We start from the raw sequence: 57671 nt of genomic DNA, 5'->3' as shown, positions 1-57671 counted from the left end.
CAAACTGCGAAGGCGGGAAATTATATATTGGCGTTCAGGACGATGGAACGGTTATCGGACTGGATGACCCGGACGGAGCAGCCCTGCAGGTCAGCAATATGGTCCGGGATGCAATAAAGCCGGATCTGACGATGTTCTTACACTATGAGACGTTAAATGAGGATGGAAAGCAGATCATTGCAGTTGATATCCAGCAGGGAACGGAACGCCCTTATTATATTGCAAAAAAGGGGCTGCGTCCGGAAGGGGTTTATGTTCGGCAAGGGTATTCCTCAGTACCGGCGACTAATACGGCAATCCGCCGGATGATCAAAGAAACGGACGGAGATCATTTCGAGGATATGAGATCCTTAAATCAGGAACTGACTTTTGAAGCGGCAAAAAAGCAATTTGCCAAAAAGGATCTTCCTCTGGGCGAAGCACAGATGAAAACGCTGGGGATTATGACGCACGACGGAGTTTATACAAACCTAGGGCTGCTGCTGTCAGATCAGTGTGTGCATACGATCAAGGTGGCCGCTTTTGAAGGAACTACACAGAGCCAGTTTAAAGATCGGAAGGAATTTTCCGGCTCCCTGTTTCAGCAGATGGACGAAGTGTATGATTATATTGATTTTCGCAATCAGATCCATTCTTCATTCCAGAAACTGTACCGGATCGACCAGAGAGACTATCCGGAGACAGCGGTGAGGGAGGCACTTCTGAATCTGCTTATCCATCGTGAATATTCCTACCGCGCCAGCAGCTTTGTAAGTCTTTACGCAGACCGGATCGAGTTTACTTCCATTGGAGGGCTTTTAAGCGGAGTTACCCTGAACGATGTGATGATGGGGATTTCCGTGTGCCGAAATGTAAAACTGGCCAATATATTTTACCGTCTGGAGTTGATCGAAGCATACGGAACCGGGATGCGGAAAATAAGGGAGGCTTACGCGGAAACAGAGAAAAAGCCTGATATTGAAACTTCTGAAAATGCTTTTAAGATCATACTTCCGAATTTGAATGTTCAGACTGAGACGAAGAAGACGGTCGTTAACAAGCCGGCAGAGGAAGATCAGGAAGAAATGATCCTTTCTCTGGCGAAAAAGCAGGGTACATTTACAAGAAAGGATGTTCAGGAGGAGCTGGGGATCAGCCAGTCAACATCCGGGCGGTTGTTGAAAAAGATGATCGGGAATGGACAGATCATTCAGGAAGGAAAAGGACGGAATACACATTACCGGATTTCAGAGTAATTATAGTAATTGGGAAAACGAGGGCATGGTCACCTCGTTTTTTCTATGGGGTGTGTATAATCCTGTGTGTTGATAAGAATACTTTTTATCTTCTTGGAAACGGCTGTATCATCAATTATTTTTCAACAATTGCGCTTGACAATATGTTGAATACAACATATTATGATATTAAAGAGAAAGGAGCATACTAATGTATGAGATAATCCTATATGATACAGAAGATGGAAGATGTCCGGTGCGGGAATTTTTAGATTCCTTGGAACCTAAGCTATTGGCAAAAACATTAAGAACGATTGATTTGCTAGAAATAAACGGTCCTTTGCTGAGAGACCCTTATTCCAAACCATTGGAAAATGGAATATTTGAACTTCGCACCAAGCAGGGATCAGATATTACGAGAGTTCTATATTTCTTTGTCATAGGCAAGAAGGCAATACTGACAAATGGATTTGTAAAAAAATCTCAGAAAACACCAAAAGCAGAAAAGGAACTGGCAAAAAAATATAAAGCAGACTATGAACGGAGGTATGGAGATGAGTAGTTACAAAGCTTATAAACAAAAAGCATTACAAAATCCGGAAGTAAAAGCGGAATATGACGCATTGCAGCCGGAATATGATATTATTCAGGCAATGATCGAGGCAAGAGTAGAACAGAATATGACTCAGAAAGATTTAGCAGCCAGGACAGGAATCACGCAGGCAGATATCAGCCGCATTGAAAACGGGACGAGAAATCCCAGCCTGAGTATGGTTAAAAAACTTGCACAGGGATTAGGAATGCAGTTGAAACTGGAATTTATTCCAATGCCTACAAAGAAATAAAAATCCTGATTTGAATCGAAGATAGGGATATCACAGGAAGATGTAATCGGAGGCGATTGAGATGGAACTGCGCGTGCTGAAATATTTTTTGACAGTAGCGGATGAAGGAAACTTTACAAGGGCTGCGGATATTCTTCATATTACCCAGCCGACCTTAAGCCGCCAGCTTATGGAGCTGGAAGACGAACTGGGAACGGCGCTGCTGATCCGGGGGAAACGGTCAGTGACATTGACAGATGAAGGATTTCTGTTTAAGCAGCAGGCGGAAATGATCGTAGAGCTCTCGGACAAGCTGGAACATACATTTAAAGATAAGAAAGGTGTCGTCTGCGGAACGATCAGGATCGGCGCGGCAGAAGCAGTAGGATGCCGGGCGCTGGCTCTTTACATGAAAGAATTCCGCGACAAATACCCGGATGTCCAGTTTGATCTTTACAATGGGATGGCGGACAATATCAAGGAGATGCTCGAGCGCGGCCTGCTGGATCTGGGACTCGTGCTGGAGCCGATCGATACTGCGAAGTTTGAATACGTGAGGCTTCCCCAGAAAGAGACTTGGGGACTCCTTTTGAGAAATGATCACGAGCTTGCAGAAAAGGATACGATAACCGTGGAGGACATCCGGCAGTATCCTCTGATCATGCCGGGAAGGGAGAACGCCAAAAACGAGGTCCTCCACTGGATGCATTGTGAGGAAAAACATCTGAATATTCCGGCGTATTACAATCTCCTTTCCAACGCCGCATTGCTGGTAGAAGCCGGGATGGGCTGTGCGGTCTGTCTGGACGGTGCACTGTCCATACATGCGGATCCCGCTCTCTGTTTCCGCCGGCTCCTGCCGGAGCATACGACGAGGAGTGTGATCCTGTGGAAAAAGAATCATCTGTTTTCTCAGGCGGCGTCACTTTTCGTACAGACAATACAGGAACATTAAAAATGGCTGTGATATCAGTTGTAACACTGGTGTCACAGCCGTTTTTTAATATACCGAGAACGTATCGTTTTTCATAGCAGACAGGTATTAGACAGTGGGAACGGAAGAATTTTATAATGGAGACAACAGAAGAGAGAGTTTTGAACAGAAAGAGGTCAAAGGACATGACAGAATTAGAAAAGAAACAGTCAGGGGAGTTTTATGACACCCGGGATATACAACTGCGTACCGCTCATAACAGGGCGAAAGAACTGATGAAGAAATACAACGATATCCCGGCGTCAGATACAGAACAAAAAGAGAACCTGCTGCGGACCATGCTGGGCAGCTTCGGGAAAAACTGCCGGATAAATCAGCCGTTTTACATCGATTACGGAACGAATATTTTTCTTGGAGATAATGCATTTATAAATCTGAACTGTACGCTTCTGGATACCGGAGCGATCACAATAGGCGAAAATACGCTGCTGGGACCTGACGTAAAAATATACACGGCAGTCCATGAAACAAAGTGGACAGAACGCTTCTGGTTTCAGGGAGATGAGGCAATTGCGATCAAAACAAGGACGGAGCCGGTGCATATCGGGAAATACGTGTGGATCGGCGGCGGGACAGTGATCCTTCCAGGCGTGACGATCGGAGATTACGCAGTGATCGGTGCCGGAAGCGTAGTAACAAGATCAATACCCGAGAAAGCAGTCGCCTTTGGCAATCCCTGCCGTGTGCATCGTTATTTAGATGCCGCTGAGAAATAAGAGATAAAGGATGAATACATATATGAAAGAAAATATTTTGATCGTGTATTATTCCTATTCCGGGAAAACCCGCAGGATTGCAGAAGAGATACAGAGACAGACAGGCGGAAGGATCAGCCAGATTTATCCGAGACAGCCTTATCCGGCAGATTTTGAAAGCCTTTTGAAACAGGTGAGAGAGGAAAACAGATCAGGAAAGCTGCCTGCGCTGCTTCCCATAACGGAAAGCGCCGTTGGATATGATATTGTCTTTGCCGGTTCGCCCAACTGGTGTGGAACGATCGCTCCTCCCCTGGCTGCCTGGCTGGATAAAAGTGATATGACAGGGAAAGTGATCCTTCCTTTTTTCAGTCATTGCGGAGGAGAAGATAAGGGGATGGAACAGGCTGTGAGATGCAGATGCCCGGGAACGGACATGAAGAACAGCCTGTATGTATTGGAAAACAGCGGTGAAAGGTTACTCCATATCGTACAGGGATGGCTGGAGCAAAATTTCCCGCCAGAGAGGAAGATAAGTAATGGATAATGGGAAGAAAAAAATAAAGAAGAAATCAAAATCAAAATTTGCGGTGGATATCCTGATGACGCTGACGCTTTTGTTTTTGATGGGATATCAGCTTTGGGGAGAATCCGCTCATGAGTGGGCGGGCGCTTTCATGCTTGTGCTATTTATCGCCCACCATGTGCTGAACGGCGCCTGGTACAAAAGCATGTTCCGGGGGAAATATACCGGGGTTCGTATCCTGACGAGTGCGATGGATCTGGTGCTTTTTGCAGTGATGATCTGTCTGACGGCAAGCGGTATTATCATGTCCCGGCATGTATTCGCATTTCTTCCAATCAGCGGCGGGATGGGAGCAGCAAGGCTGATCCACATGACTGCCTGCTACTGGGGATTCATACTGATGTCTTTCCATCTGGGACTCCACTGGGGCATGATGCTGGCGCGGTTCCGGCAGATGTTCGGGATGGACAGGAGCTCCGGAATCCGCCGTATGGTACTCCGGATTGCCGGCGTTTTAACTGCAGGTTACGGCCTGTATGTATTTGTGACAAGAAATCTGGCGACTTACATGTTCCTGAGGACACAGTTTGTGTTCCTGGATTACAGCGAGTCCCCGATATCTTTTTATATAGATTATCTGTCTATGCTGGGGCTGTTTATCTGGATCGCATATTATCTGTCTGTGATTTTACTGAAATTGGGCAGAAGAAGTATCATTCCTGAAACGCATGAAAAATGATAAACGACAGGTATTAGACTTAAGTGAAGAATCTTCTTACAATATACATATAGGCAGGAAAACCCCTGCCGGATTGGAGGCATGAACATGAAGAAAAATATTGGAAAAGGTCTGGCGCTTTATCCCACACCGCTTGTGGTAGTGGGAACCATGGTACACGGAAGGCCGAATTATGTCCTGGTGGGACATGTGGGGATCATCGGGCATGACCGGATCATGGTCAGCCTTGCAAAACCCCATTACACCAATCAGGGAATCAAAGAGACAAAGGCGCTGACCGTGAATATTGTAGACGAAGCCATGCTGAAAAAAGCAGACCGGACCGGATGTGTCAGCGGAAATAAAGTGGATAAGTCAGAGATGTTCCAGTTCCACACCGAAGGGACCGGGGCGCCGGTCATCGACGAGGCGCCGGTGGTGATGGACTGTACGGTAGACGATATCTATGAAACAGAAGGGTTTGAGAGCTTTATCTGCAAAATAGACGGCGTTTATGCGGAAGAAAATGTTTTAAATGAAGCAGGAAAAATTGACTACCGCACATTGAAGCCGGTTCTTTTCGAAATGCCCACCTACGAATATCTCCGTACAGGGGATGTCATAGGGAAATGTATGAACCTTGATCAATAACAGATGGAGAGAAAAGAAGCAAAAGTCAGGAGGACGCTTATGAAATCAAAATTGCTGAAAGGACTTCTTTCGGTCATGCTTGCGGGAACTGCAGTATTCAGTCTTGCCGCTTGCAGCGACGGAACCGGTACAGAAGAGCAGACGGAGACTCAGACCGAAGAGAGCACAGAGACGCAGACAGAAGAAAATGCAGACGCAGGAGAGACAGCTGACATAGAAGAAGAGGGTACAGATACAGCAGCGAGAGAAGGCGCCGCGTTGATCGCTTACTTTTCCTGGTCAGGCAATACAGAGGCTGTAGCCCAGGAAATCCAGGCACAGACCGGTGCGGATCTGTTTGAGATCGTTCCGGCCGAGCCTTATACGGACGATTACAATGAACTTCTGGATATCGCACAGGAGGAGCAGAGCAGCGACGCCCGCCCGGCAATCGCAGAGACTGTGGATCTGTCCGGGTATGATACCGTTTATCTCGGCTTCCCGAACTGGTGGGGAGATATGCCCATGATCCTGTATACATTTCTGGATGAGTATGACCTTTCCGGAAAGACAGTCGTGCCCTTTAATACAAGCGGCGGCAGTGGATTTTCCGATTCCCTTGATACCATCGCAGAGATGGAGCCGGAGGCAGAGATTACAGAAGGACTTTCCCTTGGAGACGGAGAAACGGAGGACTGTGCAGATGATGTGGCAGAATGGCTTGTCAGTATCGGTATGACAGAGGAGGCTGATTCATAATGAAATATGCAAGATTAGGAAATTCTGAGTTAAATGTATCACGCATCTGTATGGGATGCATGGGTTTCGGGGACGCAAAGAACGGGCAGCATACGTGGACCATCGATGAGGAGCATACCCGGGAAATCATCCGCAAAGGTCTGGAATCCGGGATCAATTTTTACGACACTGCCATCGGATACCAGAGCGGCACAAGCGAGCAGTACCTGGGAAGGGCGCTGTGGGATTATGCAAAACGGGATGAAGTGGTAGTTGCTACAAAGTTTCTTCCCCGCACACCGGAAGAAATCGAACAGGGCGTTCCGGCCCAGGAGCATATTGAACGGATGATCAACAAGAGTCTGGAAAATCTCGGGATGGACCATGTGGATCTCTATATTTATCATATGTGGGATTACGCGACGCCGCTGTATGACATCATGGAAGGATTAAACAATGTGGTGAAAGAAGGAAAGGCAAGATATATCGGCATTTCCAACTGCTTTGCGTATCAGCTTGCAAAGGCAAATGCACTGGCGGAGCGGGAAGGATTTGCGAAATTCGTATCCATACAGGGACATTACAACCTGATCTTCCGCGAGGAAGAACGGGAGATGGCGAAACTCTGCCGGGAAGACAATATCGCAATGACGCCGTACAGCGCCCTGGCAGGCGGCAGGCTGTCCAAAAAGCCGGGAGAAACATCAAAAAGGCTGCAGGAAGACGACTATGCAAAGCTGAAATACAACGGCACAGCCGATGAGGACAGTGTGATCATAGCGCGGGTGGCGGAACTGGCAGAGAAGCGCGGCGTGTCCATGACAGAAATCTCCCTTGCATGGCTGCTCACAAAGGTGACTGCCCCCATCGTGGGCGCCACGAAGCTCTCCCATGTGGAGGGAATGGCAAAGGCGGCTGACCTGTGCCTGACCAGGGAAGAGATCGATTATCTGGAAGAACCGTATGTGCCCCACGCGCTGGTGGGCGTTATGGCGCAGAATACAGCAGAGCAGGCAAAGGAAAAACATGTCTGGTCTACGGGCAATCAGAAACTGTAAAAAAGATTGATTTTATCGGAAGCGTAGTAACAAGATCAATACCTGAGAAAGCGGTCGCTTTCGGGAATCTCTGCCGTGTACATCACTATTTAGAAACTATCGCAGAGATGGAGGCTGATTCATAATGAAATATGCGAGATTCGGGAATTCAGAATTAAATATATCACGCATCTGTATGGGATTGGGGCAGATTCTCATCTTGTCTCAAAACTGGACAGGATTTCTGTTTAAACAACAGGCGGAAGCCAATATGGGGTTCATTCTTCCCGCTCCTGATGTATAATAGCAGAAAAGCATCCGTAGAAGGAAGGTGGCAGAATGAAAGATAATATCGCGAAAAAACTTCCGGTTGGAAATGAAAGATTCAGAAAAATACGTACAGAGGGCTTCTACTATATCGATAAAACAGGTTTTATAAAAGAACTGATGGATTCTTGAAATGCAGGATCGTTCATGAAAAACTGTAGGAAAGACTACCATAGAAGTGGCATGCCGCATGCGGCATGCCACTTCTGTCATGGATTATCCTTTGATCTCAGCTCCGACCATTTTCAGAAACTGTCCGTCTTCAACAGTACGGTAAATGTTAGTTTCGATATTTTCACTGGAAATAATAGCGTCTACAGATCCGCTGGCATCGGAGGAAATCTCTACATACCCATAATCAAGATCGCTGTTTTCAACTACCGATATGTTATATTCCCCGGCCGGGATATCCTTTCCTACAAGATATTTTCCTTCCGGATAGTAACCGTCTTCTGCTTCGTAGGCAGGCGCGTCATCTGCCGGGGTTGCTGTTCCTTCGAACTGAAGATACTGTCCGTCAGAAACGGTTATATAAGTGCGGTCTGTGAAAGTGTCGTTCGTGAGGACAGAATCCAGCTCTCCTGAAGAATCGCTGGATACTTCAACATAGCCTTCATCTCCTGTTACCAGATATGTACCGGCAGGCATATCTGTTCCAATCTTGTACATGCCTGCAGCGTACTGACCAGTCTGGATCTCAATATTTTTTTCTGAAGAGGAATCTCCTCCTTTATCTGTTTCCTGTGCGTTATCTGCAGATGAATCATCGCCGGATCCGCCGCAGGCAGCAGTGGATACAGCAAGCATCCCGGCCAGCATGATTACAATAAGTTTCTTTTTCATAGATTTTGTTTCTCCTTCTTTCTGCATTTTTTGAAAGGCCCGCGTGAATGTGAGCAATTCCGGAAACAACCGAAATTACGCGGTTTGGAGCGTGTTGCCCCTTGTACACTGACGCTATCATTATATCCGGGAATAGTTCTAAAATCAATATGATCCCCGGGTGTTTTTATGAATAAGGGAATGGTAGTTTTGTAACGGCCAAGTCAAATATTTGTAAAGTATTTTAAATGACTGCAAATAATATTGAACCTCTTTTTTGAGACGATAAAATACTTTCGGGTTCCAATGTAGTGAGCCGCAGACAGAATAAGGAGGTTTAAGTTTTTATGGCGATGAGAAAAGTTAATCGCAGAGTGAAGGTCGGCCTGACAGCTATGGCATTTGTCCTTGGCGGAAGCTTTGCGGTCGGTAATGCCGCTCCAGGCGCTTATGTAACAGTTCGGGCTGAAGATGAAGGAACTGTTTCTGTCCGGGATCGAGATGGGAAAGGACATGATCGGCACGATGACCAATACGCTGATCCTTGCGTTTATAGGAAGTGCGTTTATCACGCTGCTTGTATTTCTGTCCTATCAGGTACAGTTCAACCAGCTCTTTAATTCGAACTATCTGACGATCGAGATCGCTCAGGGAATCTGTGGAACATTCGGTATCGTTATCACAGTGCCGGTGGCGTCTGCGGTCACAGCGGCGTTTCTGGCAAGGAAAAAATGACAAGAATCTGAAACCGTTTGAAATATCCTGAATTAGCGGAACAATACAGACATGTTTGTCAAAGTGTTCCGATGGATTATCTTACAGAAGAACAGTCCTGCCGTTTATAGAAAATAGCGGGCCATTTCCACAGGCATACATTGAAACGCAATATCCACAAGCTGCTGGGGAGTGACCTTGATTTTTTTCTGAAGCCAGTTGGTGTACAGAGCTGTAATACCATCTGTAAAGAAAATGGCCTGGATGCGAAGGCTCTCAGGGACAGGTTCCCCCTTCTGAGATTCTATCTGCCTGATATAATACTGCAAGGTTTCTCTGGAGAATTGCAAAGCCGATGCTAAAGAAGTGGAAAAGGCTGTGAATGCTGACCTGGTGATACCGGCAGTCGGCCAGCGCTCCGCTGGCGGCGATCTGGCCCGAGCCCTGAAAGACAGAGGCTATGATGTCACTGTCATTGGCGACGCTAAACGGCCTGCGAAATTCATCAACGCAGTGGAAGAGGGGTATTTCACTGCCATCAGTCTGGACTAAGCGCCCGCTGCGCTCCACTCCGAGCGAAAGCGTGGCAGCACAGGAACTTCAGGCGAATGTCTGAGAGTTTCCCCCATGTCTTGAGCATTCCGCAAAAATCCGTTATAATCCTGTCTTTGACACTTAACAGACATCAGAGGAGCCACAAAGCCGTTATATATAAGGCTTTATGGCTCCCTTGGTTACAGGATAAATTTCAGGGGTAGTTGTGCCCCATGCGCTGGTGGGCGTTATGGCGCAGAATACAGCAGAGCAGGCGAAAAAAACAGCGTAGAAACATCAAAATTCTACGCTGTTTTTGTTTGTCGGTTTAATTCTGCCCCGCCTGTTAACCGGATTTCATAATTCTTCTCCGTTTGTTTCAATTACATGCTTGTACCAGTAGAATGATTTCTTGCGGGAGCGTTTGAGCGTTCCCTTTCCCTGGTCATCCATATCAACATAGATAAAACCGTAACGTTTTTTCATTTCTCCGGTTCCTGAGGAGACCAGATCGATGCAGCCCCAGGGAGTATATCCGATCAGGTCAACGCCGTCGATGAGCACGGCGTCTTTCATCGCCTGAATGTGCTGACGGAAATAATCGATCCTGTAATCATCGTTGATCGTACCGTCTTTTTCCACGGCATCGGCAGCCCCGAAGCCATTTTCCACAATGAACATGGGAAGCTGATAACGGTCATAGATCTGATTCAGGGAAATACGCAGCCCCAAAGGATCGATCGCCCAGCCCCACTCGGATTCTTTCAGATAAGGGTTGCGGTATGCCATAACCTGATTGCCGCTTGTTTTAGCAGCGTTTTTGTCTGTTGTTGAGACGGTTGACATATAGTAACTGAAGCCGATATAGTCTACAGTGCCTTCTTTCAGGATTTCATCGTCGCCTTCTTCTGTGACAAGGTTTATCCCGTTACGTTCGTATTCTTTCAGTCGGTAATTCGGATATTTCCCTCTGCACTGCACATCCATGAAGAATTCTCTTTCATGGTTGAATTGCATGGATTCCCACATATCTTCCGGACGGCAGGTCATGGGATAGCTGGGAATATAAGATACCATCATACCGATTTTGAAATCGGGATTGATTTCATGCCCCAGTTTGACTGCCTTTGCGCTTGCCACAAAAATATGATGATGAGCCTGGGCTTTTGTGGCTGCGTCATTTTTGTGGATCCCGATCTGCGTCCAGCTGCGCAGGAAGTTGATCTCATTAAATGTCATCCAGTATTTCACTTTATCTTTATAGCGTTTAAAGATCGTTTCGCAGAAAAATAAATAGTAATCCACGAGGTTTCTGTTCGCCCATCCGTCATAATGGTCCGCCAGATACATGGGCGTATCAAAATGATTAATTGTAACGACCGGTTCGATATTATATTTCAGACATTCGTCAAAAACATCATCGTAAAACTGCAGCCCTTCTTCATTGACGTCGTACATACCGTTGGGGCAGATCCTTGACCATGTAATGGACATGCGGAAACATTTAAAACCCATTTCAGCGAACAGGGCGATATCCTCTTTATAGTGGTGATAGAAGTCTGTCGCTACGTGGCTGGGATAATAAATATCCGGGGCAATATAGCCAACAGCGCCTTCCGGAAGCGGCTCTTCCCGTGTCACACTGCCGGTTCTGCCGTCGGCTGTCTTAAATGTAATTCTGCGAGGAGAGGTGTGGCTTCCTCCTGTAATAGCGTCCAGAGTAGAGAGTCCTTTTCCGCCGGAAAGATATCCGCCCTCATATTGATTGGCGGCTGTAGCGCCGCCCCATAAAAAGTTGTCTGGTAATCTGTTTCCCATGAGATTTTTCCTCCTTTTGTCCGTTTCTGCGACTCATGCGTTGATCTTGATCACAGGAGTATCATTATCGGCTTTTATGCCTGAAATTCCGCTGACAGATGCGTATTCATCTGTATTGACCACAAGGACAGGCGTTACAGTTTTATATTTTTCCGCGATTTTATCGAGGTCAAATTCAAGAAGAAGCTGTCCCCTTCTGATCGGATCTCCGGCAGAAACATGCGCAGTAAAATATTGTCCGTTCAGTTCTACCGTATCCAGGCCGACGTGGATGAGCAGACTGATCCCATCGCTGCTTGTAAGGCCGATGGCATGTTTTGTGTCGAATACCATTTCTACAGTTCCGTCAAATGGAGCATATACTTTTCCTTCATCAGGCTCGATCCCTACGCCCTGTCCCATGGCCCCTGAGCCAAATGCTTCGTCAGGAACTTCAGAAAGCGGGACCACGTTTCCGTGGATCGGCGAATAAACTGTCAGTTCAGCGCCTGCGGCAGCAGATGTGTCCGGCAAAGTATCTGCCTCAGGATCATTCTCATTTTCAATGGTCTTTTCTTCTTTTGAAGCTTTATTTTCTTCTTTCGGAATGCCGAAGAAAAAGGTGAGCAGTGCGGCAAGTCCGAAGGAAAGTGCTGCGCCAAGGATAATGAATACAAAACTGTCCGCCGTATAAGTAATGATCGTAAAGATTCCCGGAGGTGCATATGCCATTGCTCCTGCGTGGAAGAAGGAAAGGAATGCCGCAGCCACAGCAGAGGAAGCCATAGCAATACCAAACGGACGTTTATATCTCAGGTTGACACCGTACATAGCCGGTTCAGTGATACCGAGCACAGCAGAAAGAGACGCGCTGGCTGCAACCGACTTCATCTGTTTATCCTTCAGAGCAAGGAAGGCGCCGAAAGCGGATCCGCCCTGGGCAAAGTTTGCCGTCAGTGCGCTGACAAGGAGCGTGGAAATGCCGGTTTCTGCGATCTGTTGGATCTGCAGCGGCGCAAGGGCGTAATGCATTCCCATCATTGTAAGAAGAGAACGGGTGCCGCCCAGAAGTGCAGCAGCGACAAATCCGCCTATGGAGTAGAACCAGTCCATAAACTGGGCGATATAAGTTCCTGCGTAAGATCCGATAGGTCCGAGAATGATCAGTTCCACCGGTACCATGATAAACAGGACGATCATGGATGTAAGCAGGATCTTGAGAAAATCAGGGACCAGCCTGTCGATCCGTTTATAGATCAGGCTTAATACCCAGACGGAAAGGATGATCGGGATCACGGTAGAACTGTAACTTATAAAGGGAACCGTTATCCCCAGAATATTCAGTCCGGTCACACCGGTTTCCTCAGCCGCGGCGGCTCCGTTTATGATCGTCGGATACATATAGGCAGCTGCCAGAGCCAGAGCCATATATTCGTTTACCCGGAACTTTTTGGCCGCGCTGACCGCAAGGAAGAACGGGAAGAAGTAGAATATGAGATCTCCGATCATAGAGAGAAGAGTTACAAAATCATTATCTGACGGCAGAAGTTCCAACCCTGTGATCAGGGAAACGATTGCCTTGAACATACCACATCCGATCAGGACAGACAGTGTAGGCGCGAAGATACCGGAAATGGTTTCAATGACGGCGCTCACTTTATTTTTCGAAGGTTCCGTGACAGCTGCCTCACCTTCCGTAATATGTACCTGAGCGGATACTTCATCAAAGACCGCATTTACCTTGGCCCCGATAACGACCTGAAGCTGTCCGCTCTTGATCTGGGCGGTCAGAACGCCGTCAAGTTTCTTCAGCGCCTCAAGATCGGCTTTATTGTTATCTTTCAAGTTAAATCTCAGACGTGTGGCGCAGTGCGTCAGTATAGAAATGTTCTGCTCGCCGCCCACATTTGCAATTATTTTTGCTGCAAGTTCTTTGTTGGTCATTGTTTCACATTCCTTTCATTTAACGTTTTAAGGCCCGGTTCCTTTATTTAAGATGAAGATAAATCCTGTAGTAACTGCAGAGTCAAGTAAAAAATATGGAAAAGAAAAATCTTTTACGGTATATTAAATAAAAGACCTGTTTTGAGAAGTAAGATGAAAAAGGGGGAGATAGACTTTGAAGTACAAGATAGGAGAAGTGTCGAAGATCCTGAATATCCCGGTGGAGACGATCCGGTTTTATGAAACAAAGAATCTGATCCACCCGGAAAAAGACGAAAACAGCAATTACCGTTACTATGATATATGGGATATGAACCGTCTTTTGGACTATAAAAAATACCGCGAGCTGGAATTTTCTCTTAATGAATCACTGGAGAGCATTCAGTCGGCAAGTCTTAAAGGGTTCACAGATAAGCTTCAGGAAAAAATCGATGAAGCCGAGAAAAAGATGAATCTGTACCAGCTTAAAATGCTGAAACTTCAGAATTACCGGAATGTACTGAAAAATATCCCATTGATCATAGGGGAATATCCTATCGTGAACAGGCCGGCAGGATACTATTTTATCAACAGATGGTATCAGGGCGAAAAAATCCGGTATACACGGGCGGATGAGAGCGGAGGATATTTTGAAGAACTGCTTGCAAATTATACATTTGTGGAGAATATATACCGGATCAGAAAAGAATGGTTTGATTCCGGCCGGCAGGAAGAAGAGTTTGAATGGGGTTTTACAATTAAAAAGAAATGGGCGGACGCACTGAATCTAAGAATCGATGAACGGATGAATTATATTGAATCTGTACAGTCTATTTATACGATTTTGAAAGCAAAAGAGAAGGAATATTTCTCACATAAAATGCTTGCGGGAGCTTTTGATTTTATGGCGAAACAGGGATACAGGCTTGCCGGCGATATCTTGGGAAATCAGATCGCATCGGTGAGAGAAGATGATGAAGATGTACGATATATGGAAATATGGATCCCCATTGAACCTATATGATATCTATGAAGTCAAAAACTCCGCGGCTCGCGGGAATAAATGACGGAAGGCGTGTTCTGAAACAGGACGCGCTTTTTCTTATGCAAATATGGCTTGACTCTGCAGTTACTACAGGATTTATATTTCCATTAAACAAAAGAAATCTGAAAATGCGGAGGTAAGTATGATGAGCAAAAAAGAAAACAAGTATGAAAGTCTGTTTCAGCCTCTTCAGATCGGCGGAGTAACTGTAAAGAACCGTTTTTTCCTGTCTCCAATGGGAAATTTCGGACATGTAGACGCAGAAGGAGCTCTGACAGATGAAGGGATCGATTATTATGTAGAGCGTGCAAAAGGAGGAATCGGTCTTATTATTACAGGATACTGCATTGCTGATGAGGCGATCGAAGAGGCGGAGACGCCGTCTATCCTTGTAATTAAAAAGAATCCTCTGATATTTATCCAGAAATGTTCTCAGCTCACGGAACGTGTACATGCCTATGGAACAAAAATATTCTTACAGCTTACAGCAGGCTTCGGGCGCACGGCGAAAGTGGTCAAAGTAAACAAGAAGATTGCGCCTTCGGATGCAGATAATATGTATGATCCATCAATTAAGCATCGTGCGATGACCACGCAGGAAGTAAAAGATATGATCGGATCTTTTGGAAGAGCGGCGCAGATCGCGCAGAAATGCGGATTCGACGGAGTGGAGATCCATGCGCTGCATGAAGATTATCTTCTGGACCAGTTTACCATGGAACAGTGGAACCACAGAACGGATCAGTACGGCGGCAGCTTTGAAAACCGCTACCGTGTACCCTGCGAGATCGTACAGAAGATAAAGGAAGTCTGCGGGAAAAATTTCCCGGTAACTCTTCGGTATTCCGTAAAACACTATATGAAAGATGGAAAGACCGGCATTCTTCCGGAGCAGGAAAATACAGTTCACGAGGCGGGACGTGACCTGGAGGAGGGGCTGAAAGCCGCACGCTGGCTGCAGGAAGCCGGATATGACGGATTTGACTCTGATATAGGAAGCTGTGAGGCTCACTATCTCAGCCATCCCAATATCTTTACAAAAGATGGGATCTACCTGGATATGTCGGCAAAACTGCAGGCGGCTGTAGACGTCCCGGTTATGGTCGCAGGCCGTATGGACGAGCCGGATATGGCGCTGGACGCAGTAAAAAGCGGAAAATGCCAGATGATCGGACTTGGCAGACCGGCGCTGGCAGATCCTTATCTTGTCTCAAAACTGGAAAAGAACCAGCCTGAAAGAATCCGTCACTGTATCTCCTGCAATTACGGATGTATTACAAATATATTTAACAAATCAACTGTGTGGTGCGCCATAAATCCCCAGTGCTATGCGGAAAGAAGAAATGCTTTGCGCCCGATCCTGAAAAAGAAAAAAGTAGTCGTCGTCGGCGGGGGACCGGCAGGAATGGAGGCGGCTCTTATTTCGGTTGTCAGAGGACATGAGGTTATATTATATGAAAAAACAGATCATCTGGGAGGAAATCTTGTCTACGCAGGAGCTACGCTTTATAAACATCATATTCTTGAACTGGTCGAGTGGTTCAAGACTGAAATGAACAACAACGGAGTTCAGGTTGTCATGAAGCATGAAATGACGGCAGGAGAGCTGGAAGACCAGAATGCAGATGTTGTGTTTATCGCATCCGGATCAAAGGCAAGACCGTTCCACATACCGGGAACAGAAAAGGATCATGTATTCTATGCCCATGAAGTATATTATGATCAGGAGAAACTTGGAGATAAAGTAACTGTTATCGGCGGCGGACAAATTGGCATGGAAACGGCAATATGGATGGCTAAACTCGGGAAACAGGTATCTGTTGTAGAGTTCACAGACCAGATCATGGGCGGAACAAAGAATACTCCGATAGGCGATATCGAGATGGCACATTTATATACAGACTACTACGACATACATATGTATATGAATACAAAGGCATCAAAGATCACGGAGAACAGTGTAGAGATCGAAGGAGTAAAGGACGGAAGTAAGGAAGAAATCCCTGCTGATACGGTTCTGATCGCTGTGGGGTATGAGCCTGTTAATGATATATATCCGGAGTTTGTTAAAAACACATCTGTACCAGAAGTATACAATGTAGGAGATTCAAACCACGTTGCCAATATTTATTATGCGATTCATGATGCATATGAGTTGGCAAACAATATCTGATCGGATTTCAAAAAATAAAAAAATTTTAAGTTTTGAAAGCGGGTGACTATATAGAGAAGATCATCGCCCGTACGCGGCATCCCCAATACAGCCGCGAGGGAATAGAGATTTATAATATCACCGACTGGCTGCTGCAGGAAGAAGAAAACAGCGTGCAATAAATGGTGGTTTTCAAATGGCATGAAATAGTCAAATGTGATTGACAAAGAAAATAATCTTAAGTATACTAACGATAAGTAAATGAATAGTTTACTTATTGAAAGGGAAATGATTATGTTATATCATTATCTGAAAGAAAATTATATTCCAGGAGAACCTATTTTTACCGGAGATATTGACATCCCGGGGATGACAGAAGAAAATCTCAGATATCATTTAAAGAGACTTACTGACAGCGGAGCCATATGCCGATTTGAGCCGGGAGTATACTATTTCCCCAAAACGGATATTTTTGGCGAGAGGATGTCTTTGTCTCCGGATACAGTAGCTGTTCATAAGTATATCATGCGCAGGGGAAAGCGGGTGGGGTACTATTCCGGCTATACACTGGCAAACCGTATGGGATTATCCACACAGGTTCCGTTTATTCAGGAGATAAGCAGCAATTTTGCTCCGGCATTGGTAAGAAAAATGAAGATTAAAAACAGGCAATACATTATCAGAAGACCAGTGGTGGAAGTGACAGAAGAAAATGTATCGGTTCTGCAGTTTCTCGACAGTCTGAAAGACATTGAGAAATGTACAGAGATGGAACTGGAAAAATGCGGAAAGATTTTGACGGAATTTGCCAGAAAAAATAGCATTACAAAGAAAAAGATCGACCGGTTTATTACCAATTATCCGATTAAGATATATAAAGCGATATATGAAACGGAGGTAGAGTATGTATCTTCATAAGGATAGAGAAACGTTTAAGGATATAATAGAGCAGACTGCTGAGCAAATGGGACGAACTGCTATAGTGGTAGAAAAAGACTACTATGTTACACTGATCCTGAAATTATTGGCAGAGCAGCTTGAACTGTGTGTATTCAAAGGCGGAACATCTTTATCCAAAGGGTATCATGTGATCGATCGTTTTTCAGAAGATATTGATATCACTTTTAAAGAACATATTGGAGAGAGCAGAAGGAAAAAACTTAAGAACATTGTTTTAAAAGGAATAAGCGAAGAACTGGAAATGCCGATCGCAAACTGGAATGAGATCCAGAGCGACAGGGATTATAATGCTTATTTCTTTTCGTATACCTCTGTATTTGAACTGGAAGATGAAAGACTTCCGCAGTATATAAAGCTGGAAACAGCATTGGGTTCCTATGCATTTCCGACACAGTCAATAGAGATACATAATTATATTGGAGACTATCTGGAAGAGCGTAATCGGGCAGATCTGGCAAAAGGATTCTACCTTGACAGATTTTCAATGAATCTGCAGTCATTGGAAAGAACTTATATTGATAAGATATTTGCTCTTTGTGATTACTATATGCAGGGAAAATCAAAGAGATATTCACGTCATTTGTATGATATTTATAAACTTACTCCTCTTATTGATTTTGATGATAAGTTTGTCTCTTTAGTCAAAGAGGTCAGGGAGCATCGGGCTCAAATGACAGTATGTCCGTCCGCGAAAGAAGGAGTAGATGTACCTGCCATCATTACAGAGTTTTGCGATAATTCCTTCTATGAGGAAGATTATCAGTCTGTCACCAGTTATTTTACAGAAGATTTTGTATCTTATGAGGATACCATCAAGAATCTGAGATAAATCATACAGGATATTTCTTTTTGACAAGGAGCGTGATCTTGTGGCAGCACCCTACTATAGATCCCCGCTCCTCATATCCCATGCGGAATCGAGCGCCTCTGTCATTTCTTCGTAATCTCTCCCGCCGAACATATACTCGGCAAGGATCCTCTCGGCATCTGTATAAAAGTAGGGCGGCCAGCCGTCGGAGGGATTGCCGATATATTTTCCGGCGTCTACATAAGCCATGATATCTTGCGCAATGCTGCTGTCCGGCATGGGGGCGCCGATCAGGCCCGAGAATGACCCGGTGTTTTTGACATAGATCTCTGCGGCTTCCTCGGATGCGAGAAAATCCAGATAGAGAAGGGATTCTTTCGGATGTTCTGTATCCGCGCTGACGGAGAGTGAATAATCACAGTAGAAGTTGATCACGTTTTCATCGGGATCGTCCGAGACCGGCAGGGGTACCATGCGCAGGGTTGTATTAGAATTATAGTCCTCGATGATCGCGGCAGCCCATGAGCCCTGGACAAGAAGGGCGGCGCGGTTCTGGGCAAGCATATTGCAGGCGTCCATGTAGCCTCTTTCAAATGCCGTGTCGGTATTTCCGTATGCATATACATAATCTTTTACCACGTCGCCCACTGTTTTCCAGCCGGGAGTATCAGAGAAGCTGACCTTGTCTTCATAGCGGAGACTGTTCCAGTCCGGCTGGCCGGCATAGACGGCATAATAGGCGGGGCGGAAACAGTAGTGGGCCGTCCACAGATCTTTGAAGCCGAGCGCGAACGTATAGACATTGTTCCGGGAGAGGGTATCGTGTATATCCTCCAGATCGCGCAGTGTCCGGGGGAGTTCCAGCCCGTATCTGGCGAGCACGGTCTCATTGCAGATGATGCCGGCTCCGGAATATCCCATCGGGAAGAAATATTCGCCCGGGCGGGTTACTGTGTCATAGTGGACCGGGCGCATCCGGGCGAGGAATTCCTGGCCGGAGAGGTCGAGCAGCAGCCCGGCGTTGGCCTGGACGGGACTTGCGGTGTAGATGTCAGGCGTCTCGCCACGGTTCATGCGTTTCTGGAGCTCCAGGTCAAAGTCTGTGGGGACTTCGTACTCCACGGTGATATCAGGGTATTTCTGGTGGAAAGCCTCCGCAAGCTTGTGATAAGTCTCGGGGGCTTCCTGTTTATTGTGCATCACATGCAGAACGATCTGCTCTTCTTCGAGAGCGTCGGCTTCCGGTTCGTCGGCAGCCCACAGACAGCCGGTGACGATCACGGCTGCAGCGGCGGCAGATAGCGCGGCACAGGATAATCTTTTCTTCATGGTCAGACCTCCGTTTATTTTATCTTTTCAAGCAGGGCAGGCGTGGATTCATAGTATTTCTTAAATGTCTTAGTGAAATAATAGGGATTCTTAAAGCCTACCATCTCGGCGACTTCCTTTATTTTAAAAGTATCTCTCAGGATAAGCTCTCTGGCTTTTTCCATGCGGATGCGTGTCAGGTAGGAACTGAAGTTTTCTCCGGTCTCGGCTTTGAACAGGCGGCTCAGGTAGATGTGGTTGATATAATACTTCCTCGCCAGTTCCATCAGGCTGATCTCTTCACTGTAATTGAGCCGGACATATTCCTTGATCTCGGCGACAACATCCTTGGCTGAAGCGTTTTTCTCATATTTGCATGACTCGGCTATCTTCTGGAAGCAGACCGACAGGAAACTGCGGATCTCCTCTGCCGAGATCATGCCGGAGATATACCGGATCGCACCGGACAGCTCGGAAAATGAGAAATTCTTTCCTGCGGCGATCCTCTCCATCGACAATGCCAGCTTGGAAGCGGTATTGCGGTATGAAGGCAGATAACAGTAGGAATTCCGGCAGCAGGGCAGGAAGAGGTCGGACATATATTTCTTGAATTCATAGACTGAGCCGGACTTTATGATCCCTGTCAGGACAGCCTCGTCAATAATGACAGGATCGGCGGGAGCGGGCGAGAGCTGTGAGATGTCTTCATAAAATACAGGGCGTGCGAGCCCGAATTCCGCCAGCTCATAGTCGAGGCAGGCTGCGGCATGTCTGTAGGAGAGCGGGATCCCCGAATAGCCCTTGACACTGTCGCTGATCCCGGATTTGAGCAGGTAGGGGCACAGTTCCGCCAGTTTCCTGTAAGTCAGGATGAAGTCAGCTTTGGAGACCGGCGCCTGGTCCGTGCCCTGCCACAGAAGGATAAAGTGCTCCCTGCTCCGCTTTGTGCGGAAGAAGATCCGGTTGTCAGAGCTGACCAGAGGCTCGGTGTTCCTGAACCAGCGCTGCAGTTCGCTGTCAGTGAGCATACCGTCCGTGCCGGTAAACTCTTTCCTTAGGGCGAAGATCTGCACTGTGAACCATGTGTCGCTGAGGGAGAATCCCATCTGTGACAATTCATTTACGATCTTTTGACTGGTCTCTTCCGGACTGCCTGCGGATACGAGCGTGTTTAAGAGCTGCTCCTGAAGGAGAGGGGCCGTCTTCGCCTCGCGCTCCTGGAGCTTCTCTTTCTCCCGGACGCGGAGGATGATCTTGTCCAGGACCTTGCATATCTCTTCTGTTTCCACAGGCTTTAAGAGGTATTCGCATACAGAAGCCTGGATCGCCTTTTTCGTATAGGCAAAATCCGTATAGCCGCTGATGACGATGATCTCACATTCCGCATGGGACGAGATGATATGATCCAGAAGGCTCAGGCCGTCCCCGTCTTTCATGTTCATATCGGTGATGACCAGATCGACCCTATTGTTCTTCATAAACTCCACGGCCTGCGAACTGTTGGAAAACTCACCCGCCAGTTCAAGACCGTACCGGTCCCACGGGATCTGGCGGATCAGTCCTTTGCGCACCCAGTATTCATCTTCACATAAAATTGTCCGGATCATGTTCTTTATCCCCCTGATGATTGAAATAGAACGGCAGTTTCAGACTGATGACAGTTCCGACATCCGGCTCGCTGTCCACATCCAGCACGGCCTGGTGCTGATAACAGAGTTTCAGCCGCGTATACACATTGGCAAGCCCGATACTCTGCTGCGAATCGCTGTAAAATCCGGTGGAAGAATCGGAAAGCGAACGCCGCACTTTTGCGAGGACATCCTCCGTCATCCCGGCGCCGTCGTCCGAGATCTCGATCACCAGATAAGTACCCTCCTGATATACATGGATGTAGATAAAGAGTTTCTGGTGATCCCCCGTGAAACCGTGCATGACCGCATTTTCCACGAGGGGCTGCAATGTGAGCTTCAGGAGTGGATACCTGCCGTAGGCTTCACAGGAATCTATAGAATAATCGAGCTGGTTCTTAAATCGGATCTTCTGGATCTCAAGATAATGGGCGACATGGATGAGCTCATCATCAAGAGTGGTCGTATTTTCTTCCGTTTTAATACTGTATCTCATCATCTTGCCGAGAGAATTCGCCATAACGGAGATCTCGGGCAGATGATTGAGAGAAGCGATGCTCGCGATCGACTGCAGGATGTTGTAGAGAAAATGCGGGTTGATCTGGGCCTGGAGCGCTTTCATCTGGGCGTCCTGCTGCTCTACCTTGAGCTGGTATTCCTGTTCGATCAGGAGATTGATCCGGTCGAGCATCGTGTTGAAGGTAGCGGAGAGCTCGCCGATCTCATCGGAAGAGATGACGCTGGCGTGCTGGCGGATATTGCCGCTGCGCACGGATTTCATAGTGCGGGACAGCTCCTCTGCGGGGGCGGAGATCCTTGCGGACATGATCCATGTCATGATAAAACCTGCAATGAATACGAGCATGCCCAATACCAGACTGTATACGGTGTAGTCACGGATATCTGCAGTGTATACAGACCATGGGATCAGCGAACAGATGCTCCATCCGGGATCCTTCATAGTGACAGGCACTGCCATATATTTCTTCCCGTCGAGGGTGATGGGCTGCTCGGATGTACATTCTCTGAGGAGCGAGATATTGCCGGTCTGTTCGGTAATGCTCCCGGAAGAATCATGGATGACACGCCCCGTGTCCGTGAGTATGACGGTCTCCATGTCCGGGTACAGGTTCAGCGAATCCGTGAGCGAGACGAAGTCAGAGAGCTCTACATTAAAGTAGAGGAGCCCCCGGTTCTTATAACCGGTGTCAAAGCTGGCGGTCTTGCGGACGACAGAGACTACTGTGCGGTTGGCTGAACTGGAGGTGCGCTGGTAGTACAGCTCCTGGTGCGGCGGGATATACGTTTCTGACAGAGAACCTACTGTATTCAGCAGACGGGTGTGGAGCCAGAACCATTCGGGGCTCTCTTCCACGGAGAAGTCCCTCTCCATACTCAGTTCTCCGGCAATGCTTGAAATAAGGATCTTATTGTCCGGCGTCAGGTAGTTGATGCTGTGGATATACCGGGAAGACGCCAGAGGCGCCGTGAGCAGGTTGTCGACATCGTAATAAAGTTCATAGATTTCCAGAGGCGTGCTGTCAGAGCGTGCATTATAGAGTTCAGAGAAATTTGAGCTTGCCACAATGGAGAGATAAGCCCGGTCTATCTCGTCGAAGATATCCTGAAAATCGCTGTCGGCAAGTGTTTTTAACTGCTGGTTCAGCATCTGAAGGTTTTTCCGGCTGGAGCTTCTGGCAAGAAAAAAACTGACCAACAGTGCGATCCCCAGAAGGAGAAAGACCTGAAAAGTAAAAATGATCAGCAGTTTTGTGCGAAGTTTCTTTATCCTCCGGAATAATTTCACGGGCTTCAGTCCTCTCTTTTACGTGCGGCGGGCGGCGCCGCTTAAATTAAGGAAATTTTATCATCTGATAATTTAAAGTTCAATAATTTCACCCGGGAAGTTTATTTTTTTCACAGGATAAGTTTATTTTATTCATTTTCCGGCAGAGGCATGACTGCTAAAATAAGTGGCATCAAACGGGAGAAAGCCGGAAAGGCGCTCCCCAAAGGGAAAGGAGAACTGTGTTATGAAAGCAAAAAGGATTCTTGCACTTGGAATGGCAGCCCTGATGACAGGCGGACTGCTCGCAGGATGCGGAAGTGAGGAGAAGGAAGGAGGGGCCGCCGCAGGTGACAGCGAAAATGTCAGCCTGAAGGTATGGGCGGATCAGGATATCCTGGAAGTGACCCAGACGATGGTCGATAACTTCATTGCAGAACATCCGGACAAGAACTATGACATCGAAGTTGTGCTCGGCGACAGCGGAAAGGCTGAGGAAGAGGTAAAGAAAGACCCGGAGGCGGCAGCGGACGTTATCGCCCTTCCCCATGACCAGCTCGGCCAGATGGTGGAATCAGGCGTCCTCTATGAGAACACGAAATATGTGGACCGGATCAAGGAAGAGGATACCGAGACAGCTTATGAGGCGGCTACATATCAGGGAGCTGTATACGGATATCCGTACCAGGTAGAATCCATGTATCTGGTATACAACAAATCCATGCTCTCAGATGAAGATGTCAAGACTTTTGAGGGAATCACGGCGAAGGCGCCGATCGGCTTCAACCTTGCCGAAGAGGGAACCAACTATACGATCGCTCCGCAGTATCTTGCCAACGGCTGCAAGCTCTACGGAGATAGTGGAGAGGATCTCGAGGGAACAACATTTAACAATGAGCAGGGCGTAAACGTTACGAAATGGATCGCATCCCTGAAAGATAACCCGAACGTGGTGGCATGCAACAGCGAGTCCGTATCACTGCTGAAAGAAGGAAAGATCGCGGCTATGGTTACAGGTCCGTGGGGCAAGAACGATATCATGGACGCACTGGGAGATGACCTCGGGGTAGCAGTATATCCGACCTGCGATTTCGGCGACGGCCCGGTACAGATGCGCGCATTCCAGGGCGTGAAGCTCCTGGCGGTAAATGCAGCGACAGAGTATCCGCTTGACGCGATGGAACTGGCGGACTACTTATCCAACGCAGAGTGCCAGAAGATGAGATTCGACGCGGTCGGAGCGATTCCGTGCAACAAAGAACTGCGTGACACAGATGAGGTTAAGAACGATCCGATTACGAACGTGGTATCACAGATGACAGAAGACGAGTATACAGTCCTGATGCCGAAACTTCCGGAGCTGCGCTCCTTCTGGGATCTGCTCGACCCGATCATCATCGACGCATACGGCGGCAACCTGACAGAAGCGGACATGCAGACAAAGCTTGACGATCTGGTGGCTGATTCCGCAGCGACGGCAGAATAACAGAAGCAATCACAATACTAACCTCAATTCATAAGAGCCTGAGCTGTCAGGCTCTTATGTTATAAAATGGAAAAGAGGATCTCATCTATGAAAGTAAAGAAAAATACCTGGTGGAAAAAGTATATAAACGGGTTCCGTGAGGGGGATATCTCTGTCAGGCTGTCATACCTGATCATGGGATTTGCCAATCTGAGGAACGGACAGATCATCAAAGGACTTATCTTCCTCCTTGCCGAGATCGGCTTTATCGCATATATGGTCATGGCGGGAGCTTCATCTATCGTCGGACTGATCACTCTGGGGACACAGGCCCAGGGCTGGGTCATGGACGAAAGCCTCGGCATCAAGGTACAGGTGGAAGGAGACAACTCCATGCTCTGCATGATCTACGGGCTTGCCACGATCATGATCATCGCGCTGTTCCTGGTCTTCTATGTGGTAAATACAAGGAGCGCGGCGGCAGTGTATGAATGCAGAAAGTCAGGAGAGCATATCCGCTCGTTCCGGGAAGATGCGGCCCTGCTCCTGGACAGCAGATTCCATGTGACGCTCCTTACCGTACCTACGGCAGCAGTCCTGGTCTTTACGGTACTGCCGCTTCTCTATATGATACTTCTCGCATTTACAAGCTATGACCACAATCATCTTCCGCCGAAGAACCTGTTCGACTGGATCGGACTGTCCAACTTCGGGAAGATGCTGGGAGGAAATATCGCGGGCACATTCTTCCCGCTGCTCGTCTGGACGCTAATCTGGGCATTCTTCGCTACATTCAGCAGCTTCCTGGGCGGCGTAGTGTTGGCGCTCCTCATCAACAAGAAAGGGATCAAGTTCAAGAAGTTCTTCCGCACGATCTTCGTGACGACAGTCGCCGTACCGCAGTTCGTTTCTCTGCTGATCATGAGAAACATGCTCCACGCGGCAGGGCCGATCAACTCCATGCTCGAGAATCTGGGTCTGATCTCCGAGCCGCTTCCGTTCCTTACGGACGCGCTTGCAGCCAAGATCACGGTCATTGCGGTAAATATGTGGGTAGGTATCCCGTTTACGATCATGATCGTGACAAGCGTGCTGACCAACCTGCCGGAAGACCAGCTCGAAGCCGCAAGGATAGACGGGGCGAATGCATTCCAGATCTTCCGCAAGATCACGCTCCCGCAGATCATCTTCATCATGACGCCTACGCTGATCCAGCAGTTTATCGGAAATATCAACAACTTCAATGTTATCTACCTTCTGACCGGCGGAGCGCCGATGAACAGCAACTACTACGCGGCGGGAGATACGGATCTTCTGGTGACGTGGCTGTACAAACTGACGGTGGAAAAGGCTGACTATAACCTCGCGTCTACGATCGGTATCATCACATTCGTGGTGTGCGCGGTGTTCTCACTGATCGCGTATACAAGATCGGCTGCCTATAACAAGGAGGATATGTTCCAATGAAAAAGAAAGCACAGTTTGGAAATGCAATTACATATATTATCCTGATCGTGGTAAGCATCATCTGGATATTCCCGATCATATGGATCGTACTTACTTCATTCAGAGGAGAGAGCGGACAGTTTGTATCTTATTTCATCCCGCACGAATTCACTGCCGACAACTATAAAGTGCTGTTTACGAACTCGGACTATCCGTTCTTAAGATGGTTCGGCAATACATTTATCGTGGCAGTATTCTCATGTATCATCAGTACATTCCTGACAACGTCTATGGCATATGTGCTGTCAAGGCTGAGGTTTCGGATGAGAAAGCCGATCATGAAGATCGCGTTGGTGCTGAACATGTTCCCGGCATTCATGAGCATGATCGCCGTGTACTATATCTTAAAGGCGATGAACCTGACGCAGAGCCTTGCGGCGCTGGTGCTTGTATATTCGGCGGGATCGGCGCTGACATTCTATGTGTCCAAAGGCTTCTTCGACACGATGCCGAAGGCGCTGGACGAGTCGGCACAGATCGACGGCGCGACGAAATTCCAGATATTTACGAAGATCACGTTCCCGCTGGCGAAGCCGATCATTGTTTACACATCCCTGACAGCGTTCATGTCCCCGTGGATGGACTTTATCTTTTCAAAAGTTATCATGGGAGATAACGTTCAGAACTATACAATTGCCATCGGATTGTATACAATGATGACAAAGGCAAATGTAAACACAATGTTTACAGTCTTTACCGCCGGATGCGTCATTATCGCGATCCCGATCTCCCTGCTCTTTATCTACATGCAGAAATTCTATGTAGAGGGCGTCACGAGCGGAGCGGTGAAAGGATAAGACAGGAAGCCGGACAATAATCAACAAGGAGAATCAGACATAATGCAGAAGAAATGGTGGCACAATGCGATCGGGTATCAGATCTACCCGAAAAGCTTTCAGGATACGAACGGAGACGGCATCGGGGATATCCCGGGGATCATAGAACATCTTGACGACCTCGAAGAGCTCGGGATCAATATGATCTGGCTGTGTCCGGTCAACAAATCCCCGATGGCGGATCACGGATATGATATCTCGGATTATGACGAGATCGATCCCATGTTCGGCACGCTGGACGATATGAAACGTCTGATCAAAGAGGCGGACAAAAGAGGGATCCGGGTGCTGATGGACCTGGTCGTGAACCATACGTCGTCCGAGCACGAATGGTTTCAGAAAGCGCTGGAAGACCCGGACGGCAGGTATGGAAAGTATTACATCATCCGCGAGGGAAAGGACGGAAAAGAGCCCAACAACTGGAGATCCATCTTCGGCGGGAGCGCCTGGGAGCGGATCGGAGATACGGACAAGTATTATCTGCACCTGTTTACCAAGTGGCAGCCTGACCTGAACTGGGAGAACAAAGAAGTAAGAGAAGAGATCTATGCGATGATCAACCGGTGGCTCGACATGGGGCTCGGCGGCTTCAGGATAGATGCGATCAGCCACCTGAAGAAAGATTTTACCTACGAGAACCTTCCGGCGGACGGCGTGGACGGTTATGTGAACGGATTCCCGTATTTCAGGAATGTAAAAGGAATTGAAACATTCTTAAATGAGCTGAAGAAAGAGACGTTCCTGCCGCATGATGCATTTACACTGGCGGAAGCGGACGACGTGGCGCCTGAAGATCTGGAGGACTTTATCGGCGAAGACGGATATTTTTCAAGTATATTTGACTTCTGCCACACGAGATACCATGTCAATCACCCGAAGTGGAAAGACCGCCCGGTGGAGATGATAAATGACCTGCGTGATGCACTGTTCCAGAAGCAGGAATACGTAAACGGCAGGGGATTCCTCTGTAATTTCCTTGATAACCACGACACATCGAGGTCTGCAGAGAGATTTATCCCGCGGGAGGACATCGGCTATTACAGCATGTCCGCACTGGGAAGCGTCAACTTCTTCTTCCCGGGAATCGTATTTCTGTATCAGGGGCAGGCGGCCGGGATGCTGGACTACAGGAAGAAGAGCATAGATGAGTTCAGGGATCCGACCACGTTCAATATGTACCGGGGCTATCTTCAGGAGGGCATGACTGAGGAACAGGCGCTCGAGAAGCTCAACGTGGAATCCCGGGAACATGCCAGGACACCTATGCAGTGGAATGCACAGGAAAACGCCGGATTTACGGACGGGACTCCCTGGTTTGCGGTGAACCCGAATTATAAGGAAATCAATCTGGAAGCAGAGAAGGGGAAAGAAGAATCTCTGTACCACTGGTATCGGAAGATGATCGCCCTGCGGAAATCAGACGAGTACAGCGAGTTGTTTATCTACGGAAGTCTCATTCCTGTCTATGAGAAGACAGACGGCGTGATCGCCTATGAGAGAGAATATCAGGGCAGATGCGTCCTGGTCATCTGTAATCTGAAGGCAGCGCCCCAGGAACTGCCGTTTGGATGGAATGTGAAGAAAATCCTGCTGTCTAATCATAAGGACGTTAATATTGAGAAAGAGAAAATCTGCCTGCGGGGGTATGAGACCGTTATAGCAGATATCGAGAAATGATCCGCGAAGTGTGATCAAGGAATTGTAAATTGCCGCTGTGGCATTAATTTAATAATAATATTGACTGGGAATACCCAATATGGATATAATATAAATCAGTATATCCATATTGGGTATTTTTCGTGGAGGATGAACATGTATTACGTAATAAAAGAACTCAGGGAATCTACAGGACTGACACAAAAGAAGTTTGCCGCGATGTATGGAATACCGCTTAGTACCTTGCGTAAGTGGGAACAGGGAGAGGCGTCTCCGGCGCCGTATGTCGTAAATCTGATCGCCAGGACTTTGCCTGCCACAGACTCCGGACTTAAAAAAATAGCAGGAAAAGACGGGACGGTTTTTTATTACGATAAAAATCAAAAGGCAGTTTCGGACGCGCGTGGAAACAAGATCTACATCAAGGAAGATCTGGAAGGGGTAAAAGAAAAGAACCTGGTGCTGTATCTGAAAGATCTGTATGAAAGCTTTTACGAGATACAGGAAAGATTTGAACAAGACTGCCAATATGACAAAAAAGAAGATATTTTGTGGAGCTAGGGAAAGGGGAGAATGTATGGCAAGATATGCGAAAGAATATTATCTGATGCATAAAGATATTCCGGTGTGCCTGATGGAAATCTCAGATGACGGAGCCTTAGGGCGTGTAAGGAGAAATGAAGCGGCAGCGGATCATTTCCCGTTGGGTGGTCAGATGAATAATATGAAGTTTCATGAATGGTGGAGGGATCGGGCGATACCAAAGACAAGACATGGAGCAGAGACTGCTCTTCAAAGACTGGGATATTCATCAACGAATAGTGCCTTGGTTAATAATCTTGCGTTAAGTCTGTCCGACTGCTACTGGATCCGTCCCCGTGGGGAAGATCTGACATGGAAAGATGTTAATTTATTTACGAATGATTTTGTTGACACATTCGGAGAACTTACGATTAATCAGGACCATATGATCGATCTCAGAAAAGAAACCAGATTTAATTGTGCAACCTCACAGGGAGAATTGCAGAAGAAATGGTGCATAGATAAGAATGGACGGCGTTATATGATCAAAGGTAATTACGGGCAGTCTTATCAACAGAGTCTGAATGAGGTATTTGCAACAAGACTACATGAACAGCAGAGATTTCCTCATTATACCCGATATTCTCTTGTCCAGGTACAGACTGACGGAAATATTGAAGGAATAGGATGTATGTGCTATGATTTTTGCAGTGAGAACATTGAGTGCATCAGCGCGTGGGAATTATTGCAGACAGTGAAAGTCAGGCAAAAGGAATCTTATTACTATCCATTAAAAAATGTATGCCTCGAATTGGGAATGGATGAAGAGGCTTTTACACGTTTTCTGGATTATCAGATCATGACAGATTATCTTATAAGCAATACGGATAGACATATGAATAACATTGCAGTTATGAGGGATCCGGACACACTGCGACTGTTGGGTTTTGCTCCGATCTATGATTCGGGTAATTCGATGTTTTATAACACACCTTATGAAAAACTGTCTTATATAAAACTGGACGAGATCAGGACTCATTCGTTTGTAGAGCGGGAAAACAGGCTGCTTCAATATGTACGGGATCGATTACTTGTGGATATCGATAAAGCAGAGATGGATTTTTCAATTTATGAAATGGATGTTGTGGAACGACAGATCAGGATTCCGTTGTTAAAAAAGCTGTATTACAGGAAAATAGAAAACTTAAAATCTTTCCAAAAGGGAAAGGATTTGTGGAAAAAGTACTAAAGGGAGAAATAAATTATGACGCAAAAGAAGCATGTATTTTTCCAGCCGGTCCAGACGGCGGAACAGAGGAGAAAAAGAACCAGAAATATCGTGATAACAGCAGTAATCCTGGTGATCGCGGCAGCGGCGATCTACTTTGCAATGCCGAAAAATAAAGCTCTTTCACAGAGCAGTATATTCGACCAGGCGGAGATTGAAGCGCTCGCACGGCAGGCCGTGGACTATATCAATGAAGAGGACTTCGACGGATTAAAAGAGATGTCTGTCGATGAGATGTCCACCATTATGAATAAAGAGAGAATGGACGAGGCAAAGGCGAGGGTGTCGGAAGACTGGGGAGCATTCCGGGAAGTGTCGGATATCACCGCAATGGAAGTGACGCAGCGGGGCGTGACGGCGGCGGTAGCGTATGTGACAGCGGATTATGAAAATGCGGAGATACACTTTACATTTGCATTTAATGAGGATATGAAGCTGGCGTCCCTGGGAATACAATAACAGGGCAGCAGTTCCGCTGTCTGATCTCAGCTGCGATATTATGCCGTGATCTTGATATGGGAGTACGAAATTGCTCCTGTGTGTGATAGAATAGAAGATATCAGAAACAGAAAGGAGACTTTAGTAATGAAGAAAGAAGTACTGGACTATGTAGCGGAGAAAACACATGAGATGATGGAAGCGCATTCTTGCAGCGCGGAGGCAAAGGCTGCCGGACAGGCGTGGCTGGATGCAGTCGGGACGGAGAACGAAGCGCAGGAGACAGAGAAGTATATCGCAGAGCTTGAAGCGGACATCATGCCGATCGACAACCTGATCGCATTTGCAGAGTCAGAGGGCGGGGCACAGGTATTCGGTGCCGAGAAGACGAAGGAAGTAGCGGCCCATGCGAAAGAGATCAAGGCAGCAGGCGCGAAATACTGCGACTGCCCGGCATGCGCAGCTGTGGAAGCGATCCTTGCGAAGAAAGCCGAGATGCTGGAAGCATAGAAAACGCTGTGACCGTCTATACTTTCAGATGGAGGAACGGACGATCATCCGGCAGAATAATATAAGGGAGGCTGTATCCGATGAAAATGAAAATACGTAACAAAGCGGCATTTACGGATGAAGTGACGCCGTTGGAAGAAGAAAACGCCCGGGTCTCTTATGAGGCTGCGTTGGAGGGGATCGTGCTCCTGGAAAATGACGGCATACTTCCGATCACACCGGGCAAGGTAGCGCTGTACGGAGCGGGGGCAGGCATGACCATCAAAGGAGGGACAGGCTCCGGCGAAGTAAATGAGCGCCATGCGGTCTCGATCCTGGAGGGGATGGAGTCGGCAGGCTTTACCGTGACGACGAAGAACTGGCTTAAGGGATACGAAGAGGAGTACAGGAAGGGCGAGGAAGAATATGCGGCGGAGTTCCGGCGCAGGATGCTGAAGTTCGATATAGTAAATATGATGGGAACACCATATCAGCATCCGTTCGGACAGCCGGTGACTATTGAGGACGTCAACGGATCTGATACAGATACGTGTATCTATGTTATCGCACGGCAGGCGGGCGAGAGCGCAGACCGGAAGCTGAAGAACTTCGAGTATTCCCTGTCTGACGAAGAGAAAGCAAATCTCGCGATGTGCGCCGCGAATTATGAGAAAATGATCGTGGTGATCAATGTGGGCTCTGTGTTTGACATGGGCTTCCTCGACGAGATCACGGGGATCGGCGCGGTCGTCTATTACGCACAGCAGGGAATGATGGGCGGAAAAGCATTCGCAGACCTGATCAGCGGGAAAGTATCCCCGTCCGGAAAGACGGCGGATACATGGCCGAAGAAATACGAAGACATCCCGTTCGCCATGGATTACAGCTATCTGAACGGAGATGTGGATCAGGAGTATTACAGGGAAGGAATCTACGTCGGCTACCGGTATTTCGACAGCTATGATGTGGAGCCGAGGTATCCGTTCGGCTACGGTCTGTCTTACACCGGTTTCTCAGTGGAGACAGAGAAGGTCGAAGCGGACGGGACAAAAGTCGCCGTCACCGCGAAAGTAACGAATACCGGAAGCGTATATTCCGGAAAAGAAGTTGTCCAGCTCTATGTGACCTGCCCGCAGACCGGGATGGCGAAGGAATACCAGAAGCTGGCGGCATTTGCCAAGACTGAAGAGATAAAGCCGGGAGAGAGCAAAGAGGTATCGCTTGCCTTCGATATGGCGGATCTGGCTTCCTACCGGGAGAAAGATGCAGCCTACGTACTGGAAAAGGGCGACTATATCTTAAGGCCTGGAACTTCCAGCAGGGATACTTCCGCAGCGGCGGTACTGGTTCTGGATGAAGACGTCGTGACAGAACAGTGTGAGAATATCTGCCCTGTCGTACTCAAGGTAAAAGAAATAGAACCGCCGATGCTGTCAGACACTGCGGATGAACAGGATACAGATCTGGAGCGGATTCCGGTGAAAGCGGCGGACATTGCGACTGCCGGGCACCGCTATGAAGATCCGGAGATATATTCCGACCCTGTAGTCGATGCAGTCCTTGACGTCCTGTCGGACGACGAACTGTGCGATGTGGTGACAGGCGCCGGCGTGACGGGAGGAGGCCCGAAGTTCTTCGAGGCGCCGGGCTCTGCCGGATATACTACGGGAGAACTGATCGATAAGGGACTGCCCAATGTCTGCCTGGCGGACGGACCTGCGGGGCTGCGTCTCCAGAAGATCTCGGCCGTAATGCATAATGGCAGGCTGAAGAGTGTGGAACCGATGCTCTCGGCGATGAAGTATGTTCCGGATCTTGCGAAGAAATTTATCCTCGGGGATCCTCAGAAACGGCCATGCGTTTACCAGTTCGCAACTTCATTTCCGGCAGGGCTCGCCCTGGCGCAGTCCTGGAATACGGCGCTTGTGGAGCGTGTCGGCGAGGCGGTCGGCAAAGAGATGGAGAGATACGGCGTGACCTACTGGCTGGCGCCGGGCATGAATATCCACAGGAATCCGCTGTGCGGACGCAACTTTGAGTATTACTCCGAAGATCCGCTTCTGACAGGAAAGATGGCGGCCGCCATGAGCAGGGGCGTACAGTCCAGAAGAGGCTGCTATGTGACGGTCAAGCATTTTTGCTGCAATAATCAGGAGGATAACCGGAACCATACGAACGCAAATGTAAATGAGCGGGCGCTCCGGGAGATCTATCTGAGAGGATTCCGGATCGCCGTGCAGGAAGGGCACGCAAAGGCTCTCATGACAAGCTACAACAAGGTCAACGGCGCCTATGCGAACAACAGCTACGACCTGCTCACAAAAGTACTGAGAAATGAGTGGGGATTCGACGGCGTGGTGATGACAGACTGGTTCGCGACGGGCAAAGACGTGGGAAGCCACAGCGCTGCGATCGAAGCCGGAAACGACCTGATCATGCCGGGCGGAAAAGGCGCGGTCAGGGAATTGAGACAGAAGCTGAAGTCGGGAGAGCTTGACAGGACGGCGCTGATAAAATGCGCGGCGAATGTGATCCGGGGGATCACGGGATCGAGGATCTATCAGGCGTACCGGAGAATGTACACAGAGAAACAGTCAGAATAACAGATAGCGCAGCAGGAATAATTACCGGCGGTCCGTCAGGTCTGACCGGTAATTTTTACGCAATAATCCTGCAGGATCTGCCAGGATCTTCCGGTAATCATTGCCTTATTGCCGGTGGCGGGAAAACAGGATATAATTAAGAAATGAACAGCTGCAATACGAATCAAAAGAAAAACAAAAGTATAAAACACCGGATTGCCGCATCAGTGCTCCTGCTCCTTTTAAGCGCCGCCCTGATGATATTATCGGCGAAAGCCCCTGCATTTGCAGAGTGGTATTCGGAATATATATACCCGCTGGCAGTGAACAGTATCGGGCGCATCAGCGGTATGCTGCCGTTTTCGGTCTCGGAGACCGGGATCTATATCCTGCTGGCGGTATTTTTTGTGACGATGATACGGATGGTTATAAGGACCGCGAAGAAAGACCGCACGCCGGATCCGGCATTTTCCTCATGGATATCATGTGTCCTGGCGGCGGGCGTCCTTGCATTTCTCTATACGGCCTGCTGCGGGATCAACTATCACAGGAGATCCTTTTCTGAGGAGGAAGGGATCGTTACATATCGGTACAGCGCAGATGAACTGAAAGAGATCTGCGTCTGGCTTACGGACGAGGTGAACAGCCGTGCGGATGCAGTGGCAAGAGACGAAAAAGGCCTTCTTGCGCTGGAAGCATCAGAGCGCAGCGGAGGGGTGGATGCCATGCATATGCTGGCGGAAGAGTTCCCTTCCCTGCGGGGGTATTATCCGGAGCCGAAGGCATTGATCTTATCGGAAGTCCTGTCTTATCAGGGACTGACCGGCATCTATCTGCCGTTCACTGTGGAAGCTAACTATAACGGAGATATGCCCGCATATGACAAGCCCTTTACCGTGTGCCACGAACTGTCCCATCTGCGGGGATTCATGGAGGAGCAGGAGGCGAACTTTATCGCGTTTCTCGCGTGTATCGGATCTGAAAGGACGGACTTTCAGTACAGCGGCTATCTGTCCGGATGGGTGTACTGCATGAACGCGCTGTACCGGGCGGACTATGAGAGCTGGCAGGAAGTGAGGACGATGCTGGATGCTGCGGCGGAGCCTGATCTGACAGCGAACAATGAATTCTGGGACAGATACGAGGGGACGATATCCGAGACGGCGGAGCGGATCAATGATACATATCTCAAGGCAAACGGGCAGGCGGACGGCGTGCAGAGCTATGACAGGATGGTGGATCTGATCGTGGCATATTTCGGGAATAAAATTTCGGAATAAAGGGTAAATATGCAACCATCTAAAGGGATAAAAGGTAATACTTATGAGGAAACTTTTAAAAAAGAGGGAAGCAGTCGATGTGGAGGCGGCGCTTCATACATACGGGGATATGGTCTACCGTCTCGCGCTGGTGCAGATGAAGAATCCGGGCGAGGCGGAGGATGTATTTCAGGATGTATTTCTGAGACTTGTCAGATATAAGGACAGGATAGAGGGCCAGGAGCACCTGAAAGCGTGGCTGATCCGGGTGACGGTCAACTGCTGCAAGAAGCAGTTTGACAGTGCATACCGCAGAAGGACCGTACCGATGGACCGGGAGATCGGTTCGGAGCAGACGTACGAGATGGAGCTGCCGGGAGATCCCGTATATGACGCGGTGCTGGGGCTGCCGGATGATTACAGGAACGTGATCCATCTGTTTTACTACGAACAGTATTCGGTGCGTGAGATCGCGGAGCTGCTTGGTCTGTCGGAGACTGCGGTGAAGACGCGTCTGTCCCGTGCAAGGGGAAAGCTTAAGAATACACTGAAAGGAGAGTATGGCGGTGCAGGAACAGTACAGGAAAGCAAATGACAGGATCCACGCGCCCGAAGATCTGGTCCGCCGGACGGAAGCTGCGGTCAGGCAGGAAGAGAAGAGACAGAAGATATATGCCATCCGGCGTTATGCCGCTGTCGCTGCTGCTGCCTGTCTATGTCTGGCCGGTTTTGGCGTCTGGAACTTCTCAGTGAGGGACAGGATCGTTGTGCAGGACGTAGAGATCGGCGCAGATGAATTCAGGGCGCAAATGAATCTGGGCGGACACGGCGCTTCCGGAGACGGAGCGCAGATACAGAAGATCCCTGCAGAAGGCGGCGGACCTGAAGATACAGATACGCAGAAGGAGAACACGAAGAGCCCGGACGTAAGAGTTGAAAAGTACGATTCAAAGAATGAGATCCCGCAGGAGATGTGGGAGTTGGAACCGAGCAGGATCAACCGGCGGGAAGTATATATCGGCAGATCGGAAGATACATGGTACGCAGCGTTTGAGAAAGACGGTGCGTACTGGTTCGCGGAGGCTGACAGTGCGGCGGAAGAGGAGCTGACAGAGTATCTGAAAGACATTTTATAAAACAAGCAGGAAGCTTAAGAGGAATCAGCCTATGAAAAGAAAGCATTACAGAGCCGGGATATCCCTGCTGGCAGCCGCAGCGCTGGCGTTTACGGCATGTCAGGGAACAGAGGGCGGCCCGGACAGCCGGGAAGAGGAGGCGTCCGCGGCGGCGCAGGAACTGGCCCGCTCTATCCGTCAGAAGTATGACGAACAGTATGATTATACAGATCCGGTCCCGGGGATCGCCAGAGATGAGAAGCTGACGCTGCAGTTGGGATTTGATATCTATGACACTGATTTCACCGAGTATACCCAGATCGTAAATGTATATCAGGACGCGGAGCTGAAGCACCCGGCGGGATCGCATTTTGAGTGGGACGCAGAGACGAAAGAACTCTCGGTTACTCCTCCGAGATGGGAGGCAGGAGGTATATCGGCTGCCGGTCTGGACGAATCTGATCCGGGATATGATCCGGCACAGGACTCTCTGTTTGACAAAGGTGAGCTGAAAGACTGGGGCAATCTACCCCGGTATTATATGGTCAGATATGTGGATACAGAGACAGGAGAGACGCTGGATAAACCGGTAGTCACTGTATTTACGGTAGATCACGAAGTGAGCCGGGCACCGGAGATGTCTATGGAGATCAATGAGGAAGGCCTGCCCGTATTCCATTGGAATGAGGTGCCGGGAGCGGAGAAATATTATGTTATGACAGTGAACTGGTCGGAGGAGAACGGATACTCCGGAAATGGATTTGTCATGGGAAGTACGGAAGAGACGGAATGGATACCGGACTCCGCCGCCCGGTTTGTCATAGATTCAGTGTCAGAGAATGACCGGCAGGAAGTGTATGAGACCTGTTATTGTGTGATCGCAGTCTCAGAGGACGGAACTTCGGCCATCAGTAATGTCTTTGATGTGAAAGATATAGCACGTATGGTCCCATATGCGGAGGAGACAGCCATGAGCATCTCGAAGGAAGGCTCTGATTACGTGGAGAGTTTCGAGGCAATGCCTGCTTATAAATGGGTCAGAATGTGTGACGGAACGCTTGTACAGAAGATCATCAACTATGATTTTGAAAGCGCAGAGCCGGTTACCGAGACATGGGCGGAGTATGAGAAAGAGGATATGTCCGATCTGCAGCTGGTGGAGATGAATCTGGTCAAAGTACCGTACAGTATAGACGGAACCGGATTTACCGGTGTGGCGGTAATCGAGAAGTATGATCCGGATACATGGGAGGACGAACTCGAGAAAATCCGCAACCGGCAGGAAAAGCTCAGGACAAAGGGCGGAACAAGAATCCCTGTACTGACGCAGGAAGATACGGCGGAAGAAGAGACTCAGCAAGAAGCCGACTCGGTCAATGAAAACGGCGGAGCAGTCACAGAACCGGAGCAGGGGTATGAAGTAACGGCAAACAGTGCGCTGAGCGAGTATCTGGCAGTGAACATGATGAATGCCAGTCCGGTGATCAGCCTTGCTGATTTCCCGGAAAGCTCAGACCAGTCCTATCTGCAGGATGCATGGGAGGAAGCAGTGTATCAGAATCCGATGATACTGGGAGTTACAAATGCTTCCATTTGCGGGAATGGAAAGATGCTCGCGGTCACCTACGATACAGAGGCGGATGCGATCCGTGAGAAACAGGAGGAGATCGCGGCAGAGACAGAACGTGTCGTCTCGGAAATCATCACCGATGATATGAGCGAGCTGGAGAAGGAGATGGCGATCAATCAGTATCTCTGCGATACGGCAGAATACGATACGGCAGCTTTGGAAAACGCCGGGGAAAATGATTTTGAAGATGTGGATGATGAGTTCAATGATTCCTTTACCCCGTACGGAGTGCTGCTCAACAAGGCCGGCGTATGTTCCAGCTATGCAGGAGCCTTTAAGCTTCTGGCGGAAGAGGCAGGACTGGAATGTATCGTAGTAACCGGATATCTGGACGGTGAACTGCCACACGCGTGGAACAAGGTTAAGATAGACGGGGAGTGGCAGATTGTGGACAGCACGAACAATGACAGCGAGCTGATCTTTAATGCGCTCCTCAATCTGCCCGACACTGCGGCGGATAAAGTGCTGGTGGAGGATGAAAGATATGTCCTGGATTCCAAGCTTGACAGTTATCAGGCAAATACAGACGAGAAGGAGTACTACCATATCAATAACCGGTTCTATGAGCAGGATCAGATCACGGCGCCTCTGACAGAGGAGCTGAGGGAAGAAGGAACGGCACTCCTTAGGACCGATTATACGCTTAGCGATGAGCAGTTTATGACTATCGCACAGCAGGCGGCTGACAGATACGGAACCGATGAACTGGGAGGCTGTTACTGGATGGGAGTCATCTATCTTACAGATGAATATTGAGAAAGCATTCAGGATGAATATCTGAAACAAAATGGAGGGAAAAAGACATGAAGAAACAGAAAATATCAGTGGCAATAGGACTTACGGCAGCTATGGCGGCAGGATTGATTTCGGGCTGCGCTACAAAGGCGACGCCGGAGAATCTCCTGCGTGATATGCAGAAGAACGCGGAGAAAACAGAATCCTCCCTGCTGAATTTTAAGATGGAAATGGCCATGGGAGACGGAACGACGGATATCAGTTTGGGGATGGACATGAATATGGAGACAACGACTGAACCGGAGGCAGCCCATGGGAAAGGCACGGTGTCTATTAATATGGGAGGCATAGATTTCAGTGCAGAGACAGAGACATACTCTGTGCAGGAAGATGATGAGTATGTTACTTATACACTGATTGAAGACCAGTGGACGAAAGAAGTGACAGACGACGGGGAAATAACCGGAGAAGTAGAAAGTATCGCCGATAATATGGAAGAGTATGCAGACCAGTTTACACTGGCGGAAGACCTTGTTACAGTAAATGATAAGGAGTGCTTTGAGCTTACCGGCGAACTGGACGGAGATCTGTTCTCCGAGATGATGCAGACCGATATGACAGATTCTCTGGCAGGATACGGAATTGATGAGGAGAAATTGTCTGACATGGTATTCCCGTGTACGATAGACATTTATAAAGACAGTATTCTTCCGGCAAGACTGTATTTTGATATGAAAGATACCATGGCTCCGGCAATGGAGGATTCCGGAGTGACGATCTCCGAATGCTATGTAGATATGACATTTATGGAATATGATACAGTAGAAGAGATCACAGTTCCGGAAGAGGCGGTTTCCTCGGCAACGGACAGCGGGGCGGCAGGCGGACTTGATCTGCCGCAGGATGATATATATGGAGATGAAAGTGTGGTTAAACCGGCAGAACCGGCCGAGCAGAACAGCAATCTGGGAGACAGCTGGGAGAGCTATACGGTTCAGGTAAATAATACAGTGCTTACGCTTCCGTGTACGGTCTCTGATCTGGAAGCTGCGGGCGTGAAGCTGGATACAGAGTATACACCGTCCGGCTATGTCGTCAATGCAGGTGAGTATGAGCTGGCATGGTTCAAGGCAGACAGCGGCGCTGCTATTATGGTGGATATGATAAATACAGGGAGCGAACCGAAAGAGATAAAGGAATGTCTTGTAGGTTCTGTCTGTGCTGACGCTTACAGCATGACGCAAGGCGGGCTGACAGTAATCTTTCCTGGCGGCATACAGGTAGGTTCCCCGGAGGCTGACCTGCTGGCAGCATACGGAGAAGCGGACGACGTGTATAAGGATGAGAATTATGGAAATTCATACTACTGGTATGGTGATGACGTTATAGCAAGCGGCTTCAACGCCAGCATTGATCCTGAGACAGGTCTGATAGTGTCGCTCAACATCGAGAATGAAGGGTAACGGCAGGAGAGGATGATCGAATCAGACAAAAAGCAGTTAGAACCTGAGTAAAAGATATGAAAAAGTGAGATACGGGAGTGCAGTATGGACGAAAGGCCATGCAGTGCTCCCGGTTTTTATTAGGGGAAGCTGTGGCCGGATCTTGGCCGGGAGAAGTGGAGGAGAGCCCGCGCTGATTACAGAAGCCATCTGACCGGACAGAAAATCTGAAAGAAATTTCGTAAAATCAGTAACCTTAACATCCTGAATAAGGTATTATTAACAGGAGCAGAGAAATGTGTTTTCAGGGGAATGCGATTATGAGAAAGGTATATAAGTCAGTTTTTGCGGTGGTGACGGCAGCCGTGATACTTACCTGCAGCGCCTGCGCGGTCATTCCGGCAGCAGATCCTGCCGAAGAACCAGATGCTGAAAAAGCATTGACGGAGACGGCAGAGGAGATTAGGATACCGGCTTCGATATTTAGGTTCGCAAATACGGATATCGAAGATAATATGGATGAGTTCGGAGATTACTGTACCGGCGTAAGACGTGACGGGGACGATCTGATCATTGAAGTTACCCCGTCGCAGAAAGAAGAGCTTATGGAGATATACGCCGGTTCCATTGACGATGTGCTGAAAGATATGGCAGAAGAAGAACAGGGATATTATGTGGAGACAGACAAAGACCACAGCTGCTTTGTATATCACTATGATGAGAAGATTGACGGTATTTTAGAGGCGAAGATGCTTTTGATGATCACGACCTCTGATGTTCTGACCGGAATTATGGAAACAGGAAATCCAGACTGGAATGCCCGTGCAAAGATCGTGAACTGCCACACGGGTCTGACTGTAGGTGAAGGCACATTTCCGGACGGGAGCATCACTTTCGGACCTGATGAATGGCAGGCCAGTTATGATGACGGTGCATGGCTCAGAGCCAGACAGGAAGAGGTTATGACTATGGCAGGCCTTACCGGGGCTTATGAGAAATTGACAGATACCCAGAAAGGGATCGTTACTTCTATCGGGCAGATGCTGGACTGGATTGAAGGAAAATACCAGCAGAAATTCCAGTATATATCCTACGCGCCGGGAGACGCGATCGAGCGGGAGCACCTGAAGGTGTATCCGGAACAGGGCGGTGAATCGGATGTTGTGACGGTGTACCGCACCTATGAAAACGGGCTGTACCGGTATGAAGATGATTACGGAGCAATTCTGATGCGTCCTGCGTACGAAGAGCAGGTCCGCACATTTGCAGAGCAGTATCTGCCTTCCGAAGGGATAAAGATTTACACGGAGATAAAGAGTGGAGGCAGCGGCGCGGCAGATGGAGAACCGGTTCTGAACGAGGTATCCGCCGCAACGTATATTTTTATGGACGACGCCCTGTGTTCGGGACAGTACGAGGCGTTTCTGGAGGCTGTGCCGGACTGGCTCGCAGAGAACTGTCAGGGCATGCCGGCGGGGATTTATCTGCGTATGACAGAGTCCGAAGCATGGCAGCAGATCGACAGATCCGGTTATGAGGATAAGCTCCGGGAAGATATTTATACAGGAGAGGCGGAGTGCGCGATCTCCGGAAGCGGGAAAGTGACAGTGTATTAACTGAGAGGAAGAAATATCATGAGGAAGATTTTATTGCTTACGGTATGCTGCGCCCTTGTATGCAGTTTGAGCGGATGCATCGTTTTCAGGAGAGGATCATCCAATGAATATCGCTCTGATGAAGAATTGGCTGATGAAATGATAGAAAACATTATCGATTGCGCAGAAAAGGAAGATGCAAAAGCACTGACAGAATTATTTTCGCAATATGCTGAGGATAGTACGTTAAACTTAGCTGAACAGGCAGAAGAATTCATAGAGTTTTTTCAGGGCCAATGTAAAAGCTGGAAAGGAAATGCAAGTTCACATGAAAAAAGTGAATACGGAAAAACAATCTGGCGGGAATTGAGAGGGCAGTATTCAGTTATTACAGATGAAGCACAATATAAAATAGCATATATTTATATTCCTTTTCACAGAGAAGAACCGGATAAAGCAGGGCTTACTGCAATAGAGATCACTACAGAAGAAACTTTTAACAAGGATTGGTTTCTTTGGAGTCTGGATCAGAAACCGGGAATCTATGTGACAGAAGACAAGGAAGAAAGGTTCTCAGAACAGAGGCTGATCACTCCGGAAGAACTGATCCGGGCGGCAGGACTTACAAAAGAACAGTACCGCGGAGCCGACCTTGAACAGTTTATTGAAGATTTTGCCATCACGGAGGAAGATGTGGATGCGCTCAACATACCTTTACTTCTGGAAGAATACGAACCGGACCGCAAAGACGGGCTGATCGATGTGAGTTATCTCATTGAAGATGACATAGAAAAACGTACGTCTGATTTTACAGAGAATGTATATGCCATTGCTTTTATGGAAAACAAGAATACAAGTACAGAATGTGTATATTACGATCTGCCGGATAGAAAACGATATCAAACGTCGAATGCGTATCTCTTTGATGATCTGTACCAGACAGAGCCAGAGTATTATGCGGACGGACAGCAAATGGTGGAGGCGCTGGATAAGTACGGAGTTTTCAGCTGGGAATCTGGAACAGATGAAGAGGAGATCACAGATCCCCAGTACATGGTACTGGCAGTGGAATATGAGGACGGGACCGTGTTCCGTGTAAAAGCGTCCGGCTTACTGTCGCAGGTGCTGCCGGACGAGTACGATGAAGTGAGAGAAATGCTGTTGTCAGGAGAACACAGTGGAAGTTAGAGAAAAAATGAGTCTTGTTTCAAAGGAGGACGCCATGGATAGAGAATTTGAAGATGAATTTATGGATGCGCAGTCACAGATTATTTCACTATGTGTCGAATTTGCGGGCAATAGGGCTGATAAGGTTTATGCCTATGGCTCCATCGAAGAAAGCAGTATTTCTTTCAATGCATTTTTCAAGATTGACGGTCAGATTAAAACAACAAATAATATAGCTGCCGATACAGACTCGATATGGGATTTCCTGGATCTTGGCGAATCGGATCTGGAGAAGATAAAACAAATATGCATACACTATGGAAAACCTGTCCCCACAGAATTAAAAATGATCTATGACTGTAAAAGTGGTAAAATAGACACGAAATATAAATATGAAAGTATCTGTTCCGCAAAGACAGGGACAGATTCAAGCGAAATTTTTATGAAGTGGTTAGATGAGGTTCTCCAAAGCATATGGAAGAGATAAAGCAGCATTGTGAAAAAGTCATACAGATACTCCGTTCCGATTATAATACGCAGTTACAGTATTCGGGAATAATCAAAAAAATATACGATACTATGTTGCAGATTATATCCTGCGATAATGTCAATGAACTTCCTGATATTCACTGGAACAGCATAGCGCGGTGTTTTGCTGACGAAACGACGGATTATCAAAGTCCTATACTCTTTGAGATAGATAAAATTGCGAAGCTGTCAGAGGGAAAATAATGCCGGAGAGAATGGATTGGAAGATAATAATTCTTGTCGCATGTGCCACTTTTATATATTTTCTTTCGGCGGGATTTTTACCTGACCGCCTGTTTGTAAGTATAGAAGTCGTGAAAGAGGAAGAGAAGATATAGTCTGACTTAAAGGGAAAGTAATGAAGCAGTTGAGAAAAACAGAATGGCGGAGAGGATACCCCATTAAGAAAAACCTGGCGTTGTGTGCATGGGTAATGATGTCGCTCGCAGGCTTCACCGGAATACTGTCGCACCCAGAGAATATTCCGTCGCTGACGGCGTGTGTTCTTGCATTGGCGGGCGCAGTCCTGACGCTGCCGCGCCTGCTCAGATATTACAGAACAACATACCATAGTCTGCCCGCTCTGAACAGGCGGCTTACAAAAGAAGAGCAGGAGGAACTGCTCGAAAACGAAAATTTTGAGACGATCACTGAGTTGAAGACAGAATCACTGCGGTGGACAGATATTGCTGAAAGTGCGCACTGGCTCCGGATCAATGGAAGATATATTCCAAAAGAACTTGTGATCTTAGGAGGGGCTGAAGTAACCGGCAATATAATGAACCGGGACATGACACCGGTGATTTTCCTTTATGCGACCGGTGATATGGTGAAAATTGACCTTGGAGTTCAGGTTAGTGTTCCGAAAATCCGGGAACTTAACGCATATCTCTGGTCCTGTCATCATATTTTCCCAGGACAGGCAGACGGGAAAAAGACAGAAGAACTCAGCAGTATATTCGGGGAGGTTTACACAGATTATCTGAAAGAAAAAGAACCGGAGAAGGAGAGCGGGGTTCTTGCGGATCTTATAGAAGATGCGGGAGAACTGCGGCAGAAATGTATCGAGAGAATGCCGTCATATTTGAAAAAGGTTGACGAAAAAGTATGGTGGACTGAGAAGACAAGAAAGAAGATGGAACAGTGGAAAGCAGACCGGGAGAATACATTATGAGTGAAATAAAGTTTAAAGTCTCTAAAGATGGAAATGAAAAGAAATATATTCCTCTGATCAGAAAAATGCTGAGTCGCTCCCTTTCCGAAATAAGAGAATGCTTAAGTAATAATGGCTATATCGATATATGCAGTCTGGAAAACATAGAGGGGCTGCAGCATATGAATGAGCTGATTGAGGAGGGAGATTTATGAGGATTACAGATATTTTTGATGCGGTAAGAGATGGAACTTATTCGGATTTTTTGAAGTTTTATACAGGAGATCCAAATCTGTTCAATAAGTATACAGGATTAAGTTTGTTTCAATTAGTGTTTGTCAATGACCATAATACAGATGAAAAAATAAAGATGATTCGATTTTTAATATCTGAGGGGGCGGATGTTAACTTTAAAAGTCCAAAAGATCAAAGAAATGCGCTGCATATATTTTACTTTTCGGTATTGAGACCTGATCCACAGTACATGCTAAAAGTAACTCAGCTGCTGGTCGAGGCGGGGGTGGACATAAACGAAAAAGACAAATATGGCGCAATTCCGCTTAAATATGCGATTACCGTTGTAAAGCTGCCGACAGAGACGGCTATGCCGGTATATAAATATTTAATAGATCACGGTTCAAACATCTATGAAAAGGACAGTTTTGGAAAAGCGTGCATTGATTATGCAAAGGAATATTCATGGAGAAATGGTCTTATAAGTTTGATGGAGGACAGAATCTGACAGAGAAAGACGTTCGTGACGCAATAGAGAAGCTGCAGCGTGTTTTACAAACAGAGATTACTTAAAAAAGTATAAATGGAATATCTGGCTGTTTAGATAAAAAGTATGCCGGGAAAGGAAACATCATGGGCAAATCAGGAAGAAAAATAAAAAATCATGAGATCATTCTCTGTATTCTCGTGCTGGCAGTCATAGCAGCCGGTCTGCTGCTGCCTGAGACAGGGAATCTCGTTCTGCTGGATGAATTCTGCGATGTCGCGGTCATATGGATCGTGTGTATCTATGTGATCGTGAGGGTTTTGCGGAACAGGACCGCGCTGCCCTTTTCCGGGAGAGCGGCGGGGGTGGCGGCCGTTATTGTATGTATCGCTGTTGCACTCTGGTTTTCGAAAGACATAGGGCTCGATCTTGCGGCAGGTCCGCAGACGGCCACATTGACAGACATACAGCTGAGTAAGGCGCAGGCGCATACCGGGATTTTCTCGCACCATTATTATCTGACCGGTTCTGATAATAATGGCGTGACGCTCCGGGCAGAGATAACAGGGGAAGAGTATAGCAGGCTGCCGCAGGGCGGGACTGTCACGATCGAGTATTACGAACATACGCGGCGGATCGTGAAGGTGTACTGAAATACCAGGGAAAGGCAGAGGACTATGCAGGAAATGCCAGTCTTCATGAATCAAGCAAATACGGCAGGACAGTCTTCAGTGAATATAAAGCGCACTATTCCCTGACGACTGATCAGGAAGATTATATGGTCGCATTTCAGTATAGAATGCTCGATGCGGATAATCCGGGGATATATGCAACAGAATAAAACAGGTACGAATACAATGGCTTTCAAAAAAGATGTGGTGGCAGATAGCGAAATGTGGTAAAATAGCCCTGTTGAGCATATGTGCTCATGCTGTACGGCTTGTTCACACTGCATGGCACGCTCATACCGCATGAAGTATAAGATTCAAGAAGGAGGATTACATGATCAAATTATATGACGGCGGCGTTTATCTCTTAAACGGCACCGAGATAGTGGAAGATACAGGAAATGTACAGGTTCCCCTCTCAAAGGAAGAAGCTGCGCAGAACACGATGGCATACAGCATCTTAAGTGCGCATAATACTTCCGGTAATATGGAGAATCTGCAGATCAAGTTTGACAAGCTGACGTCCCACGATATTACATTCGTCGGGATCATCCAGACAGCGCGTGCTTCGGGACTCAAGAAATTTCCGATTCCTTACGTTCTGACAAACTGTCACAACAGTCTCTGTGCAGTGGGCGGCACGATCAATGAGGATGACCACATGTTCGGACTGACCTGCGCAAAGAAATACGGCGGCGTCTATGTTCCGCCTCATCAGGCAGTCATCCACCAGTATGCGCGTGAGATGCTGGCAGGCGGCGGAAAGATGATCCTTGGATCTGACAGCCATACACGTTACGGAGCTCTCGGAACCATGGCCATGGGCGAGGGCGGACCGGAGCTCGTTAAGCAGCTTCTTAACAAAACATATGATATCAAGATGCCGGGTGTGATCGCTATCTACCTTGACGGCGAACCGATGAAAGGCGTCGGACCGCAGGATGTGGCTCTTGCTATTATCGGAGCGGTATTTAAAAACGGATATGTAAACAATAAAGTAATGGAATTCGTCGGACCGGGAGTGAAGAAGCTGAGCGCTGACTTCCGTATCGGTATCGACGTTATGACTACAGAGACGACCTGCCTGTCTTCAATCTGGACAACAGATGAGAAGATCGAAGAGTTCTACGAGATCCACGGAAGAAGCGGCGACTATAAAGAGCTTAATCCGGGGGCATGTACATATTATGATGGATGTGTCTATGTGAACTTAAGCGAGATCAAGCCGATGATCGCTATGCCGTTCCACCCGAGCAATGTCTATACGATCGATGAAGTAAATGCAAACTTAAAAGACATCCTTCACGATGTTGAGCAGAAAGCGCTCGTAAGTCTGGACGGTGCGGTAGAGTATTCCCTGCAGGATAAGATCCGCGACGGCAAACTCTATGTAGAGCAGGGCATCATCGCAGGATGTGCGGGCGGCGGATTTGAAAATATCTGCGCGGCAGCAGACATCATCAAGGGACATAATATCGGTTCCGATGCATTTACATTCAGCGTATATCCGGCAAGTATGCCTGTTTATATGGAACTTGTGAAAAACGGCGCGGCAGCTGATCTGATGGAGGCCGGAACTGTTGTGAAGACAGCATTCTGCGGACCGTGCTTCGGCGCAGGGGACACGCCGGCGAACAACGCCTTCTCCATCCGTCACACGACGAGAAACTTCCCGAACCGTGAGGGAAGCAAACTTCAGAGCGGACAGATCTCATCCGTGGCACTTATGGATGCACGTTCGATCGCTGCTACAGCGGCAAATAAAGGTTACCTCACATCAGCGACAGATTTGGATGTAGAGTACAAAGGACAGAAATATCATTTTGACAGCAATATTTACGCAAATCGTGTATTTGACAGCCACGGCGTGGCAGATCCGGATGTGGAGATCCAGTTCGGACCGAATATCAAGGACTGGCCGGAGATGTCCGCACTGCCGGAGAACCTGATCGTCAAAGTCGTATCCGAGATCCACGATCCGGTCACAACGACGGACGAGCTTATCCCGTCAGGAGAGACTTCATCTTATCGTTCCAATCCGCTGGGCCTTGCAGAGTTCGCTCTCTCGAGAAAAGATCCGGCATACGTGGGACGCGCAAAAGAAGTACAGAAAGCACAGAAGGCAATCGAGGCAGGCACATGTCCTCTCGACGCGCTCGAAGAGCTTAAACCGGTAATGGCGACGATCCAGAAGACATATCCGGAAGTCGGTGAGGGAAATATCGGTGTCGGAAGCACGATCTTCGCTGTAAAACCGGGTGACGGTTCCGCCAGAGAGCAGGCGGCTTCCTGCCAGAAAGTCCTTGGCGGCTGGGCGAACATTGCCATCGAGTACGCAACAAAACGTTACCGCTCCAACCTGATCAACTGGGGAATGCTTCCGTTCTTGACAGATGCGGATCATGAGCATCTGCCGTTTAAGAACGGCGACTATATCTTCGTGCCGGATGTGAGAAAGGCAGTAGAGGAGAAGGCAGATGTCATCAAAGCATATGTAGTAGGCGACGACCTCGATGAGATCAACCTGAGACTTGGAGATCTGACAGATGCAGAGAGACAGATCATACTGGACGGATGCCTGATCAATTACTATAAAGCAGAGATGTAAATTTCGATTTCTCGGATTAGGGAAGTGTCCGCCGGGAGGTATGTATTGTTATCGCACACGTTTTCACTCGGTCGCGACGTAGCGGTACATAAGAGTGCAAAAGATGCGCTCTAAGTACCGACGCCGCTCCAACGGTGCGTACACAATACATACCTCCCGGCTGCTTTCTTTCCCCTCCCGAAAATCGAATTTCAACGGAAGAAATAAGACCGGAACTCTCTCGACTACAATCCCTTTTCTACCATTTTTGTAGCTTTCGATTTATGGTACAGGCTCATAATTGAAAAACAGCACAAAGCGGCTCGAATTCGCCTCCACAGATTAACTAATACTATATCAGCCAGAATCCATGAAATCTTAGACAGGAAACTCACGCTTTCATCCTGTTTGTATGAGGATTTTTAGGATTGGCTTGTTAGTCGCTAATCGGTAAACGTCAAATCGGGCGATCACATCCGCACTGATGCACCTTACGCAGAGTGAGAAAAAGGTTGAGAACGGTGACTTTGGAAGGAAATTAGGAAAAGTTAAAAGCAGGGAAATGGTGTTAAGTGAAAAAATGAGGGTGTTTGAGCTTGCGAGTTCGTCATTTTTTCACTTGTCTTTATCCATTTTCCTGCTTTGTTACTTTGAGTTATTTCCTGTAACCGGAGCCGGGCGCAACCTTTTTCTCCCTCTGCGTACACGTGAGTCAGATTAATGTATATTGCTGTATTTCGGACGTTTTCCGTACTATCAGCCAATACGAAAACTCCGAATTTCTATTATTCATTGCATCATATTGTTTTCTCTGGTTGTATATGCTATTCTTTTTTTATTGATAACAGCAGCGCTCTTGCTGCTATATCGTTCATGCCTTTTTGGCTTCTCATTTTCGGATGTTCCGGATCGGAGCAGCATACCCGATGATGAATGTAACTTGAACATTAAGTGATTCAAAAAATAATGGAGGAAAGTGTATGGTAAATGTATTAAAACAGTATTTCCCTATGATTCGGAGCCGGGGAGAGGTGCTCAAGGATATTTCCGGAAATGAGCGCCTGTGGGAACTCTATTTAAGCTGGAAAGAAGAACAGCAGAAGGAATTCCTTGATTTCTGTACAGGTATAAAAGGTGTTAAGATTTTGTATGACTCATTTTTTAAAGAGGTCATGGACCCGGACAGTGCGCCGGAACGTCTGGAAGAGCTTCTTTCTCTCATACTGGATCAGAATGTGAAAATTTTGACTGTACTTCCGAATGACTCCACGCGTATTGCAGATGAAAGCTCCCTTGTTATCATGGATATTGTAATTGAGCTGGCAGATCACAGTGTAGCAAATGTTGAGGTACAGAAGCTGGGATATATGTTCCCAGGGCAGCGGAGCGCCTGTTACTCTGCGGATTTGCTGCTGCGGCAATACAAAAGAGTAAAAAGTGAAAAAGGCAAAGCATTCAGCTATCGTGATATCAAAAAGGTGTATACAATTATTTTTTATGAGCACAGTCCAAAAGAATTTCGATGCTGTCCGGAGTGCTATCTCCATCGGGCCGCGCAAAGAGCAAACACTGGTATCAGGATTGATCTTCTTCAGGAATACGCTTTCATTCCGCTTGACATCTTCCACTCTATTCTGCAAAATAAAGGTATCAGAAACAAGCTGGAGGCGTGGCTGACATTTCTCAGCGCGGATTCTCCTGAGCTGATCGGTCAGCTTATACAGGAATATCCGCAGTTTAAAAAATATTACGAGGAAATATACACGCTGTGCACAAATGTAGAGAAGGTGATGGGCATGTTTTCCAAGGAATTACAGCAGTTGGATAAGAATACCGTACAGTATATGATCGATGAGATGCAGGATGAGCTTGATGCTAAACTGAAAGAGTTACAAGAATCGGAGGAAAGACTGGAAGAGCAGAAAGGGAAGCTGGAAGAACAACGTGGAAAGATAGAAGAGCAGAAAGGGAAACTGGAAGAACAACGTGGAAAGATAGAAGAGCAGAAAGGGAAGCTGGAAGAACAGCGAGGAAAGATAGAAGAGCAGCAGGATCTGATAGCAAAGCAGAATGCGCAGCTTCTTGAAAAGGATGCGGACCTGCAGGCGAGTCAGGAAGAGATACGCCGGCTGAAAGCACTGCTCTGCGGGATGGAGGAGAATAGAAAGAAATAAAGCGAACGGTGAGAGCTGCGTAAGCAGCAAAGCAAAAAAGCTGTTATAAATCAATCAGGTATTATTTACTGATGATTTATAACAGCCTTTTATTTATCTGTGATTGACTGGTGATTATTTACAGTGTGTCACCGCGTTTGATATAGCCTGGCTTCTCTGGAGAAGCGATGATTCTCTTTCCACGAATGAGTTTTGCGTGTTTATCAACCATCATGTTCTCTACGTGAACGTCTTTGCCGATTACAACGTCAGCAGAAATGACGCAGTTTTTAACGACAGCGCCCGGTTTGATGACGCAGCCTCTTCCGATGATTGAGTTCTCGATTTCGCCGTCGATCAGACAGCCGTTGGAAATTACGGAAGAAGTAACTTTGCTGTCGGCAAAATATTGTGTCGGACAGGAGTCGTTTGTGCGGGTATATACCGGCCACTCGTCATCAAACAGATTCATAGCGTTTTTCAGATCGATCAGAGACATATTAGCATCATAGTAGCTCTTGAAGTCTGTGATCGCTGCAAAAAATCCTCTGTGCGGAACAGCACGAATGTCGAGCTCTTCGCATTCCTCATCAAGGATATCGGCAAATGTATACATGGAAGATGTTTTGTGAGCTTTATTTACCAGCTCAAGGAAAAGTTCCTTTGTCATTACATACGTATCCATGGAAATGTTCCTGTTCTTTGCATTTCCGCGGTTTGGTTCGATAGAAAGAACACCTTTCTGTTTGTTGATGTTGAGCGTGTCGCAGCTTAAAAATGCTTCTTTTGCATTATCAACAGAATGATACATCATGGAGATATCAGCGCCTGATTCTACATGTGCATCGATAAATTCGCTGTAGTCCGCAGTATAGATCATATAACTCGGTGCAATGACTACATATGGCTGAGACATGCGCTCGATGCAGTCAAGATTATCAATGTAAGCTGCGATATCTGTACTGTAGATATTGCCGATCTGGCCCTCTTCAGCGTACATTATGCTGAGTTTCCCACGCTTGGAGTTAATGTTATAGTGGCGTCCGGTTCCGAGATGTTCGGTCAGAGAACGCGGTTTCCTGCGTACATAAACCTGAATATTATCGATTCCGCTGTTGCTCATATTAGAGATTGGGAAGTCGATGATGCGATATCTGCCGAGGAAGGAGAAAGCTCCTACCGGACGGTACTCCTGAAGACCATCTACATGGATGTGATTTCCGGCAAAATTAACAATTCCAAATGCCTTATTCATACTTATTCATCCCCCTTTACACGTTTTGCGACAAGTTCGATATTTTCGCTGTCAGCACTGCCGACAACGGCATTCTTACCGATCTTGATACCGTCAGCTACAAGGGCGCGTGTTACAACCGCTCCTTCTGCTACCTCGGCACCCGGCATCAGTACACTGTCAATGACTTTGGCTCCTGCTGCGACTTTGGCATCGGTAAACAGTACGGAGTTCTTGACTTCTCCGTCAACAACACATCCCTGAGTGATAAATGCGCGGTCGATCACTGCATCGGCTCCAATATACTGAGGAAGTGCAGTCACATCTTCTGTATAAATCTTCCATGAGGAGTCGTTAAGATCCAGTCCGTTGTTCTTGTTGAGCAGATCCATATTCGCCTCCCAGAGGGAATCAATTGTTCCTACATCTTTCCAGTAACCTTTATACTTGTAAGCAAATACATTCTTACCTTCGTTCAGGAGGGTCGGAATGATATCCTTTCCGAAGTCATGAGAAGAATCCGGATCTTTCATGTCTGAAAGAAGCATCTTTCTGAGAGTCTTCCAGTTGAAGATATAGATACCCATTGATGCAAGATTGCTCTTCGGATGTTCCGGCTTCTCTTCAAATTCAACGATACGGCCTGTCTCATCCGTGTTCATGATACCGAAGCGGCTGGCTTCTTTCATCGGAACTTCGATGACAGCGATAGTTGCGTCTGACTGGCACTCTTTGTGATATGCAAGCATCTTTGCATAATTCATCTTATAAATATGGTCGCCGGAAAGAATCAGCAGATATTCCGGTGAATATGTATCAATAAAATCGATATTCTGGGAGATCGCGTCAGCGGTTCCTCTGTATACATCCAGATCCGCGTCGGATTTCTCACGGGGCGGAAGAACATATACGCCGCTGTCTTTTGCATCGAGGCCCCAGCGGCGTCCCGCTGCGACGTAGCTGTTCAGAAGAACAGATTCATACTGGGTTAAAACGCCTACAACATCAATACCACTATTCGCGCAGTTACTTAGTGGGAAATCAATGATGCGGTATTTCCCGCCATATGAAACAGCCGGTTTAGCCACTTTTTTCGTCAGATCATGCAGACGTGAACCGCGGCCGCCAGCTAAAATCATAGCTAACATGTTATTTTGCTTCATAATGAGCCCTCTCTTTCATTCTTACTGTTTTCTATTATACATATTTTTTTGGTACATTTCTACACTTCTTACCTATAATTTAAAAGAATTTCGTTAAATAAATATACGGAATGATAATGGAATGTAAAATCTGCCATTTTTTTGACGAAAGTAGTTTTTTCGAGCAGAAAATTTTAAGGATTGACAATAAAAAAATAACCGCATATACTATATTGTTAGTAACCGAACAAATTTTTGATTCCGGAAAGGATGTGGGACAGTAATGTGCAGCAGGGAGACTCCTGAAACAGGTGAAAACAGCCATGATGTAGGCAGACTGATCAATACACTGTCACATCAGCTCAAACGGCAGATGTGTATTCGGGAAGAGGAAGACAGTCTGACGACTAATATGCAGAGGCTTGTGCTGCATTATATCCTGTTTCAGTCAATGAAAGGGGATATTTACCAGAAGGATGTGGAAAAAGAATTCCAGATCCGCAGATCTACGGCCACAGGTACGCTTCAGATTCTGGAGAAGAACGGCTTTATCAGGAGAGAGCCGGTAAAGCAGGATGCGCGCCTTAAGAAGCTTGTACCTACGGATAAGGCAAAAGGAGTACGCCAGCATATTCTCGGGAATATCCGTTATATAGAAGAACTTCTTGCACGGGGAATCCCGGAGGAAAAGCTTGCTGTCTGCAGGGACGTACTGGAAAAGATGTCTGAGAATTTGTCGGTAGACGAAAAAAGGAGAGAGGAGATAACAGACCATGAATAGAAAATTACTTCGTTCCGTCAGGGAATATAAACGTGAATCTTTTCTGACCCCGGTGCTGGTCTGTCTTGAAGTGCTGATGGAAGTCCTGATTCCGCTTCTGATGGCGAATATCATCGATGTCGGAATCGCGAACGGTGATATGGGCTACATCATCCGGACAGGAGTACTGCTCGTCGTAATGGCGATGCTTGCACTTGTATTCGGTGCGAAGGCGGGACAGATGGGCGCAATTGCATCTTCGGGATATGCGAAGAATCTGCGCCATGATATTTTTTACAAGATACAGGATTTTTCATTTGGAAATATTGACCACTTTTCAACATCAAGCCTTGTGACGAGGATGACGACGGATATTACAAACGTACAGATGGCGTATATGTTTACGATCCGTCTCCTTGCCAGGGCGCCGATCATGATTATCCTGTCGTTGATCATGACGTTGACGATCAGTGTAAAGATCGCGGTCATTATGCTGATTACAGTGCCGATTCTCGGCGGAGCGCTGATCGCTATCGCGAAGATGGCTCATCCTCATTTCGTTCAGGTGTTTGACGAGTACGATGTGCTTAACAATACAGTCCAGGAAAATGTAAATGCCGCCAGAGTTGTAAAAGCGTATGTACGTGCTGATCATGAGGTTGAGAAGTTCGGCAGAGTATCCACGCTTGTATTTAAGCTTTTCACAAAAGCTGAGAAAATCGTGGCATGGAACTCACCGATCATGCAGTTTACAGTGTATGCTGTAGTTATTATTATGGTGCTGATCGGCGGTGAGAGCATCATTACAGGAACAATGCAGACCGGAGAACTGACCAGTGTTATTGTGTATGCACTTCAGATTCTCATGTCATTGATGATGGTGACTTTCGTATTTACTATGATCATGATCGCTGAGGCGTCGACAGACCGTATCACTGAGGTGCTCGATGAAGTGCCGGAGATGGAAGATGCAGCTGATGCTGTCAGGGAAGTGCCGAATGGTGACATTGATTTCGAGCATGTGAACTTCAGCTATGCTGGAGAGGGCGGCAATCTCTCTCTTAAAGATGTGGACTTACATATCAAGAGCGGCCAGATCGTGGGTATCATCGGTGGTACGGGAAGTGCCAAGTCTACGCTTGTGCAGCTTATCCCGAGACTTTATGATGTCACCGGCGGATCCGTAAAAGTCGGTGGTGTGGATGTACGTAATTACAGCCTGGAAGCGTTGAGGGATCAGGTGTCCATGGTACTTCAGAAAAACGTGCTCTTTACGGGAAGTATTTATGAAAATATCCGCTGGGGGGATGAGAATGCAAGTGATGAGGAAGTGCAGAGAGTCTGCAGGCTGGCTCAGGCTGATGGATTTATCCAGGAGTTCCCGGCGGGATATGATACGATGATCGTTGAAGGAGGAAACAATGTATCCGGCGGTCAGAAACAGAGACTTTGTATCGCAAGAGCGCTCCTCAAGAAACCGAAGATCCTGATTCTTGATGACTCTACAAGCGCTGTAGACACAAGGACTGACGCGCTGATACGCCAGGCGTTCCGCGAGGAAATCCCGGATACAACGAAGATCATCATTGCGCAGAGGATTTCTTCCGTTGAAGATGCGGATATGATCATTGTCATGGATAATGGAAAAATCAACGGAATAGGTACATCAGAAGAACTTCTTAAGACAAATGATATTTACAGGGAAGTATATGAATCACAGGTGAAAGGAGGTGCTGTAGATGAGTGATCAGAATAACAGCAGCAATGTCCAGCAGCGGGCAGGCGGCGGTCCGGCGGTTACTAAAGGTACGATCAAGACGGCAAAACGGCTTCTCGGCTACGTCGTAAGCACTTATAAGATACAGTTTATCATTGTACTGATATGTATCCTTATGAGTTCGGTTGCCTCAATCTCTGTATCTCTGTCACTGAAGTTTCTGCTGGATGATTTCATTATCCCGCTGATCGGACAGAAGAACCCGGATTATACAGAGCTGTATACAGCTCTGACTGTGCTGGGAACTATCTTCCTCTTAGGCGTGATCTCGACATTTATATACAGCCGGATGATGGTAGTGATCGGACAGGGTGTGTTGAAACGGGTTCGTGATGAGATGTTCGAACACATGCAGACACTGCCGATCCGGTATTTTGACCAGAATACGAATGGCTCTATCATGAGTCTTTACACGAATGATACAGATACTCTCCGTCAGATGATCAATCAGTCTATTCCGCAGGTGCTGATGTCGGCATTTACGATCGTGGTTACATTTATTTCCATGCTCGTTCTGAGTCCGATTCTGACAGTACTTGCCGTTCTGATGATTATTGTCATGATTCTCGTGTCCAAGATTGTGACCGGAAACAGTGGAAAGTACTTTATCCGTCAGCAGCTTGACCTGGCGGACATTACCGGATTTGTTGAAGAGCGTATGAACGGGCAGAGAGTTATTAAGGTATTTAATCACGAGAAAATCTCTAAACAGGAGTTTGACGAACTCAACGAGCGGCTTTTTACAAGTGCTTCAAATGCTCACACATTTGCAAGTATGATGGGGCCGATCATCGGTAATCTCGGAAACCTTCAGTTTGTGCTCACCGCGGTATTTGGAGGATTCCTTTCCGTGGCGGGAATTGGAAATATTACGCTGGGAGTCATGGCTTCTTATCTGCAGTTTACGAAGAGCTTTACTCAGCCGTTCATGCAGGTTGCCCAGCAGTTCAACTCTATCATTATGGCACTGGCCGGAGCAGAACGTATTTTCAGAATGATGGATGAGCCGGCAGAAGTAGATGACGGATATGTGACACTTGTAAATGCAAGGAGAAATCCGGACGGCAGTCTGACAGAGTGTGAGGAGCGTACCGGCCTGTGGGCCTGGAAACATCCGCATCAGGCAGACGGCACGATCACATATCAGGAGCTCAAAGGTGATGTACGTTTCTACGATATGACATTCGGATATACACCGGATCATATGGTGCTCCATGATTTGACACTGTATGCGAAACCGGGACAGAAACTGGCGTTTGTAGGATCTACCGGAGCAGGTAAGACAACGATCACTAACCTGATCAACCGCTTCTACGACGTGGCTGACGGTAAGATCCGGTATGATGATATTAATATCAACAAGATTAAGAAAGCAGATCTGAGAAGATCGCTCGGTATCGTTCTTCAGGATACACATCTGTTCACCGGAACGATCAAGGAGAACATCCGCTACGGCAAGCTTGATGCGACAGACGAAGAAGTTGTAAATGCAGCAAAACTCGCTCACGCAGACGGATTTATCCGTATGCTGCCGAACGGTTATGATACACATCTGAGCGGAGACGGAGAAGAACTCTCCCAGGGACAGAGACAGCTCCTCGCAATCGCAAGGGCAGCTATCGCAGATCCGCCGGTACTGATCCTTGATGAGGCAACATCGTCTATCGATACAAGAACCGAGAGCATCGTACAGAAAGGTATGGATAATCTGATGAAAGGGCGTACCGTATTTGTCATCGCCCACAGACTATCCACCATCCGCAACAGCGATGCGATCATGGTACTCGAACACGGACGCATCATCGAAAGAGGAACACATGAAGAACTCCTCAAACTCAAAGGAACATACTATCAGTTATACACAGGAAAATTAGAGCTTTCGTGATGGCTACAAGCCGTGCGGAAAAAGGGAAGAGAACCCCGCAGAAGAGCGCTTGCATTCTTCTGCGGGGTTCTCTTCCCTTTTTCCATAGGGCGCCAGCCCGCGACTGAGATGGAGCGGAGCGAAATCGAAGTTGTGCACGGCGGAAGCTAGGCCGGTAA

The 57671-nt window shown here is 47.4% G+C and carries 52 protein-coding genes (1 of these 52 running past the window's edge); 44 read left to right on the top strand and 8 right to left on the bottom strand.

What is annotated here, in order from left to right; genetic code table 11:
- The 11 genes from FNY66_RS07775 to FNY66_RS07725 all read left to right on the top strand — a co-directional run.
- Positions 1 to 1235 carry the 3' portion of an RNA-binding domain-containing protein gene (locus FNY66_RS07775; protein ID WP_150310765.1) on the top strand. 79 nt of this gene lie to the left of the window's left edge, so 1235 of the gene's 1314 nt are visible here — the last part of the coding sequence; its start codon lies beyond the left edge, outside the window; it ends in the stop codon at positions 1233 to 1235.
- Between the two features lie 190 nt (positions 1236 to 1425).
- Positions 1426 to 1776 carry a type II toxin-antitoxin system RelE/ParE family toxin gene (locus FNY66_RS07770; protein WP_087149827.1) on the top strand — a complete coding sequence of 117 codons (351 nt, stop codon included), beginning with the start codon at positions 1426 to 1428 and terminating at the stop codon, positions 1774 to 1776.
- Entirely contained in the window at positions 1763 to 2059 is a 297-nt protein-coding gene (locus tag FNY66_RS07765; RefSeq protein WP_087149826.1) for a helix-turn-helix domain-containing protein, read from the top strand. The genes FNY66_RS07770 and FNY66_RS07765 overlap by 14 nt, the downstream gene beginning before the upstream one ends.
- A gap of 61 nt (positions 2060 to 2120) precedes the next feature.
- Positions 2121 to 2993 carry a LysR family transcriptional regulator gene (locus FNY66_RS07760; RefSeq protein ID WP_087149825.1) on the top strand — a complete coding sequence of 291 codons (873 nt, stop codon included), beginning with the start codon at positions 2121 to 2123 and terminating at the stop codon, positions 2991 to 2993.
- A 164-nt stretch (positions 2994 to 3157) separates the two neighbouring features.
- Positions 3158 to 3748, top strand: coding sequence for a sugar O-acetyltransferase (locus FNY66_RS07755; protein WP_087149927.1), 591 nt, complete (start codon positions 3158 to 3160; stop codon positions 3746 to 3748).
- A 22-nt stretch (positions 3749 to 3770) separates the two neighbouring features.
- Positions 3771 to 4274 (top strand): flavodoxin, encoded by a 504-nt coding sequence (locus FNY66_RS07750; RefSeq protein WP_162607851.1) that lies wholly within the window; start codon positions 3771 to 3773, stop codon positions 4272 to 4274.
- Complete coding sequence (locus FNY66_RS07745) at positions 4267 to 4992, top strand: DUF4405 domain-containing protein (RefSeq protein WP_229409473.1); 726 nt, start codon at positions 4267 to 4269, stop codon at positions 4990 to 4992. Before FNY66_RS07750 ends, FNY66_RS07745 begins: the two co-directional genes overlap by 8 nt.
- A gap of 87 nt (positions 4993 to 5079) precedes the next feature.
- Complete coding sequence (locus FNY66_RS07740) at positions 5080 to 5622, top strand: flavin reductase family protein (RefSeq protein WP_087149823.1); 543 nt, start codon at positions 5080 to 5082, stop codon at positions 5620 to 5622.
- Positions 5623 to 5661: 39 nt separating this feature from the next.
- Positions 5662 to 6360, top strand: a complete 699-nt coding sequence (locus FNY66_RS07735; RefSeq protein WP_229409472.1) for a flavodoxin — start codon at positions 5662 to 5664, stop codon at positions 6358 to 6360.
- A complete protein-coding gene (locus FNY66_RS07730; RefSeq protein ID WP_087149822.1) occupies positions 6360 to 7397 on the top strand; it encodes an aldo/keto reductase in 1038 nt (345 codons plus the stop codon). The genes FNY66_RS07735 and FNY66_RS07730 overlap by 1 nt, the downstream gene beginning before the upstream one ends.
- Positions 7398 to 7715: 318 nt before the next feature.
- Complete coding sequence (locus FNY66_RS07725) at positions 7716 to 7835, top strand: AAA family ATPase (RefSeq protein WP_143449233.1); 120 nt, start codon at positions 7716 to 7718, stop codon at positions 7833 to 7835.
- Between the two features lie 84 nt (positions 7836 to 7919).
- Here FNY66_RS07725 and FNY66_RS07720 read toward each other — a convergent pair whose 3' ends face one another.
- Positions 7920 to 8546, bottom strand: coding sequence for a hypothetical protein (locus FNY66_RS07720; RefSeq protein WP_087149821.1), 627 nt, complete (start codon positions 8544 to 8546; stop codon positions 7920 to 7922).
- A gap of 450 nt (positions 8547 to 8996) precedes the next feature.
- Between FNY66_RS07720 and FNY66_RS07715 the strand changes: the two genes are divergently transcribed.
- Both FNY66_RS07715 and FNY66_RS15480 read left to right on the top strand, forming a co-directional pair.
- Complete coding sequence (locus tag FNY66_RS07715; protein WP_229409471.1) at positions 8997 to 9260, top strand: YibE/F family protein; 264 nt, start codon at positions 8997 to 8999, stop codon at positions 9258 to 9260.
- A 357-nt stretch (positions 9261 to 9617) separates the two neighbouring features.
- Positions 9618 to 9791 (top strand): hypothetical protein, encoded by a 174-nt coding sequence (locus FNY66_RS15480; protein WP_162607850.1) that lies wholly within the window; start codon positions 9618 to 9620, stop codon positions 9789 to 9791.
- A gap of 339 nt (positions 9792 to 10130) precedes the next feature.
- On the opposite strand, the gene FNY66_RS07710 is transcribed toward FNY66_RS15480, so the two are convergent.
- Positions 10131 to 11591, bottom strand: a complete 1461-nt coding sequence (locus FNY66_RS07710; RefSeq protein WP_087149818.1) for a family 1 glycosylhydrolase — start codon at positions 11589 to 11591, stop codon at positions 10131 to 10133.
- A gap of 33 nt (positions 11592 to 11624) precedes the next feature.
- Positions 11625 to 13514 carry a beta-glucoside-specific PTS transporter subunit IIABC gene (locus FNY66_RS07705; protein ID WP_087149817.1) on the bottom strand — a complete coding sequence of 630 codons (1890 nt, stop codon included), beginning with the start codon at positions 13512 to 13514 and terminating at the stop codon, positions 11625 to 11627.
- Positions 13515 to 13689: 175 nt separating this feature from the next.
- On the opposite strand from FNY66_RS07705, the gene FNY66_RS07700 reads away from it, so the two are divergent.
- The 4 genes from FNY66_RS07700 (at position 13690) to FNY66_RS07685 (ending at position 18479) form a co-directional block, all read left to right on the top strand.
- On the top strand, positions 13690 to 14517 hold the full coding sequence (locus tag FNY66_RS07700; protein WP_087149816.1) for a MerR family transcriptional regulator: 828 nt from the start codon (positions 13690 to 13692) through the stop codon (positions 14515 to 14517).
- Between the two features lie 163 nt (positions 14518 to 14680).
- Positions 14681 to 16711: an oxidoreductase gene (locus FNY66_RS07695; RefSeq protein WP_087149815.1), complete on the top strand. Its 2031-nt coding sequence runs from the start codon at positions 14681 to 14683 to the stop codon at positions 16709 to 16711.
- Positions 16712 to 16984: 273 nt separating this feature from the next.
- Positions 16985 to 17608: a DUF6088 family protein gene (locus FNY66_RS07690; protein ID WP_087149814.1), complete on the top strand. Its 624-nt coding sequence runs from the start codon at positions 16985 to 16987 to the stop codon at positions 17606 to 17608.
- Complete coding sequence (locus tag FNY66_RS07685; protein WP_087149813.1) at positions 17595 to 18479, top strand: nucleotidyl transferase AbiEii/AbiGii toxin family protein; 885 nt, start codon at positions 17595 to 17597, stop codon at positions 18477 to 18479. Before FNY66_RS07690 ends, FNY66_RS07685 begins: the two co-directional genes overlap by 14 nt.
- Positions 18480 to 18533: 54 nt before the next feature.
- Here FNY66_RS07685 and FNY66_RS07680 read toward each other — a convergent pair whose 3' ends face one another.
- Genes FNY66_RS07680 through FNY66_RS07670 form a run of 3 tightly spaced genes read right to left on the bottom strand, consistent with a single transcriptional unit; the run spans position 18534 to position 23201 of the window.
- Complete coding sequence (locus FNY66_RS07680; protein ID WP_087149812.1) at positions 18534 to 19787, bottom strand: ABC transporter substrate-binding protein; 1254 nt, start codon at positions 19785 to 19787, stop codon at positions 18534 to 18536.
- A 14-nt stretch (positions 19788 to 19801) separates the two neighbouring features.
- Positions 19802 to 21373 (bottom strand): response regulator, encoded by a 1572-nt coding sequence (locus FNY66_RS07675; protein ID WP_087149811.1) that lies wholly within the window; start codon positions 21371 to 21373, stop codon positions 19802 to 19804.
- Entirely contained in the window at positions 21351 to 23201 is a 1851-nt protein-coding gene (locus FNY66_RS07670; RefSeq protein ID WP_087149810.1) for a cache domain-containing sensor histidine kinase, read from the bottom strand. Before FNY66_RS07670 ends, FNY66_RS07675 begins: the two co-directional genes overlap by 23 nt.
- Positions 23202 to 23427: 226 nt before the next feature.
- On the opposite strand from FNY66_RS07670, the gene FNY66_RS07665 reads away from it, so the two are divergent.
- The 24 genes from FNY66_RS07665 to FNY66_RS07550 all read left to right on the top strand — a co-directional run bounded on the left by FNY66_RS07665 (position 23428) and on the right by FNY66_RS07550 (position 50736).
- Entirely contained in the window at positions 23428 to 24666 is a 1239-nt protein-coding gene (locus tag FNY66_RS07665; RefSeq protein WP_087149809.1) for an extracellular solute-binding protein, read from the top strand.
- Positions 24667 to 24753: 87 nt separating this feature from the next.
- The gene (locus FNY66_RS07660) at positions 24754 to 26112 is read left to right on the top strand and encodes a carbohydrate ABC transporter permease (RefSeq protein WP_087149808.1); all 1359 of its coding nucleotides are present in this window, start codon (positions 24754 to 24756) and stop codon (positions 26110 to 26112) included.
- On the top strand, positions 26109 to 26948 hold the full coding sequence (locus FNY66_RS07655; protein WP_087149807.1) for a sugar ABC transporter permease: 840 nt from the start codon (positions 26109 to 26111) through the stop codon (positions 26946 to 26948). Before FNY66_RS07660 ends, FNY66_RS07655 begins: the two co-directional genes overlap by 4 nt.
- Before the next feature lie 42 nt (positions 26949 to 26990).
- A complete protein-coding gene (locus FNY66_RS07650; protein ID WP_087149806.1) occupies positions 26991 to 28664 on the top strand; it encodes a glycoside hydrolase family 13 protein in 1674 nt (557 codons plus the stop codon).
- A 135-nt stretch (positions 28665 to 28799) separates the two neighbouring features.
- Positions 28800 to 29204 (top strand): helix-turn-helix domain-containing protein, encoded by a 405-nt coding sequence (locus tag FNY66_RS07645; RefSeq protein WP_087149805.1) that lies wholly within the window; start codon positions 28800 to 28802, stop codon positions 29202 to 29204.
- Positions 29205 to 29220: 16 nt separating this feature from the next.
- Positions 29221 to 30414: a HipA domain-containing protein gene (locus FNY66_RS07640; RefSeq protein ID WP_087149804.1), complete on the top strand. Its 1194-nt coding sequence runs from the start codon at positions 29221 to 29223 to the stop codon at positions 30412 to 30414.
- Between the two features lie 15 nt (positions 30415 to 30429).
- Positions 30430 to 30912: a DUF3887 domain-containing protein gene (locus FNY66_RS07635; protein WP_087149803.1), complete on the top strand. Its 483-nt coding sequence runs from the start codon at positions 30430 to 30432 to the stop codon at positions 30910 to 30912.
- A gap of 126 nt (positions 30913 to 31038) precedes the next feature.
- Complete coding sequence (locus FNY66_RS07630; protein WP_087149802.1) at positions 31039 to 31401, top strand: molecular chaperone Hsp90; 363 nt, start codon at positions 31039 to 31041, stop codon at positions 31399 to 31401.
- An 80-nt stretch (positions 31402 to 31481) separates the two neighbouring features.
- Positions 31482 to 33983: a glycoside hydrolase family 3 N-terminal domain-containing protein gene (locus FNY66_RS07625; RefSeq protein WP_087149801.1), complete on the top strand. Its 2502-nt coding sequence runs from the start codon at positions 31482 to 31484 to the stop codon at positions 33981 to 33983.
- Positions 33984 to 34126: 143 nt separating this feature from the next.
- A complete protein-coding gene (locus FNY66_RS07620; protein WP_087149800.1) occupies positions 34127 to 35242 on the top strand; it encodes a DUF3810 domain-containing protein in 1116 nt (371 codons plus the stop codon).
- 43 nt (positions 35243 to 35285) lie between these two features.
- The gene (locus tag FNY66_RS07615) at positions 35286 to 35816 is read left to right on the top strand and encodes an RNA polymerase sigma factor (RefSeq protein ID WP_087149799.1); all 531 of its coding nucleotides are present in this window, start codon (positions 35286 to 35288) and stop codon (positions 35814 to 35816) included.
- Entirely contained in the window at positions 35788 to 36357 is a 570-nt protein-coding gene (locus tag FNY66_RS07610; RefSeq protein ID WP_087149798.1) for a hypothetical protein, read from the top strand. Before FNY66_RS07615 ends, FNY66_RS07610 begins: the two co-directional genes overlap by 29 nt.
- A 31-nt stretch (positions 36358 to 36388) precedes the next feature.
- Positions 36389 to 38722 (top strand): transglutaminase domain-containing protein, encoded by a 2334-nt coding sequence (locus tag FNY66_RS07605; RefSeq protein ID WP_150310764.1) that lies wholly within the window; start codon positions 36389 to 36391, stop codon positions 38720 to 38722.
- A 47-nt stretch (positions 38723 to 38769) separates the two neighbouring features.
- Positions 38770 to 40164 (top strand): DUF6612 family protein, encoded by a 1395-nt coding sequence (locus tag FNY66_RS07600; protein WP_150310763.1) that lies wholly within the window; start codon positions 38770 to 38772, stop codon positions 40162 to 40164.
- A gap of 299 nt (positions 40165 to 40463) precedes the next feature.
- Positions 40464 to 41759, top strand: a complete 1296-nt coding sequence (locus FNY66_RS07595) for a hypothetical protein (RefSeq protein WP_150310762.1) — start codon at positions 40464 to 40466, stop codon at positions 41757 to 41759.
- An 18-nt stretch (positions 41760 to 41777) separates the two neighbouring features.
- A complete protein-coding gene (locus FNY66_RS07590) occupies positions 41778 to 42926 on the top strand; it encodes a DUF5104 domain-containing protein (RefSeq protein WP_150310761.1) in 1149 nt (382 codons plus the stop codon).
- Positions 42916 to 43392 carry a hypothetical protein gene (locus FNY66_RS07585; protein ID WP_150310760.1) on the top strand — a complete coding sequence of 159 codons (477 nt, stop codon included), beginning with the start codon at positions 42916 to 42918 and terminating at the stop codon, positions 43390 to 43392. The genes FNY66_RS07590 and FNY66_RS07585 overlap by 11 nt, the downstream gene beginning before the upstream one ends.
- 399 nt (positions 43393 to 43791) lie before the next feature.
- Positions 43792 to 44607: a hypothetical protein gene (locus FNY66_RS07580; RefSeq protein WP_150310759.1), complete on the top strand. Its 816-nt coding sequence runs from the start codon at positions 43792 to 43794 to the stop codon at positions 44605 to 44607.
- Positions 44604 to 44801, top strand: coding sequence for a hypothetical protein (locus FNY66_RS07575; RefSeq protein ID WP_150310758.1), 198 nt, complete (start codon positions 44604 to 44606; stop codon positions 44799 to 44801). The genes FNY66_RS07580 and FNY66_RS07575 overlap by 4 nt, the downstream gene beginning before the upstream one ends.
- Positions 44798 to 45328, top strand: coding sequence for an ankyrin repeat domain-containing protein (locus FNY66_RS07570; protein WP_150310757.1), 531 nt, complete (start codon positions 44798 to 44800; stop codon positions 45326 to 45328). The genes FNY66_RS07575 and FNY66_RS07570 overlap by 4 nt, the downstream gene beginning before the upstream one ends.
- 125 nt (positions 45329 to 45453) lie before the next feature.
- On the top strand, positions 45454 to 45960 hold the full coding sequence (locus tag FNY66_RS07565) for a hypothetical protein (RefSeq protein ID WP_150310756.1): 507 nt from the start codon (positions 45454 to 45456) through the stop codon (positions 45958 to 45960).
- Positions 45957 to 46148 (top strand): DUF5104 domain-containing protein, encoded by a 192-nt coding sequence (locus tag FNY66_RS16215; protein ID WP_150310808.1) that lies wholly within the window; start codon positions 45957 to 45959, stop codon positions 46146 to 46148. The genes FNY66_RS07565 and FNY66_RS16215 overlap by 4 nt, the downstream gene beginning before the upstream one ends.
- Positions 46149 to 46309: 161 nt before the next feature.
- Positions 46310 to 48583 (top strand): hydratase, encoded by a 2274-nt coding sequence (locus FNY66_RS07555; protein WP_150310755.1) that lies wholly within the window; start codon positions 46310 to 46312, stop codon positions 48581 to 48583.
- Between the two features lie 959 nt (positions 48584 to 49542).
- Entirely contained in the window at positions 49543 to 50736 is a 1194-nt protein-coding gene (locus FNY66_RS07550; protein WP_150310754.1) for a PD-(D/E)XK nuclease family transposase, read from the top strand.
- Between the two features lie 118 nt (positions 50737 to 50854).
- Here FNY66_RS07550 and glgD read toward each other — a convergent pair whose 3' ends face one another.
- A complete protein-coding gene (gene glgD / locus FNY66_RS07545) occupies positions 50855 to 51970 on the bottom strand; it encodes a glucose-1-phosphate adenylyltransferase subunit GlgD (RefSeq protein WP_150310753.1) in 1116 nt (371 codons plus the stop codon).
- 2 nt (positions 51971 to 51972) lie between these two features.
- A complete protein-coding gene (locus tag FNY66_RS07540; protein ID WP_150310752.1) occupies positions 51973 to 53112 on the bottom strand; it encodes a glucose-1-phosphate adenylyltransferase in 1140 nt (379 codons plus the stop codon).
- Between the two features lie 262 nt (positions 53113 to 53374).
- On the opposite strand from FNY66_RS07540, the gene FNY66_RS07535 reads away from it, so the two are divergent.
- Genes FNY66_RS07535 through FNY66_RS07525 form a run of 3 tightly spaced genes read left to right on the top strand, consistent with a single transcriptional unit; the run spans position 53375 to position 57513 of the window.
- Positions 53375 to 53872 carry a MarR family winged helix-turn-helix transcriptional regulator gene (locus FNY66_RS07535; RefSeq protein ID WP_087149783.1) on the top strand — a complete coding sequence of 166 codons (498 nt, stop codon included), beginning with the start codon at positions 53375 to 53377 and terminating at the stop codon, positions 53870 to 53872.
- Complete coding sequence (locus FNY66_RS07530; protein ID WP_150310751.1) at positions 53865 to 55598, top strand: ABC transporter ATP-binding protein; 1734 nt, start codon at positions 53865 to 53867, stop codon at positions 55596 to 55598. Before FNY66_RS07535 ends, FNY66_RS07530 begins: the two co-directional genes overlap by 8 nt.
- The gene (locus FNY66_RS07525; RefSeq protein WP_087149781.1) at positions 55591 to 57513 is read left to right on the top strand and encodes an ABC transporter ATP-binding protein; all 1923 of its coding nucleotides are present in this window, start codon (positions 55591 to 55593) and stop codon (positions 57511 to 57513) included. The genes FNY66_RS07530 and FNY66_RS07525 overlap by 8 nt, the downstream gene beginning before the upstream one ends.
- Positions 57514 to 57671: the final 158 nt, after the last annotated feature.

Source organism: Mediterraneibacter catenae, from assembly GCF_008691045.1.
In the GTDB taxonomy this organism is placed as follows: Bacteria; Bacillota; Clostridia; order Lachnospirales; family Lachnospiraceae; genus Mediterraneibacter; species Mediterraneibacter ornithocaccae.
This window is presented reverse-complemented; position numbering and strand designations above follow the sequence as displayed.

Bases quoted from the DNA above. Each gene is read 5' to 3' on its own strand.
- FNY66_RS07680 (WP_087149812.1), bottom strand. From the start codon at position 19,787: ATGAAGAAAAGATTATCCTGTGCCGCGCTATCTGCCGCCGCTGCAGCC.
- FNY66_RS07730 (WP_087149822.1), top strand. From the start codon at position 6,360: ATGAAATATGCAAGATTAGGAAATTCTGAGTTAAATGTATCACGCATC.
- FNY66_RS07540 (WP_150310752.1), bottom strand. From the start codon at position 53,112: ATGAAGCAAAATAACATGTTAGCTATGATTTTAGCTGGCGGCCGCGGT.
- FNY66_RS07675 (WP_087149811.1), bottom strand. From the start codon at position 21,373: ATGATCCGGACAATTTTATGTGAAGATGAATACTGGGTGCGCAAAGGA.
- FNY66_RS07600 (WP_150310763.1), top strand. From the start codon at position 38,770: ATGAAGAAACAGAAAATATCAGTGGCAATAGGACTTACGGCAGCTATG.
- FNY66_RS07530 (WP_150310751.1), top strand. From the start codon at position 53,865: ATGAATAGAAAATTACTTCGTTCCGTCAGGGAATATAAACGTGAATCT.
- FNY66_RS07595 (WP_150310762.1), top strand. From the start codon at position 40,464: ATGAGAAAGGTATATAAGTCAGTTTTTGCGGTGGTGACGGCAGCCGTG.
- FNY66_RS07605 (WP_150310764.1), top strand. From the start codon at position 36,389: ATGAAAAGAAAGCATTACAGAGCCGGGATATCCCTGCTGGCAGCCGCA.
- FNY66_RS07660 (WP_087149808.1), top strand. From the start codon at position 24,754: ATGAAAGTAAAGAAAAATACCTGGTGGAAAAAGTATATAAACGGGTTC.
- FNY66_RS07570 (WP_150310757.1), top strand. From the start codon at position 44,798: ATGAGGATTACAGATATTTTTGATGCGGTAAGAGATGGAACTTATTCG.
- FNY66_RS07765 (WP_087149826.1), top strand. From the start codon at position 1,763: ATGGAGATGAGTAGTTACAAAGCTTATAAACAAAAAGCATTACAAAAT.
- FNY66_RS07695 (WP_087149815.1), top strand. From the start codon at position 14,681: ATGATGAGCAAAAAAGAAAACAAGTATGAAAGTCTGTTTCAGCCTCTT.
- FNY66_RS07655 (WP_087149807.1), top strand. From the start codon at position 26,109: ATGAAAAAGAAAGCACAGTTTGGAAATGCAATTACATATATTATCCTG.
- FNY66_RS07725 (WP_143449233.1), top strand. From the start codon at position 7,716: ATGAAAGATAATATCGCGAAAAAACTTCCGGTTGGAAATGAAAGATTC.
- FNY66_RS07645 (WP_087149805.1), top strand. From the start codon at position 28,800: ATGTATTACGTAATAAAAGAACTCAGGGAATCTACAGGACTGACACAA.
- FNY66_RS07690 (WP_087149814.1), top strand. From the start codon at position 16,985: ATGTTATATCATTATCTGAAAGAAAATTATATTCCAGGAGAACCTATT.
- FNY66_RS07735 (WP_229409472.1), top strand. From the start codon at position 5,662: ATGAAATCAAAATTGCTGAAAGGACTTCTTTCGGTCATGCTTGCGGGA.
- FNY66_RS07535 (WP_087149783.1), top strand. From the start codon at position 53,375: ATGTGCAGCAGGGAGACTCCTGAAACAGGTGAAAACAGCCATGATGTA.
- FNY66_RS07575 (WP_150310758.1), top strand. From the start codon at position 44,604: ATGAGTGAAATAAAGTTTAAAGTCTCTAAAGATGGAAATGAAAAGAAA.
- FNY66_RS07555 (WP_150310755.1), top strand. From the start codon at position 46,310: ATGATCAAATTATATGACGGCGGCGTTTATCTCTTAAACGGCACCGAG.
- FNY66_RS07565 (WP_150310756.1), top strand. From the start codon at position 45,454: ATGGGCAAATCAGGAAGAAAAATAAAAAATCATGAGATCATTCTCTGT.
- FNY66_RS07715 (WP_229409471.1), top strand. From the start codon at position 8,997: ATGAAGGAACTGTTTCTGTCCGGGATCGAGATGGGAAAGGACATGATC.
- FNY66_RS07615 (WP_087149799.1), top strand. From the start codon at position 35,286: ATGAGGAAACTTTTAAAAAAGAGGGAAGCAGTCGATGTGGAGGCGGCG.
- FNY66_RS07620 (WP_087149800.1), top strand. From the start codon at position 34,127: ATGAACAGCTGCAATACGAATCAAAAGAAAAACAAAAGTATAAAACAC.
- FNY66_RS07760 (WP_087149825.1), top strand. From the start codon at position 2,121: ATGGAACTGCGCGTGCTGAAATATTTTTTGACAGTAGCGGATGAAGGA.
- FNY66_RS07710 (WP_087149818.1), bottom strand. From the start codon at position 11,591: ATGGGAAACAGATTACCAGACAACTTTTTATGGGGCGGCGCTACAGCC.
- FNY66_RS07550 (WP_150310754.1), top strand. From the start codon at position 49,543: ATGGTAAATGTATTAAAACAGTATTTCCCTATGATTCGGAGCCGGGGA.
- FNY66_RS07750 (WP_162607851.1), top strand. From the start codon at position 3,771: ATGAAAGAAAATATTTTGATCGTGTATTATTCCTATTCCGGGAAAACC.
- FNY66_RS07640 (WP_087149804.1), top strand. From the start codon at position 29,221: ATGGCAAGATATGCGAAAGAATATTATCTGATGCATAAAGATATTCCG.
- FNY66_RS07720 (WP_087149821.1), bottom strand. From the start codon at position 8,546: ATGAAAAAGAAACTTATTGTAATCATGCTGGCCGGGATGCTTGCTGTA.
- glgD (WP_150310753.1), bottom strand. From the start codon at position 51,970: ATGAATAAGGCATTTGGAATTGTTAATTTTGCCGGAAATCACATCCAT.
- FNY66_RS07590 (WP_150310761.1), top strand. From the start codon at position 41,778: ATGAGGAAGATTTTATTGCTTACGGTATGCTGCGCCCTTGTATGCAGT.
- FNY66_RS07625 (WP_087149801.1), top strand. From the start codon at position 31,482: ATGAAAATGAAAATACGTAACAAAGCGGCATTTACGGATGAAGTGACG.
- FNY66_RS07745 (WP_229409473.1), top strand. From the start codon at position 4,267: ATGGATAATGGGAAGAAAAAAATAAAGAAGAAATCAAAATCAAAATTT.
- FNY66_RS07705 (WP_087149817.1), bottom strand. From the start codon at position 13,514: ATGACCAACAAAGAACTTGCAGCAAAAATAATTGCAAATGTGGGCGGC.
- FNY66_RS07525 (WP_087149781.1), top strand. From the start codon at position 55,591: ATGAGTGATCAGAATAACAGCAGCAATGTCCAGCAGCGGGCAGGCGGC.
- FNY66_RS07740 (WP_087149823.1), top strand. From the start codon at position 5,080: ATGAAGAAAAATATTGGAAAAGGTCTGGCGCTTTATCCCACACCGCTT.
- FNY66_RS07755 (WP_087149927.1), top strand. From the start codon at position 3,158: ATGACAGAATTAGAAAAGAAACAGTCAGGGGAGTTTTATGACACCCGG.
- FNY66_RS07635 (WP_087149803.1), top strand. From the start codon at position 30,430: ATGACGCAAAAGAAGCATGTATTTTTCCAGCCGGTCCAGACGGCGGAA.
- FNY66_RS07650 (WP_087149806.1), top strand. From the start codon at position 26,991: ATGCAGAAGAAATGGTGGCACAATGCGATCGGGTATCAGATCTACCCG.
- FNY66_RS07630 (WP_087149802.1), top strand. From the start codon at position 31,039: ATGAAGAAAGAAGTACTGGACTATGTAGCGGAGAAAACACATGAGATG.
- FNY66_RS07770 (WP_087149827.1), top strand. From the start codon at position 1,426: ATGTATGAGATAATCCTATATGATACAGAAGATGGAAGATGTCCGGTG.
- FNY66_RS07665 (WP_087149809.1), top strand. From the start codon at position 23,428: ATGAAAGCAAAAAGGATTCTTGCACTTGGAATGGCAGCCCTGATGACA.
- FNY66_RS07580 (WP_150310759.1), top strand. From the start codon at position 43,792: ATGAAGCAGTTGAGAAAAACAGAATGGCGGAGAGGATACCCCATTAAG.
- FNY66_RS07685 (WP_087149813.1), top strand. From the start codon at position 17,595: ATGTATCTTCATAAGGATAGAGAAACGTTTAAGGATATAATAGAGCAG.